At 36.8% G+C, this 43,153-nt stretch carries 28 protein-coding genes; 16 read left to right on the forward strand and 12 right to left on the reverse strand.

The annotated features are described in order from the left end of the window. Positions 1-8: 8 nt before the first annotated feature. From H6W53_RS19510 to H6W53_RS19530, 5 genes are all read right to left on the reverse strand, one after another. On the reverse strand, positions 9-1,094 hold the full coding sequence (locus tag H6W53_RS19510) for a porin (RefSeq protein WP_185209104.1): 1,086 nt from the start codon (positions 1,092-1,094) through the stop codon (positions 9-11). A gap of 11 nt (positions 1,095-1,105) precedes the next feature. After that, positions 1,106-1,654 carry a K(+)-transporting ATPase subunit C gene (gene kdpC, locus H6W53_RS19515; RefSeq protein ID WP_185209106.1) on the reverse strand — a complete coding sequence of 183 codons (549 nt, stop codon included), beginning with the start codon at positions 1,652-1,654 and terminating at the stop codon, positions 1,106-1,108. Positions 1,655-1,755: 101 nt separating this feature from the next. Further along, positions 1,756-3,795: a potassium-transporting ATPase subunit KdpB gene (gene kdpB / locus H6W53_RS19520; RefSeq protein ID WP_185209108.1), complete on the reverse strand. Its 2,040-nt coding sequence runs from the start codon at positions 3,793-3,795 to the stop codon at positions 1,756-1,758. 277 nt (positions 3,796-4,072) lie between these two features. Then, on the reverse strand, positions 4,073-5,767 hold the full coding sequence (gene kdpA / locus H6W53_RS19525; RefSeq protein ID WP_185209111.1) for a potassium-transporting ATPase subunit KdpA: 1,695 nt from the start codon (positions 5,765-5,767) through the stop codon (positions 4,073-4,075). Between the two features lie 680 nt (positions 5,768-6,447). Next, complete coding sequence (locus H6W53_RS19530; RefSeq protein ID WP_185209113.1) at positions 6,448-7,773, reverse strand: sigma-54-dependent transcriptional regulator; 1,326 nt, start codon at positions 7,771-7,773, stop codon at positions 6,448-6,450. Positions 7,774-7,910: 137 nt separating this feature from the next. Here H6W53_RS19530 and H6W53_RS19535 point away from each other — a divergent pair, with 137 nt between their 5' ends. Further along, on the forward strand, positions 7,911-10,787 hold the full coding sequence (locus H6W53_RS19535) for a M16 family metallopeptidase (protein ID WP_410500847.1): 2,877 nt from the start codon (positions 7,911-7,913) through the stop codon (positions 10,785-10,787). A 36-nt stretch (positions 10,788-10,823) separates the two neighbouring features. Here H6W53_RS19535 and H6W53_RS19540 read toward each other — a convergent pair whose 3' ends face one another. Further along, positions 10,824-12,962, reverse strand: a complete 2,139-nt coding sequence (locus H6W53_RS19540; protein ID WP_185209117.1) for a S46 family peptidase — start codon at positions 12,960-12,962, stop codon at positions 10,824-10,826. 320 nt (positions 12,963-13,282) lie between these two features. On the opposite strand from H6W53_RS19540, the gene H6W53_RS19545 reads away from it, so the two are divergent. Next, the gene (locus H6W53_RS19545) at positions 13,283-13,765 is read left to right on the forward strand and encodes a copper resistance protein NlpE (protein ID WP_087706829.1); all 483 of its coding nucleotides are present in this window, start codon (positions 13,283-13,285) and stop codon (positions 13,763-13,765) included. A 56-nt stretch (positions 13,766-13,821) separates the two neighbouring features. Here the strand turns inward: H6W53_RS19545 and H6W53_RS19550 are convergent, their stop codons facing one another. After that, the gene (locus tag H6W53_RS19550; protein WP_185209119.1) at positions 13,822-14,469 is read right to left on the reverse strand and encodes an MgtC/SapB family protein; all 648 of its coding nucleotides are present in this window, start codon (positions 14,467-14,469) and stop codon (positions 13,822-13,824) included. A gap of 85 nt (positions 14,470-14,554) precedes the next feature. Between H6W53_RS19550 and H6W53_RS19555 the strand changes: the two genes are divergently transcribed. Further along, a complete protein-coding gene (locus H6W53_RS19555) occupies positions 14,555-15,256 on the forward strand; it encodes a hypothetical protein (RefSeq protein ID WP_185209121.1) in 702 nt (233 codons plus the stop codon). Between the two features lie 50 nt (positions 15,257-15,306). Here the strand turns inward: H6W53_RS19555 and H6W53_RS19560 are convergent, their stop codons facing one another. Together H6W53_RS19560 and ligA are read right to left on the reverse strand one after the other, a co-directional pair. After that, a complete protein-coding gene (locus H6W53_RS19560; protein ID WP_185209123.1) occupies positions 15,307-17,613 on the reverse strand; it encodes a T9SS type A sorting domain-containing protein in 2,307 nt (768 codons plus the stop codon). A 98-nt stretch (positions 17,614-17,711) separates the two neighbouring features. After that, positions 17,712-19,718 (reverse strand): NAD-dependent DNA ligase LigA, encoded by a 2,007-nt coding sequence (gene ligA / locus H6W53_RS19565; protein WP_185209153.1) that lies wholly within the window; start codon positions 19,716-19,718, stop codon positions 17,712-17,714. A gap of 243 nt (positions 19,719-19,961) precedes the next feature. On the opposite strand from ligA, the gene H6W53_RS19570 reads away from it, so the two are divergent. From H6W53_RS19570 to H6W53_RS19605, 8 genes are all read left to right on the forward strand, one after another. Then, positions 19,962-23,069 carry a TonB-dependent receptor gene (locus H6W53_RS19570; protein ID WP_185209126.1) on the forward strand — a complete coding sequence of 1,036 codons (3,108 nt, stop codon included), beginning with the start codon at positions 19,962-19,964 and terminating at the stop codon, positions 23,067-23,069. Positions 23,070-23,448: 379 nt separating this feature from the next. Then, positions 23,449-24,192, forward strand: coding sequence for a glycerophosphodiester phosphodiesterase family protein (locus tag H6W53_RS19575; RefSeq protein ID WP_185209128.1), 744 nt, complete (start codon positions 23,449-23,451; stop codon positions 24,190-24,192). A 312-nt stretch (positions 24,193-24,504) separates the two neighbouring features. Further along, a complete protein-coding gene (locus tag H6W53_RS19580) occupies positions 24,505-27,468 on the forward strand; it encodes a SusC/RagA family TonB-linked outer membrane protein (RefSeq protein WP_185209130.1) in 2,964 nt (987 codons plus the stop codon). 11 nt (positions 27,469-27,479) lie between these two features. Further along, complete coding sequence (locus H6W53_RS19585) at positions 27,480-28,931, forward strand: SusD/RagB family nutrient-binding outer membrane lipoprotein (protein WP_185209132.1); 1,452 nt, start codon at positions 27,480-27,482, stop codon at positions 28,929-28,931. An 87-nt stretch (positions 28,932-29,018) separates the two neighbouring features. After that, positions 29,019-30,602 (forward strand): calcineurin-like phosphoesterase C-terminal domain-containing protein, encoded by a 1,584-nt coding sequence (locus H6W53_RS19590; RefSeq protein WP_228457841.1) that lies wholly within the window; start codon positions 29,019-29,021, stop codon positions 30,600-30,602. A 157-nt stretch (positions 30,603-30,759) separates the two neighbouring features. Then, positions 30,760-31,473, forward strand: a complete 714-nt coding sequence (locus tag H6W53_RS19595; protein ID WP_185209135.1) for a 3-ketoacyl-ACP reductase — start codon at positions 30,760-30,762, stop codon at positions 31,471-31,473. Positions 31,474-32,771: 1,298 nt separating this feature from the next. Beyond that, entirely contained in the window at positions 32,772-33,599 is an 828-nt protein-coding gene (gene prmA, locus H6W53_RS19600) for a 50S ribosomal protein L11 methyltransferase (RefSeq protein WP_185209137.1), read from the forward strand. A 66-nt stretch (positions 33,600-33,665) separates the two neighbouring features. Next, positions 33,666-34,508, forward strand: coding sequence for an SH3 domain-containing protein (locus H6W53_RS19605; protein WP_185209140.1), 843 nt, complete (start codon positions 33,666-33,668; stop codon positions 34,506-34,508). Between the two features lie 175 nt (positions 34,509-34,683). Here H6W53_RS19605 and H6W53_RS19610 read toward each other — a convergent pair whose 3' ends face one another. Genes H6W53_RS19610 through H6W53_RS19620 form a run of 3 tightly spaced genes read right to left on the reverse strand, consistent with a single transcriptional unit; the run spans position 34,684 to position 35,681 of the window. After that, on the reverse strand, positions 34,684-35,016 hold the full coding sequence (locus tag H6W53_RS19610) for a transposase (protein ID WP_087706853.1): 333 nt from the start codon (positions 35,014-35,016) through the stop codon (positions 34,684-34,686). Beyond that, entirely contained in the window at positions 34,988-35,239 is a 252-nt protein-coding gene (locus H6W53_RS19615; RefSeq protein ID WP_185209142.1) for a hypothetical protein, read from the reverse strand. The genes H6W53_RS19610 and H6W53_RS19615 overlap by 29 nt, the downstream gene beginning before the upstream one ends. Then, a complete protein-coding gene (locus H6W53_RS19620; RefSeq protein WP_185209144.1) occupies positions 35,220-35,681 on the reverse strand; it encodes a transposase in 462 nt (153 codons plus the stop codon). Before H6W53_RS19620 ends, H6W53_RS19615 begins: the two co-directional genes overlap by 20 nt. A gap of 495 nt (positions 35,682-36,176) precedes the next feature. Here H6W53_RS19620 and H6W53_RS19625 point away from each other — a divergent pair, with 495 nt between their 5' ends. The 5 genes from H6W53_RS19625 (at position 36,177) to H6W53_RS19645 (ending at position 42,877) form a co-directional block, all read left to right on the forward strand. Beyond that, the gene (locus H6W53_RS19625; RefSeq protein WP_087706859.1) at positions 36,177-38,354 is read left to right on the forward strand and encodes a beta strand repeat-containing protein; all 2,178 of its coding nucleotides are present in this window, start codon (positions 36,177-36,179) and stop codon (positions 38,352-38,354) included. A gap of 117 nt (positions 38,355-38,471) precedes the next feature. Next, positions 38,472-39,467, forward strand: coding sequence for a T9SS type A sorting domain-containing protein (locus H6W53_RS19630; RefSeq protein ID WP_185209147.1), 996 nt, complete (start codon positions 38,472-38,474; stop codon positions 39,465-39,467). Positions 39,468-39,486: 19 nt separating this feature from the next. Then, on the forward strand, positions 39,487-40,371 hold the full coding sequence (locus H6W53_RS19635) for a hypothetical protein (protein ID WP_123956529.1): 885 nt from the start codon (positions 39,487-39,489) through the stop codon (positions 40,369-40,371). Positions 40,372-40,771: 400 nt separating this feature from the next. Then, positions 40,772-42,508, forward strand: a complete 1,737-nt coding sequence (locus H6W53_RS19640; protein WP_185209149.1) for a helix-turn-helix transcriptional regulator — start codon at positions 40,772-40,774, stop codon at positions 42,506-42,508. Between the two features lie 15 nt (positions 42,509-42,523). After that, positions 42,524-42,877 (forward strand): transposase, encoded by a 354-nt coding sequence (locus tag H6W53_RS19645; RefSeq protein WP_185209150.1) that lies wholly within the window; start codon positions 42,524-42,526, stop codon positions 42,875-42,877. The last annotated feature ends 276 nt before the right edge of the window (positions 42,878-43,153 follow it).

Genomic DNA, 43,153 nt, shown 5'->3' on the forward strand with positions numbered 1-43,153 from the left:
AATTTCTCTTAAAACCAGGCAGCTAAACTGGTGGTGATGAAAAAATTTCCCTGTCTTAAATTGTCATTTTTTACAAAAATGGCATCTTTAGAAGAAAATCCTCTCGCTTCCGTACGGAAAACCACGTTTTTCAGGATCTGATAATCGACATTCAGAGAATATCCGAAAGTCTGAAATCCATTAGGCGTTTCCGTAGCGATGATAACCCCGTTTTTGTCGCTGAAATATTCCACACGTCCCGCAAGACTCCACTGATCGTCAAACTGATACTTCATCAATACATTTGGAGAATACCAAAGGTTGTAGCTTTCACTTCCTTTTTCTTTCTGTTCGGCTCCGATATCAAAACCTAACGTCGTTGAAAAATGATCTGTCAACTGAAAATTTCCGTACAGATCATGGAAGTAACGCATTCTTTTATCATCCTGCGGTTTATCGTTTCCTATGAATGAACTGCTGTTCAGTGTAATCTTATCGTTGGGTTTAAAAGTAATCTGATGCCCGAAAGAAAGACTTTTATTTCCTTCAGCTTTTGCAATTCTCTGCCATCCGTTTAAAACAAGACCGCTCAGAAACCATTTTCCGTTATCCGAAGTGTAAGAAACTTTGGCTCCGGTTTCGAAATAGGGAGAATTTTCTGCCGCGAGACTTCTGGTAAGATTAACGTTATCTTTCCCGATTGCGCTTTCCCAGCCAATGTGCGACGGCATAATTCCTGCATCAATCCACAGATTTTTTGTTTTGGAAATTTTAATTCCGATATTCGCTTCATTTACATATTTCAGAGCGTCCTGTTCCGCAGCCAGATTATCCTGTGCATAAGTTCCCGCCATCAGAGCGAGATTGGCGCGCATCCTGTCGTTTTCATAGTTGGCTTTGATGAAGCCTAAATTAAGGTTAACTTCATTGTGCCTGTTGTAGCTGTACAAAAAGTTCTGGCGGTTTCCTCCGGAAGGTTCATTGAAATCATAGGTGTAAAAAAGTTCAGCATAAGCAGAGATTTTCAGCTTGGCATCGGTTTTTGCAGAGTCTGTGTTTTGTGCCTTCGGTAAGAAAAATCCTGCAAGTAAGAATGCCGCAATATATTTTTTCATAAAATTTTACTTTATTTAAGCTGATCCAGAGCAATGTTAAGTTTCAATACATTTACTTTTGACGGACCGAAAATAGATGTTTCTGTTTGATTTTTGATAAGTTGTTCCAGTTTTTCTGAACTGATATTTCTGTTTTTTGCCACTCTTTTAACCTGATAAAGCGCGCCTTCCGGAGAAATGTCCGGATCTAGTCCGCTTCCGCTTGCCGTTACCAGTTCTACAGGCACTTTTGCATTCTGCATTTCGGGATTCATCATTTTTAAAGTGTCAATTCTTTTCTGTACGGTCTGAAGATATTCTTCGTTGCTTGGTCCTTTATTGCTTCCCGCACTTCCTGCTGCATTGTAATCTACCGCAGAAGGACGACCGTGAAAATACTTCGGAGACGTAAAATTCTGTCCGATATTGGCGTAAAATTTCTGTCCTTTAAAATTAATAATTTCTGCATTTCCCTGAGTCGGTAAAACTTTAGAACCTGCGTAAACAATTCCTAAATATATTCCGACAATTACAAGCATCACCAATGTAAGTCTGGATGCTGATAAAATATGATTTTTCATTTGAATTAAATTTTTGAGTTGAGTGGATAGAAGATGGAAGAAGGATGACGGAAGTTAAAATATTACGTTCCATTTACAGCTTCCAGCTTCAAACTTCCAGCCTAATAAAAAAGACTTATAACTAAATCGATGAGCTTTATTCCGAAAAATGGGGCAATAATTCCGCCCAGTCCGTAGATCAAGAGATTTCTTCTCAATAATGCGCTGGCTCCGATCGGTTTATAAGCAACTCCTTTTAAAGCTAAAGGAATCAGGATCGGGATGATAATGGCGTTAAAAATAATCGCAGATAAAATCGCAGATTCAGGGCTGTGAAGATTCATAATATTCAGCTTTTGAAGCGCCGGAATAAACGTGATGAACAATGCCGGAATAATCGCAAAATACTTGGCAACATCATTTGCAATACTGAAAGTCGTTAACGTTCCGCGTGTCATCAGTAACTGTTTCCCGATTTCCACAATTTCAATAAGTTTCGTAGGATCATTATCTAAATCTACCATGTTTCCTGCTTCTTTGGCTGCCTGTGTTCCGCTGTTCATTGCTACACCCACATCGGCCTGTGCAAGTGCGGGAGCATCGTTGGTTCCGTCTCCCATCATGGCAACCAGTTTTCCTTCCTGCTGTTCTTTTTTAATGTAGTTCATCTTATCTTCCGGTTTTGCTTCGGCGATAAAATCGTCCACTCCGGCTTTCTCAGCGATAAATTTTGCCGTTAAAGGGTTGTCTCCGGTTACCATTACCGTTTTCACGCCCATCTTTCTTAACCTCTGAAAACGCTCCTGAATTCCGGTCTTGATGATGTCCTGAAGTTCGATAACGCCCCATACTTTTTCATTAACAGAAACAACTAAAGGAGTTCCTCCGTTTTCGGAAATTCTGGTAACGGCTTCCTGTGTTTCGGAAGGGAAAATATTTCCCGCTTTTTCCGTCAGTTTTTTAATGGTGTCATAGGCTCCCTTTCGGATTCTCGTGTTTTCAAAATCGATTCCTGAAGTTCGGGTTTCAGCCGTAAAATCAATATAAACCGGATTGGGAACAAGTAAATCTTCGGATTTTAACTGGCTTAATTCGATGATCGATTTTCCTTCGGGCGTTTCATCCGCAACGGAACTCAGTGCCGAAGCTTTTATGAATTCATCAAGCTGAATTCCATTTGAAGGATGAAATTGGGTTGCCTTACGGTTTCCGATGGTAATGGTTCCTGTTTTATCCAGAAGCAGTACATCAATATCTCCCGCAGTTTCAACGGCTTTACCGCTTTTGGTGATCACGTTGGCTCTCAAGGCTCTGTCCATTCCCGCGATTCCGATTGCAGAAAGCAGACCGCCAATCGTTGTGGGAATCAAACAAACGAAAAGTGAGATAAATGCCGCAATTGTAATCGGTGTCTGCGCGTAGTCTGCAAAAGGTTTCAGGGTAACGGTTACGATAATAAAGGTTAGCGTAAAACCTGCTAAAAGTATGGTTAATGCGATTTCGTTGGGTGTTTTCTGTCGGGAAGCACCTTCCACAAGAGCAATCATTTTATCTAAGAAAGATTCTCCCGGTTTGGTGGTTACTTTTACTTTTATTCTGTCGGAAAGAACTTTTGTACCGCCTGTTACGGAACTTTTGTCGCCTCCTGCTTCACGGATAACGGGTGCGCTTTCTCCGGTAATGGCAGATTCGTCGATGGTTGCAAGACCTTCGATAATTTCTCCGTCCATCGGGATCTGGTCTCCGGCTTCGCAAAGGAAAATATCGCCCAGTTTCATTTCGGCAGATTTTTTCATCACGGTTTCTACCTGAAATCCCTGTTTGTTGCTTACGACAACTTTTGCGGGAGTTTCCTCACGGGTTTTTCGTAAAGTATCTGCTTGCGCCTTTCCTCTCGCTTCGGCAATGGCTTCGGCAAAATTGGCGAATAAAACCGTAAAAAATAAGATGATGAATACTAAAAAATTATAGCTGAAACTGCCTTGAGACTTATCTCCGGTAAGGCTGAACAGGCTTACAATAAGCATGACAACCGTTCCGATCTCTACGAGAAACATGACAGGATTTTTAAACATGATTTTCGGATTCAGTTTTACGAAAGACTGTTTGATGGCTTCGTTCACCAAATCTTTTTGAAACAATGTCTGAGATTGATTTTTCATTTTGTTTTGAAAGTGTTATATCATTGGAAACCAAAATCAACCATTAAAGCAAATTAATATGAAAGAATGAAAATGGATAATATTAGTTGGGTATGGATGAAAATTGAGACTAGTTTTCTTTATATAATCTGCTTAATGGTTTGAATTGATTTTTGAATTAAATTTTTCTTTTTTGAACAATTAAGAAATATTCAAAGAATATTTTAAACTTAATAATTTGACTGACTTAATCTTCTTAACTTCTTAAATTCCCTTAACGGTTCAAATTAATTTTTAATTATTTAGAAAAATACTGAAGCTGTTCTGCAATCGGACCTAACGTAAGGGCAGGGAAGAAGGACAGCGCAGCGATCAGAAGAATAACGGCTAATGTCATAAATCCGAAAGTGGCAGTATCTGTCTTCAGCGTTCCCGAGCTTTCAGGAATGTATTTTTTCTGTGCCAATAATCCTGCGATTGCTACCGGACCGATAATCGGGATAAATCTTGATAATAAAAGCACAATTCCTGTGGAGATGTTCCACCATGGTGTGTTGTCTCCCAAACCTTCAAAACCAGAACCGTTGTTTGCGGATGATGAGGTAAATTCGTACAGCATTTCACTGAAGCCGTGGAAACCTGGATTATTCAGCGTTTTTGCTCCGAATTCAGGCAGATAAGCTGTTAAAGCTGTTCCTACCAAGATCAGAAAAGGATGGAATAAAGCTACAATCATCGCGATCTTCATTTCTTTAGCTTCAATTTTTTTGCCTAAAAATTCAGGCGTTCTTCCCACCATTAATCCGCTGATGAATACGGCAAGAATAATGAAAATGAAATAGTTGAGAATTCCGACTCCGCATCCGCCGTAGAAACAGTTGATCATCATGGCAAGAAGCTCATTCATTCCCGAAAGCGGCATCGTACTGTCATGCATCGCGTTTACAGATCCTGTTGAAATAACGGTTGTAGCAATGCTCCAGTACGCTGAAGCAGCACTTCCGAAACGGATTTCTTTACCTTCCATCGCTCCAAGATGAGAATCTGTTCCCATTTGGGTAATCAGAGGGTTCCCGTTGGTTTCGTTAATAACATTTGGAATGGTTAAAGCCAGAAAACCAATTGTCATGACAGCAAAAATCGTCCATGAAAGTTTTCTTTTCTTCAGATAAAATCCTAAAGCAAAAACCAGTGCAAAAGGAATAATCATCTGAACAATCATTTCCGTCATATTGGTCGTGTAGTTCGGGTTTTCTAATGGATGCGCCGAGTTGGCTCCGAAAAATCCGCCTCCGTTTGTTCCCAGATGTTTGATGGCAACAAAAGCCGCAACCGGACCTCGTGAAACATCCATTTTGGCTCCTTCCAGAGTGGTCACATGGTCTTTTCCTTCAAAAGTCATCGGACTTCCGTTGGATGAAAGGATGAAAGCAACCACAATGCTTAAAGGCAATAAAATACGGATCACAGATTTGGTGAAGAAATCGTAAAAATTCCCCAGTTCTGTTGTCGTTTTATCTCTGAAAGCCTTGAATAGAACTGCCATTGCAGCCATTCCTGTAGCAGCAGAGACAAACTGTAAGAACATTAAATACAACTGACTGAAATAACTAACTCCCGTTTCTCCGGAATAGTGCTGCAAATTACAGTTGACTAAAAAAGAGATAGCAGTATTGAAGGCTAAATCCGGCGACATATCCGGATTTCCGTCCGGATTCAAAGGAAGCCAGGATTGATTCAGCAAGATAAAAAAGGCAAGAATAAACCATACAAAATTGATGGTCAACATCGCAAACATATTCTGTTTCCAGGTCATTTGACGGTTCGGATTGATGCCCGAGATTTTATAGATCAGATTTTCAGCGGGCTGAAAAATTTTGTCTAAAAAGGTTTTTTTGTAGCCGTATACATTAGCAATATATTTTCCGAGAAAAATACCAATCACTAAGGTAATCGTGAACATGGCAATAATGCCTAAAATTTCTGTGTTCATTATTTTTGGTTAAAATTTTTCAGGTTTTATTAATACATAGCAGATGTACACAAAGGCGATAACGGATAGGAAAAATAAACTCCACATAATTTTTATATTTTATCAAAAAATTCAACGGATTTGTAAGAGATCCAGAATAATAAGGCGCTGAGAAGAATTAAAACTATCAACATCATACGGCAACAATTAAGGTTAATAAAGTAAATACTACGTAAGATACCATCAGCAGACTCAGTTTTGAGCGCTCCCGTTCTCTGAACGTTTTTCTTGAAATTGTCATTTTATAAATATTTTATTCAGACTGACAATGCCAAAAGAAGTTCCATTGTTGTTTAGATTAATTTAATTAATTGAAAATGAATGTTTTATTTAAATTTTATCATGTGCCAAAAAACAGAAAAGCCTATCAAAATGATAGGCTCGTTATTAAAATGATAGGTTTTATTTTTTTAACCAATAAGTTCTTTCTTGAAAAACAGACTAAAATTATGTTCTGTATATTTTTGAAGGCATTTTTTAGCTTAAAGCGAAGCTTCTCTTATATAATCTTAACTTCTAAACTAAAACTTAATGATTTAATTCTCAATGTATTTAAAATTAATTATAATTAAATGATAATCAATTATTTATTGTTTTAAATAAAATACTCCAGTATCTACAGCGTGGATTTTAATTAACATTTATCTCAAATGATATTCTTCCAGTTTGCGGTATAAGGTAGCAATCCCGATTTCCAGTAATCTCGCTGCTTCTGCCTTGTTTCCTTTGGTGTATTGAAGCACTTTCTGAATATGTTCCTTTTCCAGAGATTTCATGCTGAAAGAATCGTTTTCAGAAGAAACTTTTTCAGAGTAACGCGGAAGACTTTCTGCATCAAGGATATGATCGTTCATTAGGATTAAGCTTCTTTCGACAGTATTTCGAAGTTCCCGTATGTTTCCTTTCCAGTCGTTTTTTTCCAATGTTTTATAGTATTCCGGAGAGATTTCAATATTGGAGATATGAAGTTTTTGAGAAAAAACATTCACGAAATTTTTAGCCAGAGCTTTCAGATCTTCTTTTCTTTCACGAAGTGACGGAAGCCTGATTTCAAATATATTCAGCCGGAAATACAGATCTTCACGGAAGTTTCCCTGCTTTATTTCTTCCTCCAGATCACGGTTTGTAGCGGCAATCAGTCGGAAATCCGATCTGGAAACCTTCGTTTCTCCCATTTTGATAAACTCTTTGGTTTCCAGTACGCGAAGCAGTTTTGCCTGAAGCTCAATCGGCATTTCTCCGATTTCATCCAGAAATAAAGTTCCGCCATTGGCTTCTTCCACCAGTCCTTTTTTATCTTTTACTGCTCCTGTAAAAGCTCCGGCTTTATGCCCGAAAAGTTCGCTTTCCAGAATTTCTTTGCTGAAAGCGGAACAGTTGATGGCTACAAAATTATTTTTCTTTCTGTCGCTGCCTTCATGAATGGCATTCGCAAAAACTTCCTTTCCGGTTCCGGTTTCGCCCGTCAGAAGAACGGTTGCATCCGTTAAAGCTACTTTTTCAGCCAGTTTTTTTGCCTGAATAATGGAGGGTGAATTTCCGATAATCGTTTCAAAACCTTTTGAAGAAGAACTCTTCTGAATGATTTTCGACTTGTTATCTTTCGCTTTTTCCAGAGATTTATAAACAAGCGGAATAATTTTATCATTATCATCACCTTTTACGAGATAATCGTAAGCTCCGTTCTTCATTGCCTGAACTGCGTCCGTAATATTTCCGAAAGCCGTCATCAGAATAATTTCCAGATGAGGATATTTTGTTTTGATGGATTTTACTAAATCTACTCCGAAAGCATCGGGAAGCCTTACGTCACTCAGCACGACATCAAATTCATACTGTTCGAGCATCGTCATCGCAGAACGTGCGGTGGAAGCTTCTTTTACGTTAAAATTTTCTTGGGAAAGGATCATTCCTAATAGTTTCAGGAGCTTGATCTCGTCATCGATGATGAGGATGTTTCCTTGCATGGTGTTGTAATTTGGAAAACTGATGCAAACTTAAATATAAAATGCGAATCTTAATCATAGATTTTAATATTTATAAAATGGAAGGATTCTTTTTTGATTGCTTACATTTGTATTCATTCTATTTTTAAGGGTGAAAAATGAAGTTTATGATTGATAAAAAATTCAGGGAAGAAATTCATACAGATAAAAATAACTACGAATATATCACGGTTTCCAATGACGAAAATGGAGTAAGAATTTACACTTTAAAAAATGGTTTAAACGTTTTTCTTGCCCAAAATTCCGATGCTCCGAGAATCCAGACCTATATTCCTGTGAGAACCGGAAGCAATAACGATCCTTCTGATAATACAGGTTTAGCACATTATCTGGAACACATGATGTTTAAAGGAACCTCTAAATTAGGAACTCAAAACTGGGAAAAGGAAAGTGAATTATTAGATCAGATTTCAGATTTATACGAACAGCATAAAGCTGAAAATGATCCTGAAAAAAAGAAAGAAATTTACCGCAAAATAGATGAAGTTTCTCAGGAAGCCAGTCAGTATGCCATTGCGAATGAATATGATAAGGCAATTTCTTCTTTGGGTGCAAGCGGAACCAATGCGCATACATGGTTCGATGAAACGGTTTACAAAAATAATGTTCCGAACAATGAGCTTGAAAAATGGCTGAAAATCGAGAAAGAACGTTTTTCTGAACTGGCTTTAAGGCTTTTTCATACCGAACTGGAATCTGTTTATGAAGAATTCAACAGAGCACAGGACAACGATTCGCGTCTGGTAAATTATGAACTGATGGACGCACTTTTTCCTACGCATCCCAACGGTCAGCAAACGACTTTAGGAAAGGCAGAACATCTGAAAAATCCTTCCATGAAGGCGATTCATAAATATTTTGATGAATATTATGTTCCGAACAATTATGCTATGGTTTTGGTAGGAGATCTTGATTTTGAAGATACGATTCAACTTGTTGACCAATATTTTGGAACCATTCCTTACAGAGAGCTTCCGAAAAAAACGTCCATTATCGAAAAACCGATTACGGAAATTATAAAAAGAACGGTAAAAAGTCCCACAACGCCGAGAGTACAATTGGCGTGGAGAACGGAAAGTTACGGCACAAAAGAAGCGATGTTGGCGGATGTAGTGGTGAATATTCTGAGCAATAGAGGAGAAGCAGGATTGCTGGATCTGAATATCAATCAGACTCAAAAATTATTGTGGGGACAGGCGTATTCAGTAGGTCTGAAACAGTACGGATATTTTTCCATCGTTGCCGTTCCGAAGGAATCGCAGACTTTGGATGAAGCCAGAGATTTGGTTCTGGAGCAGATCGAACTGGTTAAAAAAGGAGAATTTCCGGACTGGATGCTTCCTGCCATCATCAACGATTTTAAAATTCAGAGGATGAAAGCGCTTGAAACCGCAGACGGATTGGCAACAAATCTTTACGATACGTACATCAAAGGAAGAACGTGGGAACAGGAACTGAATGAAATGGATCAGTATGAAAAACTAACGAAAGAAGAGGTTATCGCCTTTGCCAATGAGTTTTTCAGAGATAATTATGTGATCGTTTACAAAGAAAAAGGGGTAAACGAAAAATTAATACGAGTAGAAAATCCGGGAATTACTCCTGTGAAAATAAACCGTGAAGCCCAGTCTGAATTTTTACAGCAGATTCTGGAAGAAAAAACAGAAGATATTCAGCCGGAATTTGTGGACTATGAAAAGGAAATTCGGAAAGATGTTATTAAAGGCAAGACCGTCAGTTTTGTTAAAAATAAATACAACGATATTGCGCAGGTTCATTTTATTTTTCCATTCGGAAGCGATCATGACCGCGATCTGGGAATTTCAACTCAGGTTCTTCAGTATCTGGGAACTGAAAAATTCTCTCCGGAAGATCTGAAAAAAGAATTCTTCAAAATCGGCGTTACCAATGATTTTAAAACCACCAACGATCAACTGATTATTTCGCTGAACGGTCTGGAAGAAAACATTGAAAAAGGAATAAATCTTCTGCAGCATTGGCTGTATGAAGTAAAACCGGATCAGGAAATTTACAGACAGTTTACAGAAACTATTCTGGAAAACCGTGGTGCGATGAAGAAGGATAAAGGCAGAATTATGACGGCTCTTACAAATTATACCAAATTGGGACCTTTCTCACGGTTTACGGATGTTATTTCAAAAGAAGAGCTGGAAAGCAGCAATGTGGAGGTTTTTACAGACCGTATGAAAAAGCTTTTCAAATATCCGTATCAGATATTTTTCTACGGAAGAAATTTTGAAAATTTCACTTCGTACGTCGGAAAATATACTGAAAATGAAAGTTTTGTAATTCCGGAGCCTAAAAATTATCCGGAACCGGACACCGATGGAAATGTATATTTTACAGATTACGACATGGTTCAGATGGAAATGAGTAAGGTAGGAAGAGGTCGCAATGTCAACACGGAAAATTTTGGTAAAATCAATGTTTTTAATGAATATTTCGGACGCGGTTTGTCATCCATTGTTTTTCAGGAGATTCGCGAAAGCAAAAGTTTAGCGTATTCTGCATACGTTTCTTACGCTGCCAATTCAGAGCTGGATCATCCGGATTACATTACCACCTACATCGGAACGCAGCCGGACAAATTACAGATTGCAGTAGATACGATGACTGAACTGATGACTGAGCTTCCCGAAGTAAAAGTACAGTTTGAAAATGCAAAAAATTCTGCTTTGAAACAGATTGCTTCGCAACGAGTAACGAGAACGAATATTTTCTTCAATACGTTAAGATTAAGAAAACTGAATATTCATCATGATTTCAGGAAAGATATCTATCACCAGATTGAAAGCCTGAAATTTGAAGATCTGAAAGATTTTTACGATCATTATATAAAATCCGTTCACTTCAACACCGCCATTATCGGGAAAAAAGAAAACCTGAACAGGGAAGCGGTTGATAAGATGGGAACCTTCAGGGAAGTGAGTTTAAAAGATATTTTCGGACATTAAAAAAGAGGCTTGAAAAAAGCCTCTTTTTAATATCATTTATTTTACAATCTTCATCTCATCAATCAGCCATTTGGAATCTGCAAATTTATCAATAATGAAAAGAATATACTTCGTATCCACCATGATATTTCTGCTGAAACGAGGATCATAATTAATGTCGCTCATTGTTCCTTCCCATTGTCTGTCGAAATTCAGTCCTACCAGATTTCCGTTGGCATCAAGAGCCGGACTTCCGGAGTTTCCTCCAGTTGTGTGGTTGGTTGCTGTAAATCCTACAGGAACATCGCCGGTTTTATCTTTATACATTCCGAAATCTTTCTTGCTGTAAAGATCAATCAGCTTCTTCGGAACATCAAATTCGTAATCTCCCGGAACATATTTTTCCATTACTCCCGCCAAATGCGTCTGATAATTGTAAGAAACAGCGTCTCTCGGAGAAGAACCTTTCACTTTTCCGTACGTTACACGAAGCGTTGAGTTCGCATCCGGAAAGAATTTTCTGTCTTTATCCGTTGCCATTTGCTGCGCCATATAAGTCTTCTGTAAAGCATCAATTTTCGTCTGCATCGACGTAAACTGAGGATCCGCTTTTGTGATGTAGGTGTCTCTCATGGATAAATAAGTCTGATAAACAGGATCTTTTTTCAATGTTTTGATCAGTTTATCCTGATTGGAGAATGCCTTGTCGATATCTTTGCTCAGAGAAGCTCCGTTTACTTCAGTTCTTCCTGTGATGATGGAGTTTTTAGAATCTTCTTCAACGGTCTGAAGATTTTGTGCTTCATTTTTATATTTTTCAAATCCTGCAGATAAAAATTCCGGAGCCGTTTTATTGGCATAAAGAGCCAGTAATTTTGCCGTAACTTTTGCATCAAGTTCTGCATTGTAATCTTTGTAGAAAGAGGTCAGTCTGTTTTTAAAGGAAGTTGTCCCTTTTTCGTCCATTCTTCCGGCTTCTACCGCAGTAATGTAGTTGTAGAAAAGATTGGCAAGCATTAAAGTTTCTGCATTTCTGATGGTTTCAGAATAATATGCGTTATTTAATGCATAAGGAGCCTGATCGTTGTACAGTTTGTTCAGCTGATCTAAAGTCGTTTTAATATCTTTATTTTTAGCGATCAGAGAATTTTCATACTGTACTTTTTTCTCTACCGCGTTAGATTTTTTCAGACCTTCTACTTCGCCGATCCATTTTTTCCAGTAATTGGCTACTGAAGCGTATTTTGAAGCATACTGAATTCTTGTGGCATCATCGGTACGCATTTTTTCGTCCAGTGTTTTCAAAGCAACATCTCTCACTGCAATTCTCGCAGGGTCGGTGTCTTTCATAATTTTTTCAACTGCGATGGCAGGAAGATATTCTGTGGTTCTTCCCGGAAATCCGAATACAAAAGTAAAATCATTCTCGTTTTTATCTTTAATGGAAACCGGAAGATAATGTTTCGGAACGTAAGGAACGTTATCTTTAGAATATTCAGCAGGTTTGTTATTTTTATCAGCATAAATTCTGAACATGGAGAAATCTCCTGTATGTCTTGGCCAAACCCAGTTGTCTGTATCTGAACCGAATTTTCCGATGCTTTGAGGCGGAGCTCCTACCAAACGAATATCTTTGAATGTTTCGATAGTGAAAGCATAGAATTTATTTCCGTAATACATGGATCTTACAGAAATCGACTGATAAGGTTCTGTTTTCTGAGAGTTTTTGTAAATCTCAATATTTTTGGCAATCTGTTTAGAAAGTTCGGGTTCCTGAAGTTTATCCGTACCTTCTAAAATCTGAGAAGTTACTTCTTTGATATCAACAATAAAGTCTACCGTTACTCCCGGATTCGGAAGTTCTCCCTGAGGATTTTTTGCCCAGAAACCATTTGATAAAAGGTCATTCTGTACCGTAGAGTGAGACTGAATCTGTCCGTAACCACAGTGATGGTTGGTAAGCAATAACCCTTTTGGCGAGATAATTTCTGCGGTACAGCCTCCGTTGAACTGTACTACCGCATCTTTTATGCTTGCTTTTTGCGGATTGAAAATATCTTTGGCAGAGATTTTCATTCCCAAATCTTTCATTTCCTTTTCATTAAGCTCCGTTGGAATCCACATTCCGCCGTATTGCTGTGCAAACGTCATTACAGCCGGCAAAAGAAATACAGATAGAAGTATCTTTTTTGTCATAATCAAAATTTTGCCCCAATTTACAAAGAAAAAGGGAGATTTGGGTTAAAATTGGCTGATAGTTGATTGTTTTTTTAGAGGCTGTTCAAATTTAATATTTTATGATTCTTTTATTTTCAAAAACAAATTTTAATTCAGCATAACGATTATTCTAGAAAAGTAAAAACAAGTAAAATTTTGTATCAGGATTGATGATAAGATTTAATCTTTAATCTTTAATCATTTTGATCTGTCAACCATCAACAAGAAACCATCAACAAGAAACTTTCAGGCGGCTTAATTTTTGCTGCTGAAAAAGCATTCACGCTAAATCATTTATTATGAAAAATTCAATTCAGATTCTGGGAATCGTTCTTGTATCGCTTGTGGTTTCCTGTACGCAAAAAGACAAAAATCCTGAAGTGGAGATGAACCCTAAAACAGATCCGATGGCGATTCAGGCTCCGGTGGACAGTACCAAAACAGATTCTGTTTCGGGATCTGATAATTCAGAAAATTCTTTGGACTGGGACGGAACGTATGAAGCCACAGTTCCATGTGCTGACTGCCCCGGAATTAAAACCATCCTTGTTTTAAGTAAAGACAAAGCTTTTAAAATTACAGAAGAATATCTGGAAAGAAATTCTAAAAATGAAGATACAGGAACTTTTGAATGGGATTCTTCCGGAAGCATTATTACCTTAAACGGAAAAATTTCAAAATACAAATATAAAGTCGGGGAAAATACACTTACACAGCTTGATATCGAAGGAAAACCGATTGATGGTCCCAATAAAACCCTGTATATTTTTAAAAAGAAATAATAGTGCAACCTCCAAAATCCCTCATCTGAAGGGGTTTTTTATTGACATCGGTGATATTAAAACTGATAGGCAATTATTTTATCATCTTCCATCAGGTTTTTCATTAAAATTTCATGATTGGTATTATTGCCTGTAACCATCCATGTTGTCGATAAATTTCCCTGTGTGTACTGCTGTTTTGCGAGGGTGAATTTCAGATTGTTTTTCTTAAAAAGTTCTTCACAGTGCTGAATATCATGATAATTGACGACTGCAATTTTATATTCCCGAATTTTATGGTGTCTGTCTATAAATTTTTCAAAATAGGTTAAATAGTTTAAAACCAATAAAATAAGTAGCGTTCCGAGGAGAGAAAGATATACATATCCGGATCCGACTGCCATTCCGATGGAAGCTGTTGCAAAAATGGTTGTGGCAGTGGTAATTCCGTCGATTTTATTATCCCCTTTAAAAATAACTCCCGCTCCTAGAAAGCCGATTCCGGTAATGATATTGGCAGCCAGCCGATCCGGATTGGCGACCCCGATTTTAATGGAAAGTATCGTAAACAGGCAGGATCCGAAACAGACCAGAATAAAAGTACGCAAACCTGCCGATTTGTTTCTGTATTCCCGCTCAGTTCCGATGAAAATGCCGAGAAGAACGGAAATGAAAATCAGCAGAAGCTCATTCTGGATGACGTAATGATCTTTTAAAAATTCCATTTTGAAGATTTTACTAAATAAAATTACAATAATTCTTTTGATAAAAATCCAAATGAGGTATATTGTATCGTAAAATACTAAACCATTGAATGAAAGTCTGAAAAAGTCGATTAAAAACCTATATTCTGTTTTTTCAAAATATGAAATCCGGTCTTTTATAGAGGGATGCCCCTGTTGCGTTTCGGATCGTGACAAAGAAAAAATTCATAGTAAGGAACTCAGAGAACTCGAAGAAGAGGATCTTTCCCGATATGCTTTCAAAGCAATGACAACGTGGGGAAATGTGGATGATTTTAAACATTTCCTGCCGAGAATACTGGAGCTTTGTATCGATCATGATCTGGGAATTCATCCGTTTGGTATCTTCGGAAAGCTGAAATACGGAAAATGGGAAGTCTGGGATGATACTGAAAAAGAAGCGGTTACAATTTTTCTTTTGAAATGGTGGAAGTATTTCTTAGAAAACAGGACTTTTTTTGATGATGATTTGTTTTTCGGGATCTATAATGTGACGGGTGAAATGGAAAAATTATTAGACTGCTGGAAAGTGGAGATTGTCCAAAACAGCTTTATGATTTATGTAGATTTTATCCGGTATTATTATCAGGATTTTGTCAACGAAAACCTGAAAAATAAAAGTTTGAATGAATCGGATCATAAAAAATTTCTGAAATGGATCAAAGAAAATGCGAAAAGTCTTGAAGAAGGTTTTTATTATTTCGAAAAGAGGAATGAAAGTTTTGCAAGGGAAATTTCAGACGCTCTGTATATTTTGGAACACAGCTAAAAAAAGACTGCCTTTGAAAGACAGTCTTTTGTAATAGTATTCAGATCAGTTTAATTTTTAATGAATTTCTGAACGAATGTTTTATCTTTTGTGGATAATTTAATGATATAATTTCCTTTGGCAAGTTCAGAAACATTCATTGAATTTCCTTTTACCGATGCTGAACTTAATATTCTTCCTGAAGCGTCGTAAATTTCAGCTTTTACAATTTCATTTTTAGACTGAATGTTTAAAACTTCTTTTACAGGATTCGGATAGATCGAAACTTCATTGTTTTTTGATGCCATTTCGGACGTCGACAATACGTTTTGAACAGTTGTTGTGTAAGTATTGGTCACAATCGGAGCATTATAATCAAAATAAATTTTTGCAGTATTACTGAAGCTGTCTCCAATATTTAATGTAGATTTTGTTTTAATTTTAAATGAAACATATCCGCCATTATTTCCTGCCGCGTAAGGAAGCTGAATATTTTCGAAAATAAATTCTACGGTATTCGGATTCGGATTGATAGTTCGGGTTATAAAGTTATGACTGCTGTTTAACGGAATTAGTGTGGACAGATCAAATTTCGAGGTATCAATCTCATCTTTTACGACAATGTTTTGCGCATTTGCAGTTCCGGTATTCTCAAATCTGATCACATAATGAACATAGTCGCCCACTTTTGCTTGTGTAATGGAAGTTCCTTCCAGACACGTTTTATCATTCGGATCGAAAGAATTGACAACAGTCTGATTTAACGTAAATGTATTATCCAGAGGAGTTTCGTCCGTTGCTCCATTAATTTGAGTGGTATAATTAAGAACCGCGCCACCATTTAACGGAGGAGTTTGTGTAGGAGTATTTAAAGCAAAAGTAACTGTAATTTCTCTGGTTTGAAAAGGATTCAGGTTGCTGAAATTCCAGTTTAAAAGTCCGGTTGACTGAGAATTTACCGTGACAGATGAGCTTGAGAAATCCATCAGGTTATCATTATAATTGAAAGATAAAGTTCCGGATTGTGTTCCGGTTCCTTTGTTTTTATAAACGATTTTGTATTTTGCACTGAAGCCTGGTCTTGCCGCATTAATCGGAATAATTACTGCTTCAAGATCATTGTGTACTCCATTGGCTGAAAGGCAGAAGTTTTGTATTAATGGACTCGTTTGCGTTGGAAAATTTGCTGTTAAGCTTGTGGGTGAAATATTGAAATAAGAAGGATTCTCAATAACCGGAGTTATTGTGTGAGAACCAGCACCTACAGCAATTGAATGATTTCCTGATGCATTCGCAATTAAACTTCCCGAAACTGTTCCGTTGGTAATATTGAATTTCTGAAAAGCTTTATTACTGTCATTAACATCACAACCGTTATTGTTACCATCATATTTTGTATTTCCCTGAATGGTATAATTTACTCCACCCGGTGTAAAAGAACAGTAAGAGTTTATCACGCAGGAACTTCCAGATGGTAATAAAGCGCTTACATTCGATATTTCTGAATCATCGGCACAAATGTAAACAAGATTAGGAGTGTTGGAAAAAGTTGAATTACTATTTGGGGTAAAATTGTTGATACCATTCTTTATAAACAATGATTGAAGATAGGGATTTGAATCGCATAAAAAAGTCGCCAGATTTGGATTTTGGGAAAAATCAATGCTTGTAAACTTATTAGTCGTACATCTAATCCCTAAAAGTTGTGGAAAAGAACTGAAATCCTGCGTTGTAAATTTATTATTAAAAATATTTAAATATTCTAAATTAGGTGTTTGGTTTACGGGAAGTGACTGAAGATTATTCACAGCCAGATTTAATGAATTTAGATTAATATTATTATTTAAATAAATGTTATTAAGTTGTGATAACTGAATATCAGCACTATATAAATTTGTTAAACCGGAAAGATTAATAGAAGGAAGGTTTGCCATGAAAATATCAAGATCGTATAACTGGCTGCAACCTTGGATATTAACTGATGAAAGTGCATAGCATTGGGAGATGTCAAGTTTATATAAGTAGATGTTATCACTAATATCAAGAGATGTTAAAAGAAGAAAGTTATTAATCCTAAGACTCTCAAGTTTGGTAAAACTTTTAATACCTTCCATTGAAACAATATTATCAAAATAATAAGAGGAATTAGGGATTATCATTTTATCAAAATTTAACGACTTTATTTTTGCAGCTTCGGTCACCTGAATTTCTCCATCATGATTAGTATCAATAACTGTAGGAAAACCGTTGATATTCAATGCGAAAGATGTAGAATTAGTGAGTAAAATGTTTTTGAAATTCGCATCCGGAATATTCACAATCTGTGCCTGAAAAACAGCACATAAAACGATACAAATGATTAAATAGATTTTTCTCATGTATTATTAGTTATTAGTTTATTTTTTTAATTAAAAGCAAAAATAAACCATTGAAAATTAATCTCAATGGTTTATTATGTTAAATATTTTTATAATTTTTACTGTTTTTCTACCAAATCCAAAAACTGCTGTTCATCCAAAATCTCAATTGTTCCGATGTCCTGTGCTTTTTTCAGTTTGCTTCCGGCTTTTTCGCCCACCACAAGGAAATTCAGGTTTTTGGATACTGCCGAAATATTTTTTCCGCCGTGTTTTTCCACCATTTCTTCTGCTGCTTCTCTTGTAAATAATGATAATTTCCCAGTAAAAAGGAATGTTTTTCCTTCCAGAACATTCGACAGGACTTCGTTCGTACTTTCGCCTTTTTCAAGCTGTACTCCGTAAGATCTTAACCTTTCGATCATCAAAATATTTTCGGAATTTGCAAAAAACTCAACGATGCTTACCGCGATTTTGGTTCCAATATCTTCTACTTGGCAAAGCTCTTCCACCGTTGCATTTTTCAGATCTTCGATGGTCGGGAAATTTTTTACCAGTTTTTTGGCAACCGTTTCTCCGACGTGTTTTATCCCGATTCCGTACAGTACTTTTTCAAACGGAATTTCTTTGGATTTTTCGATTCCTGAAATGATGTTCTGTGCCGATTTTTCTGCCATTCTTTCAAGCGGAAGAAGCTGCTCTTTTGTTAAGACATAGAAATCTGCCGGATTTTCAATTAATCTTTCTCTGTAAAGCTGTTCGATGGTTTCACTTCCCAGATTATCAATATTTAAAGCTTTTCTCGAAACATAATGAATCATTCTTCCTACAACCTGTGGCGGACAGTGAAGGTCATTCGGACAGAAATGAATTGCCTGATCTTCAATTTTTACAAGCTCAGTGCCGCATTCTGGACAATTTTTGATGTATTCAATTTCCTTGCTTTCTTCCGTTCTTTTTTCGGTATTGACGCCGACAATTTTTGGAATAATTTCACCGCCTTTTTCTACATAAACGAAATCATTTTCATGAAGATCAAGTTTTTTAATAATATCTTCATTGTGAAGTGAAGCTCTTTTCACAATTGTTCCGGCTAATAAAACAGGTTTCAGATTCGCAACCGGAGTGATGGCTCCTGTTCTTCCGACCTGATAAGAAACACTTTGCAGTTCGGTTTCCACTTTTTCAGCCTTAAATTTATAAGCCATAGCCCAGCGTGGAGATTTTGCGGTATATCCAAGCTGTCTCTGCTGTTTTAAAGAGTTGACTTTTAAAACAATACCATCAATTTCAAACGGTAAATTATGACGCTCTACATCCCAGAAATTGATAAATTCCTTCACCTCATCCAAAGTCGTACATAATTTTGCCTGTTGGGATGTTTTGAAACCCCAGCTTTGCGCTTTCTGAAGCAGTTCCCAATGCGATGCTGCAGGAATATCTTCTGAAATAAACTGATACAGAACCGATGAAAGCCCGCGTTTTCTCACCTCACCGCTGTCCTGCATTTTAAGACTTCCGCTTGCTGTATTTCGGGGATTCATGAAAGGATCAAGACCTTCTTCCTCACGCTGTTTATTGATTTTATCGAAATTTTTCCGGGTTAAATAAATTTCTCCGCGCATAAAGAAATGTTCAGGGAAATCACCTTTCAGTTTCAGAGGAATATCCGAAATGGTACGAACGTTTGCTGTAATTTCATCACCCTGAAATCCGTCTCCACGGGTTACTGCCTGAACCAGTTTTCCGTTTTCATACAAAATGGAGATCGAAGCACCATCATATTTCAGTTCGGCAACAAATTCTACCGGTTCGTCAATGGTTTTAATAATTCTTTTTTCCCAGTCTTCAAGATCATCAAAATCATAAGAATTATCTAGAGAATACATTCTGAATTTATGCTGAACCGTAGGAAAGACTTTGGTAATTCCTCCGCCGACACGAACAGTAGGAGAGTTTTCATCATAAAATTCGGGATATTGGGCTTCCAGATCACGAAGTTCTTTCAGCAACATATCAAAATCATAATCCGAAATCGTCGGAGTATCAAGGAGATAATAATTTTCGTTGTGCTGATGAAGCTCTTTTCGCAGATCTTCTATTTTCTGTTGTATGTTTTCGGACATCGGGTTTCTATCTTTTTCAGCAAAAATAAATAAAAGTAATTCCAATTTAAAAAATATGGGAATTAAATATTCTGCGAAAATTAAAAAGTTGTAACATATTTCAACCCACTGATTATCCACCAGATAAAATCGGGGTTAAAATTCAGGTAACATAAGGTTCCCATATAATTTAAAAAATGTTAAAACTCCCTTAAACAGAGGATCCTGAAAGTCAGAATACATTTGCAAAGCTAATTTGTAGATATGAGAAAAGTAAAGATTGTATTGGGACTATTGTTCCTGAGTTTTGGAACGCTTGCGTATGCGCAGACCACTCAGGCTTCTATTGTAGGAAAAGTTACCGGAACCGGAAAAGCTCCGCAGGAAAAGGTAAAAGTAACCATTGTAAATGAATCCACAGGGTTTAAAACGGAAACGGAAACCAATTCGAAAGGGGAATATATTTTCAAAGAAATTCCTTTGGGCGGTCCTTACACGGTATTCGTAAATGATGAAAAAAGGGAAGGCTACAATGTGAATTTTGGAGATCAGGTAACGGTAAACGTAGATTTAGGAAGCGAGAAAAGCATTGAAGAAGTGGTTGTTACCGGAAATTTAAAAAACAAAATCGGGAATTTAGGTGCAGCAACAGCCATCACAACCAAAAACATCGGAATTTTACCTGTAAACGGAAGAAACTTCAATAACCTTGCTGAACTTTCACCTTTGAGCGGTAAAAATGGAAGTATTTCCGGACAGTTAGGTTCTTCCACGAATTTTACCATTGACGGAATGACAGCGAAAAATCCTACTTCTGCAGGTTCTACCACAAGCAGAAGCAATGCTCCGTTTTCTATTTCCATCGAAGCGGTTCGTGAATTTAAAGTAACCACTAATCAATATGATGTCACATTAGGAAGAAGCGGAGGTGGAACCGTAAGTGCGGTTACAAAATCCGGAACGAATGCATTCTCTGGAAGTGCATGGGAATATTTAAGAACAAACTGGCTTTCCAGCAAATACGACATCAGAGGAAATAAAATCAACAACGATTTTTCCACTTCTCAGTTCGGATTCTCTTTAGGCGGACCGATCATTAAGAATAAACTGCATTTCTTCGTTGCTTGGGATCATCAATTGGATTCAAGACCGTTGCAGATTGCCGATATCAAATCTCATGACGACGAATTGAGATTAAATACCACCACAGCTACTTTAAATAAGTTCCTTGATATTGCCAGAGCAAAATATGGAGTTGGAAATACACCACAGTTCGGAAGTTTTGATAAAGTGAGAAATTCTGATGCCGGATTTTTGCGTTTAGACTGGCAGATTAACGATAAAAACTTATTGACTTTAAGAAATAACTTCACCTACGATCTGAACAAAAACGGTTTAGGAGACAACACAGCGATCAACGCTTTTGAATCCTATGGAAATGATAAAAATCTGGATAACAGCTTATTGTTGACTTTAAGATCCAACTTAAAGCCGAATATGACGAACGAACTGAAGGCGCAGTATCTTTACACGTTTCAGGACAGTTATCAGAACGATCAGCTTGGTCATCCCGTTCCGAGAGCCATTGTCGAAAATATCGTAACCAGCATCGATGGAAAAGATAAGGCAACCAATATTCAGATCGGAGGACACCGTTTTGCGCAGGAAAGTTTCAGGAATAATGTTTTCCAGATCGTAGACAATTTATACTACAATACGGATAAAATCAAATATACATTCGGTGCAGATTTAATGTACACGATGGCAAAATCGTTGTACGGAAGTGAAGTGAACGGAAGATTCCATTTCAGGGAGAATCCTACAGCCAACGGAGGAGATAATTTATTTAATTTTAATAATCTTGTTGCGTACAGATTTTACAGAGAAGTTCCTTTGATGGAAGATCCTTCCGTGAAATCCAATATTTATAACTTAGGAGTTTACGGACAGATTCAGACAAAAATTGCAAAAGGTCTGGATTTAATGGCGGGTTTAAGATTGGATTACGGCGGTTATCCCAAAGCAGGCTTTAACCAGAAATTATATGATGAAATGGGAATCCGGACAGATAATCAGATCAAATCATTCATCATTCAGCCAAGATTCCAGTTCGATTGGAATATTAATGAAGGAAATAAAGACTTCCTGAAATTTGGAGCCGGAATTTTCTCTTCAGACATCAACAATTATATGATTATCAATAATCTGGTGTTTGACGGAAGACATTTGGCAACAGTGGATGTAAATCCTTCACAGATTGGTCTTAAGCCGGATTTCATAAGTTACAGAAACGATTACGGAACGGTTCCTACTTTAGCAAAGTATCAGCTTCCTACCATTAACTACACAGGAAAAGATGCAAAAATTCCGGTGGTTTACAAAGCTAATGTTTCTTATACGCATTTCTTCAACGAGAGATTCAGAGCGGGAGTTGCGGGTTATATGACGCTGGGAAGAAACAACTATTTCTACTACGACAGAAATATGGTGGCAAATCCTTATTTTACGCTGGATAATGAAGGCGGAAGAGGGGTTTTTGTTCCTGCAGCAACGATCGCAGCCAACGGAACGCTGAACTGGAAAGACGGAAGAATCAACAAAAATTTCGGAAGAGTTTTGGAATTGGTAAGCGATGGAAAAGTCAATCAGTTTTCATTCGTATTAGATACAAGTTATCGTTATTGGAAAGACGGAGAAATTACAGCAAGTTACACTTGGGCGGACATCAAAGACAATACTTCGTATAACGGAAACGTAGCCAATTCTGCAACACTGTCTACCATGGTTTCGGGAGATCCGAGAAACTTAAGAATGTCGTATTCGGACAACCAGTTCAGAAACAAAGTCGTGATTTACGGTAACTCTCCAACCATTGCAGGATTTACTTTAGGAATCAGGTATGCCGGAATCGGCGGAACCCGTTTCTCTGTAACGGCAGGTGGAAACGTAAACGGAGATTTCGTGGATACGAACGATTTAGCTTACATTTTCCCGAATCTTACGCAGACTTTAATTGATAATCCTGAAGTGGGACAGGCTTTGAAGAACTACATTACAGATTACAACAACAAAGTTGCAGAAAGAAACGGCGGAAAGAACGGTTTCTACGGAGTTTGGGATGTTCGTGTAGCAAAGAAAATCAAATTTGAAAAAATCGGAGCCTTTGAACTTTCAGTGGATATTTTCAACGTTGCCAATTTACTTAACAAAGAATGGGGCGTTAACAAATCTTACGGAAATACGGCACTGTACAGAATTACAGGATTTGATCAGGCAACAAAACAGTTTAAATACAGCCTGAATACAAGCGGACTGGAGCCACTTTCAGGAAATCCTTACCAGATCCAGATCGGAGCGAAATATTCTTTCTAATCTAAAAATAAGTTTAAACTCATTTTAAATGTAACGGCAAAAGAGACAAAAGACTTTGTTGGATTTATTTAAAGTATTTCAAAAGTCTGCAAGAGAAAAATCTTTGATTTTTTAACTTATGTGCTCTTTTTTTTACACTTAAATATTCAACTTAAACAACTAAAGTGTTACAATCTTTTGCATCTTTTGCGGTAAAAAAGTTTAGACAAGTTTAATGTAAAAAAAATGTGAATGGTCAATTTTGCTCTGAAACTCAATTGTTAATATTAAATGATTGAGAATTGACAACGAAGGACGCACGATTGACTATTTACTTAAATAAATTTATATACCTTTATCTGAAAGTTGAAAGACTTTCGAATACTATTCAAATTATATTATGAAAAATTTTATCTTAGGGTTCGCAGTTTTAAGCACAGTAGTAATGAAGGCACAAACCCAGATCGTAGCGCACAGAGGTTATTGGCAGACGCAACCGCCGACAACGGAAAATTCTCTGAAATCATTGGAAAATGCGCAGAATTTAAAGATTTACGGATCTGAATTCGATGTGAGAATGACGAAAGACGGAGTTTTGGTGGTAAACCACGACGAACATCACGCAAAAATGGAAATTTCCGAAACCGATTTTAAAGAACTGGAAAAAGTAAAATTATCCAACGGTGAAGATTTTCCCACTCTGAAAGACTATTTAAAACAAGGGAAGAAAGATAAATCGTTAAAACTGGTGGTTGAAATAAAGCCTGACAAAACGAAGGAAAAAGAAGACGAACTGACGGCAAAAACCATCAAAATGATCAAGGATATGAAGCTTGGAGCGCAATGCGATTTCATTTCTTTCAGCTTAAATATCTGTAAGGAAATTAAAAGGCTGGAACCTACTTTTAAAGTTCAGTATCTGAAAGGAGAGCTTTCTCCGCAGCAGATCAAGGACGAAGGTTTGGACGGAATCGATTACCATTACAGCATTTTCCAGAAAAATCCTACATGGATTGCAGATGCAAAAGCTTTGGGATTGATCACCAATGCATGGACGGTGAATGACGTTGCCATTGCCGATGAATTAAAAAAGCAGGGAATTGGTTTCATCACTACCAATATTCCGGATCAGCTTCAAAAATAAGATCATGTCATCTTTATACAGAAAGTCTGTCTCTTTTGAGGCGGACTTTTTTTGTTTTAAAAGCTTCCTTTAAAATTCAGCCAACTGTGTGGTACCCCTTATTTACTCAGGAAAAGACAATAAAATTAGGGAAATAAATCAGCTTTAAAATATTAAAAATTATTCATTCGTTTAACCTCTTGTTAACCAGTTGGCTGTGCAATGTTATTAAGGTTTAATTAATATGGCGTTTAATAATTCTTTAATAAATGTTAAAATAGTATTAAAATCCTACTCATAATATCGTTTTAGTTTTGCGCAAACAAAAAGGATATGCGTAAAGAGACACAAAAAGTACTCATTTTATCATTACTAGGACTTGTCAGTGTAAATCTGGCAGCTCAGCAAAAAGTGAAAAGAGATACCATTAAGAACATCGACGAAGTTGTGGTAACCGCTTTGGGGATCAAGAGACAAGACAAATCTTTAGGATATGTTGCGGAAAAAGTAAACTCAGACACTTTTGAAGAAACTCAGAACAACAACTGGGCTCAGTCTATGGAAGGAAAAGTTGCCGGACTGAAAGTTCAGACGGCAGGAGCGGGACCGCTTGCCAGTTCCAGAATTACTTTAAGAGGCGAAAAGTCGATGGTATTGGATAATAATTACGCATTGATCGTTGTAGATGGAATTCCTTTGGGAAATTCCACCACAGGAACCGGAACTCCGGCGTACGGAGCGGGTTCCGGAGGGGATGTTCCGATTGATTTAGGAAACGGACTGAACAGCATCAATCCCGATGATATTGAATCGGTAACCGTTCTGAAAGGAGCTTCTGCAGCCGCATTATACGGATCCCGTGCTGCAAACGGAGCTTTGATGATCACTACAAAATCCGGAAAAAGTAAAAACGGAAAAATTCAGGTAACCTTCAATTCCTATTCAAGTTATGATACGGTTCTGAAATGGCCGGATTGGCAGTACGAATACGGACAGGGAACTTTGGCTAAAAATACAGCAGGGCAGTTCTATTATTCTTACGGCGCTTCTGCAGACGGCGTAAGTACCGGAGGAACGAGCAGTGCTTTCGGACCGAAATTCGCGGGACAGTATTATTTTCAGTATGATCCTACCGTTGGCGGACAGAGCAAGGAAAGACAGCTTTGGAGAGCTTATGAAGACAACATCAAAGGATTCTGGAGAACAGGTTCTACGTATTCCAACAGTCTTTCGGTGGAAAGTTCTAATGATAAAACCAATTTCAGAACATCGCTTACCTATCTTAATAACGAATGGATGATGCCGAATACAGGTTTTGACCGACTGAATTTTGCTTTGTCGTTCGCGCATCAGTTAACCAAAAAATTAAAAGTATCCACCAAATTTACTTTCAATAAAACATCAAGTGACAATCTTCCGGCAACGGGATACAACAACCAGTCGATTTCCTATTTCATGATCTTCCAGAATCCGAATGTGGATCTTGCATGGTATCAACCCATCTGGAAACCGGGACAGGTGCAGATCGATCAGATTCACCCTTTCAGTACGTTTATCGACAATCCTTACCTCATCGCTTACGAAATGCTGAACGGAGTGGATAAAAAAACGATTTTCGGAAACATTACGGCAGATTATCAGTTCAATAAAAATTTCAGTCTGATGTTAAGATCCGGACTGGAAGTCCTGAACGAAAAAAGAACAACAAAACGTCCGTGGAGTTCCGCCAATTATGCAAAAGGATTCTACAGAGAACAGTACATTAAAAATCACGAATACAACAACGATGTTTTATTTTCGTACAAACAGAGCTTTAATAAATTCAATATTTCTGCATCTGCCGGAGGAAGCATCCGTTACAATCAGTATGTGATGAATGATTATCAGGCAAACGGATTGAAAATTGCCGGAGAATACAATCTTACCAATGCGCTTGGAATTGATGTAAAATATCCGAGACCGGGAGACGAACAGGTAAACAGTGTCTATGGTTTGGTAACATTGGGATACGACAATAAATTCTTTGTGGATGTTACCGGAAGAAACGACTGGAGTTCCACACTTCCGAAATCCAACAGATCATTCTTTTATCCTTCCGTAAGTACCAGTTTCATCCTTTCAGAAATTTTTAAACTGAAAAGCGACCGATTTAATTACTGGAAACTGAGAGCTTCGTGGGCGAAAGTAGGAATCGACGGTTCTCCTTATCAGTTAGATACTTATTATGATACCAGTTCTATCACAGGAAGTGTGGTAGCGAGAAATATCTTCAATAATCCTAATCTTAAGCCTGAAAAAAATGCCAACGTAGAAGCGGGAATGGATTTCAGCGTATTAAAAAACAGATTGAATTTTAATTTCACGCTGTATCAGAACATGAGTGAAAACCAGATTATTCCGGTTTCTCTTCCTTATGAAAGCGGTTATTCCCAAAGAATCATCAATGCAGGGAAAATCCGAAACAGAGGTATGGAATTATCTTTAAATACGACACCATTTAAAACCAAAAGCTTCTCCTGGATGATCGGAGCCAACTGGTCTGCCAACGAAAACAGAGTACTTACCACGTCCGAAGGTTTCGACGGAATTATTTCAACCGTGGGAGGAGTGGTTTTTTATAAAGCAGTCGTAGGAGGTTCTTTAGGAGATATGTATGGTTTCAAACTGGTAAAAAACAGTCAGGGACAGGTTGTTAATGACAACGCAGGATTGCCTTTAAGACCTGCAGAAATAGAAAAAGTAGGAAACGCCTTCCCGAAATGGAGAGCCGGTTTACAGAATGATTTTAGAATTAAAAATTTTACTGTAAGCTTCTCGTTTGATGGTCAGTACGGTGGTGTTGCGTATTCGCAGTCGCATCACAAAATGTCGGAACAGGGAAAACTGAAATCTACACTTCCGGGAAGAGACAATCCGAACGGAATGATCGTAGGAGAAGGAGTTGTACAGAATCCGGACGGTTCTTACAGCCCGAATACAAAAGCGGTTACCGTATCTGCTTATTATGCGGAATACTACAGAAGAGCGAACGTGGAAACGAATACATTCAGCACAGATTTTATCAAACTGAGAGATGCAAGAATTGCCTATTCTTTCCCGAAAGAAACCATAAAATCTTTAGGACTGCAGAATCTTACCTTAGCTATTTTCGGGAAAAATCTCTGGATGTGGACGAAGTTCCCGATGTTTGATCCTGAAGTAGCCACTTTAGATAACGCCACCATTACTCCCGGAGTGGAAATGGGGCAGCTTCCAACCGCCAGAACCGTTGGATTTCAGTTAAATCTTAAATTTTAAATCTTAAAAAAATGAAAAAATTATTCATCAACATAGCTTTGGTTACTTCACTTTTTATTTTCAATTCTTGCGACAGAAATTTTGAAGAAATCAACACAGATACCAGTAAAATTCTCAATCCGTCTGTAGGAAGCCTTCTTGCTCCCATTCAGTACGAAATGGCAAACTACGGATACAGCAGAGCCAATGATTTCACTTTCGATATCATGCAGATCGGTCTGGATTTTCCGAATGAAGGAAATACGTACAGCAGATATTATATGACGGAAGGAAGCGGAAACGGTGTCTGGAACACCTCTTACAAATGGCTGAAGCAGGTAAATGACCTGAGAACTTTTGCCAAAAAAGAGCAGAACAACAATTATCTGGCGATTTCCATGGTCTTGAATGCGTGGATCTACTCCAATCTTACCGATGCTTTCGGAGATGTGCCTTTTTCTGAAGCGGTAAAGATCGATCAGGGAATCATTACCCCGAAATACGACAGCCAGAAAGAGATTTACGTTCAGCTTTTAAATGATCTTAAAACAGCAAACAGTTTATTCGATACGACGAAAACATTAACGGAAACCGATCTTTTCTATAATGCCAATAATAATGTGACGGGAATCGTTAACTGGAAAAAGTTCTGTAATTCTTTGTCATTAAGATTATTAACGAGAATTCTGAAAAGAAACGGAGAAGTAAATGTTCATGAAAGAATTCAGGAAATTGTAAGCAATCCTGCCACATATCCTATTTTCCAGAACAATACAGACAGCGCTTTATTAACCATTTCAGGAATTTCACCCTATCTTCCGCCGATCGCAAGACCGCAGGATTTTACAGCATACCGAGCAGCAGGAGAATTTTTTGTGAATGCCATGAAAAACAATAATGATCCGAGAATGAGTATGTTCTTCACACAGGCAAAAGATCTGGCAACGAATGCAAATATTGGTTATAAAGGTGCTCCTTCAGGATATGCTTTGGGAAGTTCTTTCAATTATCAGCCTTCGAATTTCAACCAGAATCTTGCAAAAGCGCCGTTGAAAGATTTAATCATGACCTATTCTGAGGTTCAGTTTATCCTTGCAGAGCTTTCTTTCAAAGGAATTATTACAGGAAATACCCAGACTTATTATGAAAACGGGGTAAAATCGATTATTGAACAATGGGGAGCCACTGTTCCAGTCAATTATTTTACCAACGCTAATGTGGCTTACAACGGAACTTTTGAAAGAATTATGCTTCAGAAATACATTTCTCTGTTTTTTGTAGATCATCAGCAATGGTACGAATACAGAAGAACAGGATTCCCGGTTTTACCGAACAACGGCGGGCTTCAGAACAACGGACAGATGCCGGTAAGATTTATGTATCCTACCCAGACCAAAGTAATGAACACGGCAAACTACAATGCAGCAGTTCAGGCAATGGGTGGAGACAATATTAATATTAAAATGTGGTGGAATAAACCATAAACTTATCCGTAGGATCGGGCTTTAGCCCGATTTTAGAGAAATAATCAGATTGGCTTTAGCCAAAACTTAAATGTAAATATCAATACAATGAACATAAAATTTTTAATGCCTTGTCTTTTAATTTCAGCAATGGCATTTTCACAGGCTTCTGTTTCGGGATATGTGTACGAAGACAGCAACAAAAATCAGAAGAAGGAAAACAAAGAAAAAGGAATTGAAGGAGTGGCGGTTTCCAACGGAGCTCAGGTTGTGTTAACCGATAAAAACGGAAGATACAGTCTGCCTGTTCAGGACGGACAGACCATTTTTGTCATCAAACCTTCCGGTTATATGACTCCTCTAAATGCAAACAATCTTCCTCAATATTATTATCAGTACAAGCCAAAAGGTTCTCCCACAGATTTTAAATACAAAGGTTCTGCGCCTACAGGCGAACTTCCGAAAGAAATTAATTTTGCCTTAAATAAACAGAACGAAAGTAAAAATTTTGATATTCTGGTTTTCGGAGATCCGCAGCCTTACACGGAAAAACAATTGGATTACTTTAGAAGAGCCATTGTAAATGAAGTAAAAAGCACGAAAAAAAATGCGGTGTTAGGAATCAGTCTCGGAGATTTGGTAGGAGATAATTTAAGCCTGCAAAAACCTTATGCGGACGTGATGAAAGAAATAGGGCTTCCTTGGTATAACGTGATGGGAAATCATGACATGAACTACGAAGCGAAAGAAGATATGCTTTCCGATGAGACTTTTGAATCCAATTTCGGACCTGCAAATTATTCCTTCAATTACGGAAATGTACATTTTATTATTCTGGATGATATTTTGTACCCCGATCCGCGCGACGGAAAAGGATATTGGGGTGGTTTCCGTGAAGATCAGATGCAGTTTATCGAAAACGATCTGAAACTGGTAGATAAAAATAAACTGATTGTTGTTTCTTTCCATATTCCTCTGGAGCATAAAAATGAAGACAATTTCAGAAATGCAGACCGCCAGAAATTGTTTGATAACCTTGCGCCGTTTAAAAATGCTTTGTTGCTTTCGGCGCACACTCACGTTCAGCAGCAGCTTTTTTATGGGAAAAAAGCAGGATGGAACGGTTCAAAAGATCTTCATGAATACAATGTAGGAACAACCTGCGGCGATTGGTGGTCTGGAACTTCTGATGATTTGGGACTGCCTACTTCCACGATGAGAGACGGAACAGCAAAAGGATATTCTTTCATCAGCTTTAACGATAACGAATACAAAGTAAAATACAAAACTGCCGGAAAACCGGAAGATTATCAGATCAATTTATATGTTCCGAAAGTAGTTCCTTTCCCTTCAAAAACGTCTGCTAAAGTTTTAGCAAATTTCTTCATTGGAAGCAAAAAAGATAAGGTAGAATACAGAATTGACGGTGAAAAATGGGAAGAAATGCAGTATGACGAAACCGTAGATCCAAGTTTTGCGATGTCAGTTTTCAAATGGGACACCACGCAGACTATTTTCCCGGGAAGAAGACCTTCCAATCCGGAATCTTCAAAACATATCTGGACTGGAGATTTCCCGAAAAAACTTTCTTTAGGAAAGCATAAAGTTGAGGTAAGAGCAACGGATATGTATGGAAACCAGTTCTCTGCCACAGAAGAATTTGACGTTCAGAACCAGATTATTATTCCTTAATTTTCATTTATTACTATACTTTCAAAGAAACCGGCTCTACTTTGGAGTCGGTTTTGCTTTAAACATAAGCGGTTATTTATAAATTAATCATAATACGGATTTTTAGCTCGGCTAATGTTTCGTAAATTTGCATCAACGAATAAAAAATTCTTTAAAAATGGATATAAACGGAAAAAATGCCATCGTTACAGGAGGCGGAAGAGGATTGGGAAAAGCTGTGGCTTTAGCTTTGGCAAGTGAAGGAGTAAATGTAGCCATCACGGGAAGAAATGAAGAAAACCTTAAAATGGTAGTCGATGAAATCCAGAAACTGGGAGTAAAATCGGCTTACGCAGTTTTCAGTATTGATAATGAAATCCATGTAAAAGCAGGAATCGAGTCTATTGCCGAGCAATTGGGAGGTGTTGATATTTTAATTAACAACGCAGGGATCGGAGATTTCGGTTCTATCGAAGAAATGCCTTCCGAAACCTGGGAACAGGTAATTAAAACCAATCTTTTCGGAGTATATTATGCAGCAAAAGCAGTTTATCCTTTTATGAAAGAAAAAGGAGAGGGGGATATTGTAAATGTTGCGTCTACAGCAGGTTTGAAAGGCGGGCCGAATATGTCGGCTTATGCAGCATCCAAGGCAGCAGTGGTTTCCCTGTCTCAGTCGATGATGGCAGAATGGAGAAAACAGAATATCCGCGTGATTACTTTAACGCCGAGCACTATTGCTTCAGATATGTCGATTCAGGGAGGTTTAACAGACGGAAATCCTGATAAAGTTCTTCAGCCGGAAGACTTTGCAGAATGGGTAAGAGATATTTTAAAAATGAACAGAAGAGCGTTGATCGCAAACGGTTCTATTTTCTCTACCAATCCATAATTGGTTTAAAGTTTAAAATTTAAAGTTTTGAGTTCTGGATTTTTTTCGGACTCAAGATATAAAACAATTGTAAAAGCGGACTTCGGTTCGCTTTTTTTCTGCGGGAAATCTGTCATTCTGAACGGGAATGAAGTGGGAGTGAAGAATCCCTAATCAATAAACAACAGATTTTTTCTTCCGTCAGAAATAGAGATTCTTCCTTCGTCAGAATGACAAAGAAAACCATTAAGAACATTTAAGCAGTTAAGAGAGATTAAGAATTTGCAGTTAAACTGAAGGATAAGTTTAAAAATAATTAGTATGTAATAAAAATTTCTCTCTGTGCTTGTTTAAGTGAAACGCCTTAGTGAACTTAAAAATATCCAGTAAGTTTTTAAAAGAAAATCTTCGCGGGCTTTGCGTTAAAAACAAGAACAGCAATGTTTTAGTAAATAAAAAAGATAGATTCTTCCTTCGTCAGAATGACAAAGTAACTGTATCATCTTTGCTGAGTGAAACGCCCTTGCGAACGAAGAATATTTTCAATAATTTCAAAGAAACCTTTGCGCCTAATTGCGTTTAAAAAGAAACCATTAAGAACATTTAAGCAGTTAAGAAGAATTAAGAATTTGCAGGCAAACTGAAGGATAAGTTAAAAAAATGCTTTGCGTGCTTATTTAAGTGAAACGCCTTTGTGAACTTAAAAATATGCAGTAAGTTTTTAAAAGAAAATCTTCGCGGACTTTGCGTTAAAAACAAGAACAGCAATATTCCAGAAATAAAAAATAGAGATTCTTCCTTCATCAGAATGACAAAGTAAACGTGTCACCTTTGCTAAGTGAAACGCCCTTGCGAACGAAAAATGTTTTCAATAATTTCAAAGAAGCTTTGTGCCTATTGCGTTTAAAAAGAAAACCATTAAGAACAGTTAAGCAGTTAAGAAGGATTAAGAACTTGTAGGCAAACTGAAGGATAAGTTTAAAAAAATGCTTTGCGTGCTTATTTAAGTGAAACGCCTTAGCGAACTTAAAAATATGAAGTAAGGTTTTAAAAGAAAAATCTTCGCGGACTTTGCGTTAAAAAACAAGAACAGCAATATTCCAGAATAAAAGATAGAGATTCTTCCTTCGTCAGAATGACAAAGTAAACGTATCATCTTTGCTGAGTGAAACGCCTTCGCGAACGAAGAATATGCAGTACATTATTAAAAAAAATCTTCGCGGACTTTGTGTTAAAAACAAAACTAATCGCTTAAAAACAAAACCAGCAATATTCCAATAAATCGAAAAAGTAGTTTATTTTTGCAACAAATTATTCACATGCAAAATTATTTAGAATTCGATTTCAAAATCACACCGCTTCAGCCGTGGAACGAAATATTAATGGCAGAACTTATTGAGATAGGTTTCGACAGTTTTACGGAAGAAATCAATGGTATTTTAGGATATATTCAGAAAGATTTATTTAATGAAGAAGAGCTGAAAACGTTGCCGCTTTTTCAGAATGATGAGGTAAAAATTGAATATACTTTTAAGGAAATGCCGAACATCAACTGGAATGAAGAGTGGGAAAAGAACTTTGAGCCGATTAATATTGACGATAAAGTACTGATCAGAGCAGAGTTCCACGAATCAGTTCCGGGAATGCACGAAATTGTTATTCAGCCGAAAATGTCTTTCGGAACAGGACATCATCCGACAACGCATCTGATGATTCAGCAGATGATGGATATTGATTTTAAAGGTAAAAAAGTTCTGGATATGGGTTGTGGAACGTCGGTTCTGGCAATTTATGCAAAACAGATCGGAGCCGGAGAAACCAAAGCGATTGATATTGATGAATGGTCGGTGGAAAACTCCAAAGAAAATGCAGTAAGAAATAATGTGGAACTGGATATTGAGTTGGGAACTGCGGAAAATTTAGGCAAAGAACATTACGATATTATTTTGGCAAACATCAACAGAAATATTTTAATTTCAGACATTCCGACGTATGTTTCTGTACTAAATGAAGGTGGGAAATTACTGCTTTCCGGATTGTGTTTCTTTGATGTGGATGATATTCTTGAAGTGTGTAAGGAAAACGGTTTAACGCTTACAAAAAAACTTCAGAGAGAAGAATGGGTAAGCTTGCTGCTAGAAAAATAAATAATCACATTTTTCACTTAACCTAAATCTCAATCTCAACCTCAACCTCAGTTTTAGCCAGATCTTATGAAAACCTTTTTCACCATTCTGTTTGTATTCGTTGTTCAGATTTTCTCTGCGCAGGAAGACGATTACGTGTACGCAAACGGAGTTTTCGATTTTGAAGAAAATAAAACACAGAAAATATTCACGGACTGGACGAGAATAAGACAGTCTCCGAATATTACTTCTCCAATTTTGGATTCTTTGCAGAGCAATCAGCAGATTTTAATTCTCAAAAAAGACGAAACGATCCTTAAATTAGGCGAAAGAAGAGCGAACTGGTTTAAAATTTCTTATCAGAAAGGGGATACAACTTCCGAAGGTTATGTTTGGGGCGGAAATCTTTGTGTAGGATACAGAAATAAGAACGGCTACGATTTTCTTTTCGGTCTCACCAAAACATTAGCGAAGAAAGATGCCGGCTTTAACACAACTATTCAGCAGAATTACGCTTCTGTAAAAGTTATGGAAGGAAATGCGCTGATTGATGAGGTTTCCTTTGAAACAGGTTCGGGAGAAAGTTTAAGTTACGGAAGTTTTGCAACGGAAAGTAATCATAAGCTTAAAAACGTTGAACTGACTTTAAAAGCCACTGCTTCGGGCGAAGCCTGTGGAATTCCAAGTTATGACCAATATATTTTGTTTAGAAATAAAAAGCTGATAGCTTTACCTCAGTTAATGAACGTTGGTGATGCCGATGTTTATCACCATTCCGAAGAATTTGTCTTCCCGAATGACAAAGGCGGAATTCCCAATGCTTTAATCTTTAAAATGAAAGAAATGGAAAAGGATGAAAAAGACCGTGAAAAGAAGAAAAAGGCTACTAAAGTGTATAGTTGGGACGGAAATTCTTACAAACTGAAATAAAATGAATCAATCATTATATATTGATTGAAGGGGTATAAATTAAAATAGGACTGATCCATTTCAGTCCTATTTTGGTTTTTAATTGCAACTTTCAGGTTGAATTAATTTGTCCTGCTGTTTCAGAAATCATTTATTGATCAACAAATCAGGACGCTGTTATATATGAAGTGTTTTTTTATCGGATGAAATTTATTTCCTTTATTTTTTTCCATTTTGTAACGGTATTTCTGCTCATTTTAAAATGAGAGGCAAGCTGGCTATTGTTGAGGTTATTCTTTTTTTGATATTCAAGAATCTCAGATATTGTTTTTTTGTCGTAGGAACGGTATTGCTGATTAAAAGCTTCATTGTTCTTGCCGAATATAAGCTCATTCAGTCTTATAATGTCTACAAAAGACAGATGTTTTTTGGAAAGGAGCTTTGTGCATTTTTCCTTTTTTTCGGGATATTTTTCAGACAACAGATCATTGTAAATTCTTTTATAATTCGGTTTTTTTAATTCTTTCATACCAATAATAATATCTTTCTACTGTAAAACTTACCTTTTCATTTTCAAAATACACATACAGAACTTTCTTCATTATTTTTTTTCTTTCCACATAAATCCACAGATCTTCTTCAGAATGGTCTAAATCTTTTTCTCCTAAAAGATGAATGATTTCCTGTTTGCTTTTTTCTTTAAGCTGACGCCGCGTAATATGGTCTGCATTTTTATGTGATTGATGTTTCATTTTGCCTGATGAGACTTTTATCATGTTTGTAAATCCATTTATATAAGGTGGTTTTAGGAATATTATACTGATCCATAATTTCATTTTTAGACATTTTTCCGTTATTTACCTTTTCCAGAATAAACTCAATAATCTCTTTGGTATAGATGTTTTTCCGGAATTGTGGTAAAGACGAGGTTTTCCCAGAAGATCTTTTGTTATAATTTACATTTCTCTGGGGCGCATGCAAAATCAGGTGCTGCGAGTAAATCCTGAAAAAATCATATTCTAACAGCTTAGACCATTTCAGCAGATCTTCGCATCGGATGTCTTTACTCTCAAAATGTTTTTGAATTTGCTCTTCACAGCACTTAAAAAAATGTGTAATTCTCTTCATATCCATATTGCTTTCTTTTACCCTCTGATGTATGAGCATGCCAATGTGAATAGATTTATAAGCCATAATTTGTGTTTTTCTAATAATAAAGAAACAGAAGTTCAGTAAAAAAAACTTCTGATTTTTTTCTTCTGAGAACCTTGGAAATTCTCATCATAATGTTAAATGATCTTTTTTGATTAACTCTGAAATTACTTTAAATAGTTTAATAAAAAGAGTGAGCTTTTAACCGAAGCAAATTTCCTTAAAAAGATTAATTCTTAAAAAATATGTATTCCATTAATTCGGATTTTATGGAATATTCTGAAATTTTCAGGTCTTTTTTACTCCGAAAATACATGGAGAATAAAAAATTATATTGATGGATTTAAGTTGTTGATTTTCAATTTTTTGATGTTGTTTTTTTATTATATAAAATCGTAATTTGTTGAATCATTAGTTTATTTTGAAGAATGATAAATGATAATTTTGCCCAACTTTTAATTCTTCTGCATCCTCTCAGCTTACTTGTTGATACTATCGGATCTCAATCAAATTATTTGAATTAAATAATAAAAAAACATGAATAGAAAAATTGTACTCGTAATGGTATTATCCATGACCGGAATTTTAACAAATGCACAGACATCTCCCGGAAAAGTAGGGATCAATACCACATCCCCCAATGCAACATTGGACGTTGCTGGAAATCCAACAGACGTAAATGCTGCAGATGGAATTCTTGCTCCACGTCTTACAGGAGATGAATTGAAAGCAAAAGACGCTCTGTATGATACTCCACAAATAGGAACCTTGGTGTATGCAACAGCAGCAGCAAATCCTACTACGACAAAAACAATAAACGTAACCTCAGAAGGATATTACTATTTCGATAGCAATAAGGTTTGGCAGAAAGTAGTCAATGGAACTGGTGTTGCCAATGGAAATTTCTGGGCACTTACTGGGAATTCTGGAACCAATCCTGTTCCTTCTGGAACTCAATTTTTAGGAACCACAGATGCTCAAGATTTTCAGGTTAAAGTAAATAACAGCGAGATTATGCGTGTAAAGAACAGCAATGGTCACGTACATTATGGAAATATCCTAGACAGATCTGCATCGCCCAATGTTCAAGATGCTGATAGAAACTGGACTGGAGGAACAGCTACACTTTCGACTAGTTATCAAAACCTTCCAAGCAGTTTTGCCGTTGGGAACGAAATTACCAGTATTCCAGCTGGAAATTCAGGAACGGCAAATGTACGCTTCAACTCGGTTGTAACAGGAGCTGTCAATAACAATTATTTTGGAACGTATTTGTTTGACGTCCTTCGTGGTGGAGGAACAGCTCCCATAAGAGGTCTTTTTCAAAATTTATTTTTAGATAATGGAGCTACATACAGCGGACAAACCATTAGTGGTAATGCAAGTACAGTTACTATTCGTACAACAACTACTACTGCAACTCCAGGTCTTTTTACCGCTGCTTATGATGGAACTTTTAATAACGCAGGAACTGTATCTGGATCAGGCTATGTTGCGGGATTAAAAGCACAAGTTGGGGGGGCAGGAAATTTTTCTGTTCCCAATATTTATGGGGTAAGAGGTCTGCTTACTGGAGGTAATATCTCTGGCAATGGAATTGGTGTAGAGGGTTTTATTTCATCGGGGACTTATGGTACAGGTACTCAATCCATAGGGTTGCGTTCGGAAGTTTCTGCTTCTCAGGTTAAGAATGGTTACGGTTTGTACATTGGTACTATAAACGGTACAGATTCTCAATATGGTATTTATCAATCAGATGCAGACAACAACATTTTATTTGGGAATACCAGAATTGGGAATACTACAAACCCTGTAGCTACATTAGATGTTGCGGGTACAGCAAGGGTATCCAATACTACGGCAAGTACTGCTACAAAAGTCTTGGGAGCAGATGCAAACGGGCAATTGAATGATATTACACTGGGATCAGGATTGGGATTATCTGCCGGAACATTATCAAATACAGGTGTTACGGGTTTATCTGCAACAGCTCCCATCACAGTAAGTGCTTCTACAGGAACAGCCACAATCGCTATCACCAGAAATGATCTTAATACAGGTACAAGCTCTTCCACAGCTACAAATCCGGTAACCATTACTAACGGAACAAGTGCTGTTGTAAACGGAGCAAATACTTCGGTTACGGTAAATAATACGGCTCCTTTATGGAATGCCAATCAGTTGCAGGGAGCCAATGTAAGTACAGCCGTACCCACAGATAAACAATACCTCAAATACAATGGTACAACTTCGCAATGGGAACCTACAACAGTGGATAAATCCGGAGCATCGGCAACCAATACAGGAACACAGAGTTTTGTGATTACTGCCGGAACTTCTTCTACCACACAGATTGCTTTAAACAATAAAACATTCGGTGGAAAGGTGGCAGATAATTTAAATGAATTTGATATTTCAACAGGCAAATTTACAGCAAAAGGCGACGGAGTAAGAGTTTTTTCTATTGCGTATAACTTTACAAGAAGCGGAACGGGCGCTACACCGGTGATCAGTTTTGCCATAAACGGAGTTTCAGGATCATCACAGTCTATCAATACTTCGGGAACCACAATTACCGGAACCTATATTTTCGCAGCCTATTTAACGAACGGCAGTACGTATTATCCGGAAATTAATATTACACTGGGCGGATCTACCAATCAGACCTATACTTTTACCCCAAACAGTAACTTTTTTGTAGTAACACAGCCTTGATTTTTCTGATGTTTTGAAACTTTCTGAATTTAAAACAGAAACAGAATAATCTGTAAAAAAATGTAACATTCTTGATTTTAAGAAATTATAAAACAGAATTTTTTAAAAATAATTTTTATGAACAAAAAATATGTATTCGTACTTTTAGTATGTTCTTCACTAGGGTTTGCCCAGCAGACACTGAAAACAGAAAATTACGAAAAGTACGCCACTACAAAAACAACGAGTGGCAAGATCGCTAAAAGCATAAACGAAGGGCTTTTTGCGGAAAACCTGATGGCATATCCGGGTTATGGAACTACGCAAAAACACTTTGTAATAGGGGAATTGGGAGCTTTACAAAACATTTATACCAACGTTTCCAAAGAAGAAAATACCTTGCTGGTTTCTTTTATCCTTAACCTTTCGAAAATTGATGAAAAAAAAGAATTTCATCTTCTGAATCTGAAGGTACCAACTTCCATGTATAAAGGAAACAGTTTTGTACAACTGGCGGTAAAAAATGTGGGAAAACAATTTGTATTCACTTTAGCAGACAGTAATAATCCTGAAAACAAAGCATATCCTGCAAATACTTTTAATTATAATGAAGATCATTTGGTAGTATTAAAAATAAGCAATTTTAACACGACAAAAGCTGCCTGCGAATTATTTACCGATGAAGACATTACGAATTTAACCGGAAGTATTGCAAAACTGCAGGATCTTAAATTACCTGCGAATAAAGAGCATGAAAACGGTAATGGAATTTTGTTTACCGCAGTACTACATCAAAGTAATAAAACATCTTCAACTGAAGGAAAAGTCGGTCTTCTGAAAATAAGCAGGGGAAAAGAGAAAGATATTCAGGATTTGGTAAATACAGAAACTACCAAATTAGCAGCTTTACAGGCAAAGCAGGGGATTCTCCAGCTCTCTTCAAGAGAGTCTTACAAAAATGCTGAGGTAAAAATTTATAACGCAGCAGGAAATGTAGTTCAGCTTCTTTCAAACATTAATACTGTCGGTAGAGGAGTACAGGAAATCAGAATCAATTCTTTGAATCAGGGATTATACATTTTTACAATTAAGGATGCTCAAAACCAGTATCAAACCAAGTTTATCGTTAAATAAAATAAAAATCAAACAAAAAATGAAGAAATTATTTATCATTGCAGGTGCATTTGCACTATCATCAGTATCTCATGTAGAAGCTCAGTCGGGAATAGCTGTGGAAAAAATTGCAATAGGTACAGAAGCAGTATACAACAGTGGACTGGATGATACTAAAATTGCCTATTTTCAAAATCAGCCTTCAACCGGCAATGGTACTTTTATCCATAACAGCGGATCTGTTACCATCGGAGATAAAAATACAGAAAACAGCAAAGCGCTTTTAGAATTATCTGCTACAGATAAAGGTTTTTTACCTACAAGACTTACCTCGGCACAAATCAATGCTTTGGGAGCATCTGCTTCAGAGCGCGGCATGATTGTGTATGATACTACCAAAAAATGTCTTTCCCTGTTTGATGGTTCAGCATGGAACTGTGTAGGAGGTTCAGGATCAGGAGCTGTTTTTGTCGATTATAAGATTGTGGGTGCAGGAGGAACATTTAATGCCAATAATAATCAGGCAGGTTTCTCGCCGTATATCGTTAAATCTGATGATTATCTCATAGAATGGCAGGCGAAATCTACCAATGCGCTTGGTTTTAATGTTTCCGTAGGAAATGCAACGCCTTACACGCTTCCTTTAGGAATCAATGCGGCAGCTAATTTCATCTTGCCGGATCCTGCTACATGTAAAGGAAGACAACTGAAAATTTACAACAATTCTTATGAAGCGAATTATCCTTCCGGAGCATATACTTATATCTGGACAAATTATCCGATTTATAATACAGCCAACAGCGGACAGTTTGCTTACGGATTACCGGCAGTTACCAACTATCAGATAGCTTGGGGAGCGAATCTTAATAAAGTTACCATTACAAGTAACGGAACGTATTGGGTGTCGGATAATTACAATAATTAATATAAGATCTTTACTAATTAATCAGAAAAGATTATGGATTTCATCCTATATCTAAGAGCGAAATTTGGAAAAATAATGTTTTTTAAATTCTGAACAAATTTCGATAACAATAAACGGGTTGTTTTTAAAAATATTATTCCGCGAAATAAAATGTTGGAAAGTATCTTAATCGTTTTATTTTCGCTGATGTCAGAAAGGCAAAAAGTCAATATTTAATTTTAGACAGCCTCGTTTTTTAGAAATAATTTTGATTTGCACCTCAGATTAATTTGAGGTGCTTTTTATTTATGCTTGTTATAATTTAAATGGAATATTGATAAAACATATCATATCAGTATTTTAAATCAGAGAAAATAAGCATACTATACAACTGAAATGTTATTTTTGTATAAACCTAAGAATGATGAAAAACTTCTTCCGTAAAAAAATATTCATATTATTTCTATACTGTATTCCTGTGTGTGCCATAGCGGGACAAAAAAATATTCAGAAGAATGCAGATTCTTTACAAAAATATTCTTTGGGTGATCTCATCAGAAAATCTTATTCTGAAAAAAATCCTAAAATCTATTGTGATGAGATGGCAAAAAGAAATTTGTCCGACAAAGATAAAATGAAATATTATAGAATCTGTGGAGAAAAGTATTATCTGGAGATAATGAATAACTTCAATAAATCACTACAGTTTATAAAAATTTCTAATTTTTACGCACAAAAAGAAGAGGATTTTACAATGTATGCCAACAATTTGAATATGATAGCATTAATATATGCTCTTCAAAATAAGAATGATTTGGCATTGTCCTGCCTGAAAAAAAAGAGAATGTACGAATCCAAGGATAAGTCTAACATTCAGGAATTGATTTTTGGAGGTGATGAAGGTTTGGTGTATGGAGTAATAGGTGATTTTGACAAGAAAATAAAAGGCTACATAAAAGCAGTAAAAGATTTGGATGATTATCTGGCTAATCAAAAAAAAATCGCACCGGAAATTTTTCTAGAAATAAATCGTGCTAAGCGGGAAAAATATAACAGTATTGTAGACGCCTATCTACTGCAGAAAAAATTAGATTCTGCAGCTTTTTATCTAAAAAAAATCAAAAGTTTACCTTTGTCTTTAAGTGATTTGGATAGCGAAGGAGTACGTGATAGTGAAATTCATTACGCTATTTTATCGGGAAATCTCGATGATGCTATTGAAAAGGCAAATAAAGATTTAAATGAGTTTAGAGATGACAAAGTAACAGTTTTTTACGACTCTTACTATTTAGCACAGGCTTATCTTCTCAAAAAAAAATATAAAACCTCATTGGCTTACTGTGAACAGGCACTTAAATCCAAACAAATAAGTTTTGGATTTATCAACTACGAGCTTGAACTTTATAAAATCGCAATGCAGACAACTGATAAAATGGGAGATGAAAAAGCATATCTTAAATATTCCCGCCTTTATGAGAAGGCAAATCAAAAGTTTGATTACAATTCAAAGGCAGATTTCATTGCCAAACTCTATAATTTAGACCAAATACAACCTCTTGAATATGAATTGAACCATACAAAAAGCTTTATGAGTTATCTATGGATAGCTGTTTTAGTGTTAGGATTGCTTACTGCTTATTTAGTCCATCGTTTTTTTACGCTGAAAAAATATAAAAAAAGATTTATGGAAATTAATGCACATTTAGAAAAGCAAATTCCAGCCCCGATAAAAGATGAAAACAATACCAAGTCTAATAAAAATAATCTTTCTGATGAAAAGGAAAACGAAATTCTGGATAAACTGAATAAGTTTGAACAAAAGAAACAGTTTTTATCCCCTTCGATGTCTTTAAGCGTCCTTTCTGCACAGATAGGAACGAACACGAATTATCTTTCATCCATTATTAAAAAGCATAAACAAAGCAATTTTAATAGCTATCTGAACCAGTTAAGAATCGACTATATTGTTATGAAGTTAAAACAGAATCCCGAATATCTGAATTACAAGATCAGCTATCTCGCCGAAGAATGCGGATTTTCTTCTCACACCGTTTTCAGTAGAATTTTTATCGAAAAAATGGGGATTCCTCCTTCAAAGTTTATTGAATATCTAAAAAAGGGATCAGTCTCAAAAGTTGGGGGGGGGAATGTTAAGTAGCTTTATCTTTGTATAATGCTAAGCGATCAAGAACTTCTTAAATTGTTACTTCCTGAATTTTTAGTTGAACACTTTGATATCCTCAAAGCAGAAACTCATGATGCAGAACTTCATCTTTATTTTGAAGAAAAAAGCAGCATTCCTCATGAATTTAAAGAAAGACAGCTGGAATCGAAAGGGTTTTTACCTGAAATCATTATAGATGATTATCCATTACGGGGTAAAATCGTAAAACTTCATGTGAAAAGAAGAAGATGGACTGATAAATCCTTTGGTGAAATCCTTCAAAGAGACTGGCAGCTGGTAGCGAAAGGAACACGCATGACAAAGGATTTAGCAGGCTTCTTAAAAAAAATTAGCCGACACTAAAGCTCTTCCCCTAAAAGTCATAGCAGAATTTTTCGGGATCAAAGGCAAGACCTTTCAGAGACAATACAAGAATAAACTCAGCGAGTATCATAGCTGGGAACAGAAACGACACGCAGAAGACTGGATCATTTACCCTGAAAATCTCTCATCATCTTTATCCTTAGATGAAGTGGCACTCTCTGACGGGGAACTCTACACGGTGCTTACCTCCAAGACTGCACGAGGCAGGAAAGGAAGCATTGTTGCCATCATAAAAGGTACCCGGAGTGATTTTGT

The sequence above is a fragment of the Chryseobacterium sp. C3 genome (assembly GCF_014218905.1).
Lineage (GTDB): Bacteria > Bacteroidota > Bacteroidia > Flavobacteriales > Weeksellaceae > Chryseobacterium > Chryseobacterium mucoviscidosis.

What these genes read in the sequence shown, in the direction of transcription:
- H6W53_RS19510 (WP_185209104.1), bottom strand. Translation starts at nt 1,094, where the DNA reads ATGAAAAAATATATTGCGGCATTCTTACTTGCAGGATTTTTCTTACCG.
- kdpC (WP_185209106.1), bottom strand. Translation starts at nt 1,654, where the DNA reads ATGAAAAATCATATTTTATCAGCATCCAGACTTACATTGGTGATGCTT.
- kdpB (WP_185209108.1), bottom strand. Translation starts at nt 3,795, where the DNA reads ATGAAAAATCAATCTCAGACATTGTTTCAAAAAGATTTGGTGAACGAA.
- kdpA (WP_185209111.1), bottom strand. Translation starts at nt 5,767, where the DNA reads ATGAACACAGAAATTTTAGGCATTATTGCCATGTTCACGATTACCTTA.
- H6W53_RS19530 (WP_185209113.1), bottom strand. Translation starts at nt 7,773, where the DNA reads ATGCAAGGAAACATCCTCATCATCGATGACGAGATCAAGCTCCTGAAA.
- H6W53_RS19535 (WP_410500847.1), top strand. Translation starts at nt 7,911, where the DNA reads ATGAAGTTTATGATTGATAAAAAATTCAGGGAAGAAATTCATACAGAT.
- H6W53_RS19540 (WP_185209117.1), bottom strand. Translation starts at nt 12,962, where the DNA reads ATGACAAAAAAGATACTTCTATCTGTATTTCTTTTGCCGGCTGTAATG.
- H6W53_RS19545 (WP_087706829.1), top strand. Translation starts at nt 13,283, where the DNA reads ATGAAAAATTCAATTCAGATTCTGGGAATCGTTCTTGTATCGCTTGTG.
- H6W53_RS19550 (WP_185209119.1), bottom strand. Translation starts at nt 14,469, where the DNA reads ATGGAATTTTTAAAAGATCATTACGTCATCCAGAATGAGCTTCTGCTG.
- H6W53_RS19560 (WP_185209123.1), bottom strand. Translation starts at nt 17,613, where the DNA reads ATGAGAAAAATCTATTTAATCATTTGTATCGTTTTATGTGCTGTTTTT.
- ligA (WP_185209153.1), bottom strand. Translation starts at nt 19,718, where the DNA reads ATGTCCGAAAACATACAACAGAAAATAGAAGATCTGCGAAAAGAGCTT.
- H6W53_RS19570 (WP_185209126.1), top strand. Translation starts at nt 19,962, where the DNA reads ATGAGAAAAGTAAAGATTGTATTGGGACTATTGTTCCTGAGTTTTGGA.
- H6W53_RS19575 (WP_185209128.1), top strand. Translation starts at nt 23,449, where the DNA reads ATGAAAAATTTTATCTTAGGGTTCGCAGTTTTAAGCACAGTAGTAATG.
- H6W53_RS19580 (WP_185209130.1), top strand. Translation starts at nt 24,505, where the DNA reads ATGCGTAAAGAGACACAAAAAGTACTCATTTTATCATTACTAGGACTT.
- H6W53_RS19585 (WP_185209132.1), top strand. Translation starts at nt 27,480, where the DNA reads ATGAAAAAATTATTCATCAACATAGCTTTGGTTACTTCACTTTTTATT.
- H6W53_RS19590 (WP_228457841.1), top strand. Translation starts at nt 29,019, where the DNA reads ATGAACATAAAATTTTTAATGCCTTGTCTTTTAATTTCAGCAATGGCA.
- H6W53_RS19595 (WP_185209135.1), top strand. Translation starts at nt 30,760, where the DNA reads ATGGATATAAACGGAAAAAATGCCATCGTTACAGGAGGCGGAAGAGGA.
- prmA (WP_185209137.1), top strand. Translation starts at nt 32,772, where the DNA reads ATGCAAAATTATTTAGAATTCGATTTCAAAATCACACCGCTTCAGCCG.
- H6W53_RS19605 (WP_185209140.1), top strand. Translation starts at nt 33,666, where the DNA reads ATGAAAACCTTTTTCACCATTCTGTTTGTATTCGTTGTTCAGATTTTC.
- H6W53_RS19610 (WP_087706853.1), bottom strand. Translation starts at nt 35,016, where the DNA reads ATGAAAGAATTAAAAAAACCGAATTATAAAAGAATTTACAATGATCTG.
- H6W53_RS19615 (WP_185209142.1), bottom strand. Translation starts at nt 35,239, where the DNA reads ATGAAACATCAATCACATAAAAATGCAGACCATATTACGCGGCGTCAG.
- H6W53_RS19620 (WP_185209144.1), bottom strand. Translation starts at nt 35,681, where the DNA reads ATGGCTTATAAATCTATTCACATTGGCATGCTCATACATCAGAGGGTA.
- H6W53_RS19625 (WP_087706859.1), top strand. Translation starts at nt 36,177, where the DNA reads ATGAATAGAAAAATTGTACTCGTAATGGTATTATCCATGACCGGAATT.
- H6W53_RS19630 (WP_185209147.1), top strand. Translation starts at nt 38,472, where the DNA reads ATGAACAAAAAATATGTATTCGTACTTTTAGTATGTTCTTCACTAGGG.
- H6W53_RS19635 (WP_123956529.1), top strand. Translation starts at nt 39,487, where the DNA reads ATGAAGAAATTATTTATCATTGCAGGTGCATTTGCACTATCATCAGTA.
- H6W53_RS19640 (WP_185209149.1), top strand. Translation starts at nt 40,772, where the DNA reads ATGATGAAAAACTTCTTCCGTAAAAAAATATTCATATTATTTCTATAC.
- H6W53_RS19645 (WP_185209150.1), top strand. Translation starts at nt 42,524, where the DNA reads ATGCTAAGCGATCAAGAACTTCTTAAATTGTTACTTCCTGAATTTTTA.